Origin of the sequence: Rhodococcus sp. KBW08 (assembly GCF_003852455.1) — a bacterium.
GTDB lineage: Bacteria > Actinomycetota > Actinomycetes > Mycobacteriales > Mycobacteriaceae > Rhodococcus_F > Rhodococcus_F baikonurensis.
In genome coordinates this window covers 705,527-760,583 of the sequence record NZ_QAJJ01000002.1, presented here as the reverse complement: position 1 = coordinate 760,583, position 55,057 = coordinate 705,527, and the positions used below count along the sequence as shown (strand labels likewise).

The window sequence follows — 55,057 nt, the reverse complement described above, 5'->3', positions numbered from 1 at the left end:
AATTCGCTGATCGCGACACGAGCAGCGGCAAGACTCGGTACCGCACTGAATACCAGGGTGGCCGTTCGTGTCTTGTTCGATGCCCCAGCTGTCGAAGCGCTGGCCGCACGACTCGGGTCCCACACGGGATCAGGCGGACGGCCAGCCCTAATTGCGCAGGACCGTCCGGCGTATGTTCCGCTTTCGATGGCGCAGCAGCGGATGTGGTTCCTGAATCGGCTTGATCAAGCCTCGGCTGCGAACAATATTCCGGCAGCGATACGTCTATCCGGCGTTCTGGATGTTCCTGCTTTGCAGGCTGCGATATCAGATGTGATAGCGCGCCACGAGGTTTTGCGAACGCTGTATCCAGAATCTGATGGTGTCGGCTTTCAGCGGGTCCTCGGAGTCGGGGAATTCGAGTTGGATCTAACCCCTGTCTCGGTCGACGAATCTGATGTGCAAGCTGCCGTCATCTGCTTTGTCAGCGAGGGCTTCGATGTCACAGAGCAGGTTCCCGTGAGAGGTCGCCTGTTCGAAGTCGGTGAAGACGATTTCGTATTGGTTCTGGTCGTTCATCACATCAGTAGCGATGGCTACTCGATAGCTCCGATGACGCGGGACGTGATGGTTGCGTATGCAGCCCGGAGAGTGGGGCAGGCACCCAGCTGGGCGCCACTACCCGTGCAGTACGCCGACTACTCGCTATGGCAACGTAAGGTTCTGGGATCTGAGCGTGACCCCGCATCTGTAATTGCACAACAAGTCGGCTACTGGTCAAATGCCCTGGCCGGACTGCCAGAACAACTATCGCTGCCGTGGGACAGAGCGCGTCCAACTGTCGCCACGCATGACGGTGCGCGTCACGATTTTTCGGTTGATGCCGAATTGCACAGTGCTCTCAAAGGTCTCGCACAAAGATTGAACTCGACAATGTTCATGGTTGTGCATGCGGCATTGGCGGTACTGTTGAGTCGCCTGGCGGGAACTCGCGACGTATCAATCGGTACCCCGGTTGCAGGTCGCGGCGAGCAGGAACTCGACGACTTGGTCGGGATGTTCGTCAATACTTTGGTGTTGCGGACTCAGGTAGATCCGGCGATGTCGGTAGATGGTCTGTTGGCATCGATACGGACGGTTGACATTGAGGCGTTCGATCACGCGGATGTTCCATTCGAGCGTTTGGTGGAAATACTCAACCCTGCACGATCACAGTCACACAATCCGTTGTTCCAAGTAATGCTCGCGTTCCAGAATTTGGAACAGGTCGCATTGGAGTTCGGTGAGTTGAAGGTGGCAGGAGTCGAGTTCGATACGGGATTCGCCAAGTTTGATCTGTCCGTCACCGTGGTCGAAAATATCGATGAGACAGGTGCATCTGGCGGAATGTCTTTCGGCGTCGACTACTCGACAGATTTGTTCGATGAATCGACCATTGCAGGATTCATGAGAAGATTCGTATCGATCTTGCGGGCCTTCGCGATACAGGATTCGGAGTCGGCTAGATCGGTGGGCGACATCGAGATCATGGACGATATAGAACGCACGCGAATGATCGAAGAGCGGAATTTGACCGAACATCGGCTGCCGACAAATTCGTTGGTTGACCTGTTCGACGCGCAGGTTCGTCGGTCGGCCGATAAGACTGCCCTCACGTATGGCGAGCATGAGCTGACATATGCCGAGTTCGACGCAAAAGCTAATCGTCTTGCCAGGAAACTTATTTCGATTGGAGTCGGCGCTGAGACTCTCGTTGCTGTGGCGCTTCGCCGATCGTTTGAGATGATGATTGCGGTCTATGCGGTCCTCAAGGCAGGAGGCGCGTATGTTCCAATTGATCCTGATCAACCGGATGAACGCAATTCGTACGTTGTGGGCGCCGCTGACCCGATTTGTATGCTCGTCACCAGCGATGTCCAGATCGATTCCGCTGGCGTCCCAGTTATTGTGATCGACGCCCCGGGTATTGATTCTCTTCCGGATTCTCCTGTCACGGATGATGATCGGATTGCTCCGCTCCACATTGAGAACGCGGCCTACACGCTGTTCACTTCGGGCTCAACAGGGAAGCCGAAGGGCGTTACGATTTCCCACGATTCAGTCGTCAATCAGCTGAGCTGGATGCAGGAACGATACAAACTCGATGGATCGGACGTCGTTCTGCACAAGACTCCGTTTACTTTCGATGCCTCGGTCTGGGAGATGTTTTGGCCCTTACAGGTTGGCGCGAGAGTGGTTCTCGTCGGGCCGGATGGGCATCGCCGGCCAGAGCATCTGGCCGAGATGATTTCGGAAAACGCTGTGAGTGTTGTTCAGTTTGTGCCCGCAATGATGGCCCCGGTCTTCAGTAGTTCAGTGAAACACGACCTTTCGCGTCTGCGCATGGTCTTTTCCGGTGGGGAGCAACTGCTCGCATCCACAGCAGCATTGGTGTGGGATCGATCTGGTGCTGCGATACACAATCTTTACGGCCCTACGGAGTCGACCATCCAGGTGACCTCGCATGAATACAAAGCGACGGAAGCGGCGATCGTCCCGATCGGCGTGCCGGCGTGGAACACTCAGGTGTTTGTTCTCGACGAGCGATTGAACCCAGTCCCGGATGGGGTTGCAGGCGAGTTGTACTTGGCAGGTGTGCAATTGGCGCGTGGTTACTATGGGCGCGCTGACTTGTCGTCTGACCGTTTCGTGGCCAATCCGTTCGCAGGTGAGCTCTCGATCAACGAGCGTGGGCGTTCGATTGGTGCTCGGATGTATCGAACCGGAGACATCGTTCGGTGGAGTCGGTCTGGGCAACTTGAATTCGTTGAGCGCAGTGACTTCCAGGTGAAGTTGAGGGGCCAGCGCATTGAGTTGGGAGAGATCGATGCGGCACTGACGACTCTTGCGTCGGTGAGCAATGGGGTCGTCGTCCTTCACGAGGACCCCAAAGCCGGAGCTAGGCTGGTTGCCTATCTGACTGGAGTTACAGCAGCACGTATCGAGATCGAGGATGTTCGTGAAGAACTTGCGAACAGACTGCCTTCGTACATGATTCCGTCGCAGTTTGTTGTGTTGGATACGCTTCCACTCACAGCATCCGGGAAAGTGGATCGTCGGAAACTGCCTGAGCCAGTGCTCGAGGAAAGGCCATATCGTGCTCCGGGTACTGAGACCGAGAAACTTGTTGTTGCCGTGCTCGAGGACGTGTTGGAAACTCGGATGGTCGGTCTCGACGACGACTTCTTCGAACTCGGCGGCAATTCCCTCATCGCAGCAAAGGTCGTTGCGCGATTGAGTGCTGCGGTGTCCGCCGATGTCCCGATTCGTGTGTTGTTCGCTCACTCCCGAGTCGAAACCTTAGCTGACGCTCTAGCATTGGGGATTCGTGTCGGATTTGAATCTGGCAGTGGTGCAGCGCTGCAGGTGGTCCTTCCGCTCCGGAGTACCGGCTCGGAATCGCCTCTGTTCTGTGTGCACCCTCTGATGGGGTTCGCATGGCCGTTCGCGCCTCTGGCCGGCTACATCGAGCGATCGGTGCCGATCTACGGATTGCAGACACCGGTGCTGTCCGACGACGGGTTCATGCCGACGCATCTGACTGACTATATCGACCGGTACGTGTCGGAGATGATGCTGATCCAGCCCGTTGGCCCATATCGAATTGTCGGCTGGTCGTTCGGTTGCATTCTGGCTCAAGGAATTGCCACTCGAATCGAGTCGCTCGGAGGAGTGGTTGGCGCTTTGATTCTCCTTGACGGAACTCCGGAGAAGCGAGACGAGAAGGAATTCGCAGATATGGTCCGGGTCGAGCTTTCGGCGCTGGGGTTGGAGGTCGACCGAGACGAGCGGGTTGATTCTCTCTCGGTCGAACGGGCTGCTGAAATCCTCGATTCAGTTCAAGGCGAACGAATCGGCTTGACTGTTGAGCGTGTGCAGCGATTGTTCGACAGCATCGCGCGTACGGCCACTCTGATCAACGAACATTCACCACGCGTGTTCACCGGACCGACGACGTTCGTTGCATCGCGGACCAGAAGTTCAGAAGTCGAGGGCGCAGACCGGTGGCGTCCATTCCTTCAAGGGGGATTGGCGACACACAGTGTCGACATCGAGCATATCGAGATGATGACGCCTCATGGACTCACGAAGCTCGGCCCGATTGTCGGGGAGGCTCTCAAGTAGGCCGTGGGTAAGAAGTATCTGCCCCGCCTGTTTGCCGACGCGGGTGGTTGCAGATTTCGAACTACGTCGATGCACAATTTTGAACTGCGCCAGGCGTGGATTCGCATAACAGAAGGGGTGGTGCAGTGGACCCTGTTGTCCACTGCACCACCCCTTGGGTTTGAGTTCGTCAGATTCCGAGGGACTGCGCAATAAATGGCCAGGACTTGTGTAGGTCGTCCTGCCAGTAGCCCCACGAGTGAGTGCCAGTCGGCCGGAAGTCCACTACGGCTGGGATCTTCAATTCGAAGAGGCGTTTAGCCATGTTCGAGGTGCAAAGATTGGTTGCAAGCTCGATGGGGCTGCCGACAACGATCTGGTCGAACATCGCCGCGCGACCGTCTTGGATACGCGGGTTTGCGGGTGTGTCATTGGGGAAACCGGGGAGTCCGCTACCGGTGCTCATGTAGATCTGTGTGCCACGCAGCTTTTCCGCATTGACTAGAGGGTCGTGTTCTCGCCAGCCAGGCCCGTCGAACGGTCCCCACATGTTCTGTACATCTTCGACGCCTCCGATCCACTCTGTGGTGGTCTTGATGAACTGTTGTCCGAGAGGATCACTCGTCTGAGCGCATCCACTGAATGCGGCGACGGAGTTGTAGAAGCCGGGGTATTCGATCGCAAGGTTGAGCACCGAAGTGCCTGACATCGAAATTGCCGCGAGCGACTGTTGGCCGTTGCTACCGAGCTGCTTGTTCAGCAGTGGCGGGAGCTCCTTTCCTAGAAAGGTGCTCCACATGTTTTTCCCGAGCTTCGGGTCTTCCTTCTCCCAGTCGGTGTAGTACGAAAGGCGACCACCTACAGGTGTTGCGACGTTGACATTTTTGTCCTGGAAAAAGTCGACGACATCGGTCTGGTACTCCCATGTTGCCGAGTCTTCGCCGCCGCCGGCGCCGTTGAGAAGATAGAGGACGGGGCGGGGAACAGAATTGTCCGCGGGGGTGATGATCTGGATTGGAACAACGCGTTCCATCGACGCCGCGTACACGTTTACGATCTGTTGGCGATCGTTGATCTGCTCGACAGACTCGATGTAGGAACCATCCGATATGGACTCTGCTACATCCCCGCCGCCCTGGTGAGCGACAGGCGACGCGCTTGCGATACCGGCCGGAACCAGAGCGCACACCATCGACACGGCTGCGACGCCCGTCGCACGCCTCCATATGGACTGTCTTGTACGCGTCAAGTTAGATCCCTCTCGTTGCGCGGCACGGGAATGTCAATCTTCAACCCGGAGCCACTTGTTTTTCTCGATCTGTGAAGTCGGTTTTCGGGCCGAGATCGTTACGGCGCGATCAAATTCCTTGGCTCCATGAGGAGCCCTGATCCGCTCTCATCACGACATCGACGCGGCGCGTCGGTATCCACGAACTGCGGGGTACACAAAGACCGCGACCATGCCTAGTGACCAAATCAGGGTTTTGATCACGGGTTCGGCTACCGGGCCTCCCAGCGATAGCCCCTTCATCGCATCGATTGCAACCGACATGGGTTGTTCGGCAACTATGGGCTGCAGCCACTTGGGGTACGCGATCACTGGAACGAATCCGGAATTGAAGAACATCAAGAGAGTGCAGGAGATCGATACAATCTCGACGAGCGGCAGGTTGTCGGAGACAGTGGCCAGTGCCGTCACCATCATTGCGAAGCCGACACCGAAGATTATGGGTAACGCCAAGAGTGCAACGGCCGCGAGTGGGCCCTGGTTGAACCTGAATCCCAGCAGATATCCGACACCGAGGATCACAATTGATGTCACGAGAACGCGAACTGCTTCCGCGATCATTCGCCCTACGAGGCCTGACGCACGATGCGCGGGGAGCGTCCAGAATCTGCTCAAAAGGCCAGACGCTCTTTCGCCTTTGAGGCCGACTGCACTAGCAATCGACCCGAACATGGCGCCGACGAGAATGATCAGCGGAACCGTTCCGAAGATGCTCGACTGTCCGGTTGCTGCCGTGATCGAATTGCCCAAGACAACCCGAAACATCAAAAGCATGAAAGCCGGATATACGAGCGCTTGAATAGTCGTCGACGGATCCCGCAGCCAGGTGAGTAGCAGACGCTTGGCCTGTATCCCACTGTGCACGACGAGAGCCTTGAACGAGGTTTCCGGAAGCGCATTGTCGGGGTAGGGGAAGTTGAATCCCTCGACCGGACGAACAACCGCCATGAAACGATCTGTCGGCTCGCTCATGACCGCCTCATGCTTGCCCAGAACGCCAACGGCGCAAAGAAGACGATCAATCCGACGGTCCAAGCGACGACCGGAAACAGGACGTTCCAGGTGACGCCTCCTTGCGCAAGATCGCGCATGGCAAACGAGAACTGGGAGACCGGCTGGTTACGCACGAATGGGCGTATCCATTCGGGGAAGCCAGTCTCGGGTGCAAAACCGCAGGACAACATCCCCAAAATCAACTGTGGGAGTGTCAGCGCCTGACTGGTTGCCTGTGGGCTCTTCGACAACGAACCGATCGCGTCACCCGCGAAGGACAGACAAGTGCTGAAGGCCAGGGCAATCGCACAAAACAGTGCGGCCTGGCCTACGCCCGCGGAGAACCGGAATCCAATCAGGTGTCCGAAGGTCAACGCCGCGGCGAGGGAGACTGTCGAACGTACGAAGCCGCTCGATTGACGGGACAAGAGGGGCACGGGGCCGACGACGGGCATGGTTTTCATGCGGTTGCTGAAGCCGGTGATCGATTCTGTCGAAGACATCTGGGCGGCCGAGATCGATGTGAATGCCATGGCTTGCAGCACGATGATCGGCATCAAGAACTGTGCGTAGTTGATGCCCTGCAGTTGCATGACGAACTTCAACGGGAGGTAGAAACCGATTGTGAAGATCAACGGCGCGATGACCGCGATCAACAGTTCGTAGCGCTTCACCATTGATTTGACGGTGCGTGCCGTCAATACCCACCACTGGTTGATCGCTGAGGGATGTGGTCGGCGATGCTTGCCGACGCTCAAGGCTTCAGGGACTGCAATCTTGCTGCGCGTGTCCCCACGGACAGCCACCTGATCGACCCCGAATTTGGTTGTTGTCGTCACTTCGTCTCACTTACGTGCTGCTCACCTGTGAGCGCGAGGAAGACGTCATCGAGCGACGGGCGGCGAAGTGCGATGTCGGCAAGCGGTATCCGAGCATGATCGAGACGGCGAAGGGCTTCGGAGAGTGTTCCGGCGCCGACAGGCGCAGGTATGGCGATTCGGCCACTCTCCTGTGCCAGGTCGAACCGGAAGTCTCGCGGCACCAGATTTCCTAGGGCGTGGACCGCGTGGGCCAACTGCTTGAGGTCGGCAGGCACGATCTCACAAAAGCTTGCACCAGTTCGTGCCTTCAGTTGATCAGCAGTTCCCTCGGCGATAACCGCGCCTTTGTCGATGACGATGATGTTGTCGCTCAGGAGATCGGCTTCCTCGAGATACTGGGTGGTCAGGAGCACCGTGATGCCCTGTTCCTTCAAAGATTGAACCAGTGACCAGACACTCTGACGGCTTCGCGGATCGAGGCCGGTCGTCGGTTCATCGAGGAAAACGACCTCGGGGCGAACGACGAGGCCACAGGCGATATCGATTCGTCGACGCATACCTCCCGAGTAATTCCGGACAACGCGAGAGCCTGCCTCCACGAGGTCGAACTGCGAGAGTAGATCGGCGGCACGTACCTTTGCCGACACTCTGTCGAGTCCCATCAAACGGCCGAAAAGTTCGATGTTCTCGCGGCCGGTGAGTGAATCATCGAGGGCAGCGAATTGCCCTGTCATCATGATCGAGCGGCGCACCTCAGGAGCGTTGCGCACTACGTCGTACCCGGCGACCATTGCGCGTCCGCTGGTGGGGCGAATAAGTGTGGAGAGAACCTTCACCGTCGTCGTCTTGCCTGCGCCGTTAGGGCCCAAAATCCCCAAGACTGTGCCGCGGGGGGCAGTGAAGTTGATCCCTCGCAGCGCGTGCACGTTCTTGAAAGACTTGTGGACGTCTTCCACTAGTACTGCTGCATCCGTGGAAAAGGGCATCAACACTCCGCTGTCTGCATGGTCGGAACGGGCACGCGCTCCCGACGGGCGCACAGATGCCTTCTGTCTTCTATCTGTAATCTCCGGTCAGATGTTACCGGAGGGTCACGCGCTGGCCCGTTTGTCGGGCAGGTCCCAAGGTCGGGTGCTCCTCGAGCTGCTGGTCCCGGCGGGGAGTTCACCCTCCAATTCACCTTGTGCTCGATGTCACAGTCGATTCGAACTGTCTGAAGTGCTTGCGCAGGTCACCAACTACTCATTCTCTGAGGCTGCTCGGCCGTAGCTGTCATGATTTGGAGAAATTGAATTTTCGGGTTGATAAGAACTCAATGGAATCGGGTTCTCCATGGGGGTTCATTCTTCATCGGAGGAAACCCGGTGTTATTTCTGACGCGCATGGCGGTATGAGAGGAGATGGATCTGACAATGCGATACTTCCTTGGGCTCGCAGTTTTTTATAGGTAGTGTTAGTCCAAAATCTTCGGATCTGGAAATAAGGAAAATTGAAACGAATTTATGATTCCGTCGGGTGTAATGGTTCAATCGTCAATTTCTTGTACAAGGATTGAATGCCGCTGTAATCCTGTACGAACAGTTCGTTGCTCGGTTCCAACGCGACATCATCGAGCATCTTCTGTCCGCCGGGTATGGCTTCGATCTCCATGATTGCTCGCCACGCGCCGAAGTCGGTTCCGCTGAAAGCACGCATGGCGCCCTCGAAGCCTTCCAGTAGATAGCTGCGATCTCCACGATTCAGGGAATCCCAGACCAGCACCGCCAGTTCCCCGGCAATCGAGGCATGGCAGTACTCGTCGCGAGCGTGCAACCGGATCGTCGCTCGGTTGATCGACTGAACGCCCGGGTCGTCCGCGATCAGGTCGAGGTATGCGGTGATCGAGACCTCGGCGACTGTCATGAACGCCAGCTCGGTCAGCGCGATCTTCCGAGGATCACCGGCCGCGTCGAGGGCTTGCGCCCGCGTGCGGACCGTCAGGACGTCGGGCAGTGCCTTCGACGGAAGCGCCCAACCCCTCCCTCGGCGGGTCGCTGAGCTGGCATTGAAGTGCATGAGCGTGTGATATTGCTCGTCGACCATCGCCTGATTGACGGCCACTGCAGCCCAATCTCCGAGCCCGACGCCGAGTCGGTCTTCGGCGAGAACGTCGAATCCGGGATTGACGACGTACTTCTCGATGTCCATGACGTTCTTGTTGAACGCAATCCATGCCCAGGCCTGCAGGCGTTGCTTCTGCTCGGGACTCAATGCCAGGTAGGTCGGATGCTCTGCGAACGGGAGCAATGCTTCGGGGTAGTCGGACAGCGACGAATCGAAGAGATCGTCCAGTTCCGGCTCCGCTTTCTTCACGGTTGCCCGGCGTGCCCAGTTGCTCGCAAGCCGACTGACGATTGCACTCTCAACCGGATCGGAAGCGTCGAATTCCGGGAGGCTGGGCGGAATGACTCCAGGTCTCATCGTGCCCTACTCTCTGTGCCCTTCGGCGATGTCTCTGTGCCCTTCGGCAATGCGATCGAACAAGCTCTGGCACTCCGCGTTCAGTTGGCCTGAGCGGTCGTCGAGCGCTGCCTCGGCGGTTTTCATCAGCGTCGTGAAGTCCGCGAGGGTTTCGGCCGCCGCGTCCACCTGTGAGGTGGCATCGAACAGTGCTTTTCGTGTCGCACCTGCATACGGATTGCCCGCTTGTACGTCCCAGTACACCTCCGGTTCGCCGCCGGCTACACGCGCCAGGAGCGCGAGCAAGGTCCGATGCGGGGGAGGGGCGACCGCGAGGAGATCGTCCGCGGAAACTCCGAGTTCGGCCAGGGCAACGCCGAATGCCAGAACCGACGCGTGGGTCAGAACCTGGGAAGCAGCAGCGAGTCGGTCGTGACGATCGGCATCCATCACCGAGACTGAGGCTCCCCACGAGCGCACGACGTCGAGAAAGCTCTGAGACTGCGGACCGTCGACGTACGGCACGGCGATGACGGCCCGACCGCGCGGGCCGAGCGACGGACGGAACATGGGGTTGAGTCCGAGGAACTCCCGTACTCGGCCCGCGTCGGCGATTGCTGCGTCCATCCGCGATTTGACCGAGAGAGTGTCCACAACGAGAGCGCCGGATGTTCGAAGCGTCGGTAGTGCGGCCAGAGCGACCTGTTCGGGAACCGCGAGCACGATGATGCTCGAGGACTCCACGTGCGCGAGGACCCGGTCACTGGGTTTCGTGATGTCTCCGACGACTACGTCTCCGTCAGGATCGCTGCCCGCTGGGTCGACGACGGTGACCGTCCACCCCTCGGCACGAAGCAGTTCGACGAACATGGATCCGACGGCACCCAGCCCGCCGACAACCGTCGCTGTGCCCGATGCCGCCGTCATGGCTGGATCTACCCGCCGTACTCGAGGACCCGCGAGGACACCGCGTCGAGCGCACGGAGCAGCGTGGACGCCTTGACCGTGGTCTCGTCGAATTCTTCTTCCGGATCGGACAACGCTGTGATGGCACCGCCGATTCCGAAGGTCACGCCGCTCTCGGTGCAGACGAGCGACCGAATTACGATCGAGAGGTCCGCGGCGCCACCGAGGGCGAAGTACCCGATCGATCCCGAGTAGACCCCACGTGGGCCGGATTCGAGGCGGTCGATGATCTCCATCGTCCGTACCTTCGGGGCGCCTGTCATCGATCCACCGGGGAACGCGGCACGGACACAGTCCACCGCCGACGATCCTGGACTCAGATGTCCACGCACAGTCGACACCATTTGGTGAACGGACGAGTACGACTCGATCGCGAACAGCCTCGGAACGTGGACACTTCCCGGAACGCAGACCTTGGTGAGGTCGTTGCGAGTGAGGTCCACGATCATCAGGTTCTCGGCGCGGTCCTTCTCGCTGTCGAGCAGGTCCTGCCTCAGGGCAGCATCACGCGCTCGCGTGACGCCGCGCGGGCGGGTCCCTTTGATCGGCTTGGACTCGACGTTGCCGTCCGAGTCGACGCGAAGGAACCGCTCAGGCGAGGCCGAGACCACCGAGATGCCGGTGAAGTCGAGCAGTGCGCTGTACGGCGTCGGATTGATCGAGCGTAGATACTCGAACGCCCGCCGTGCGTCGATCGTCTCGTCGACGCTCGCCATGTTGGTCAGACATACCTCGTAGGACTCACCTGCCCGGATCTCCGAGAGGGCCGTTCCGATCAACGACAGGTACTGATCGCGATCATGCCGCAGGCGAGCCTGCGTCCAGACGGTGTCGCTGATCAATGGAACGGGGGTGCGTTCCGGAAGGTCCGCGCCGAGTCGCGCCAGGGCGTCGACGGTCGATTCGAGCCAATCGTCGTGGCCGGCGTCGCGGACTTTCTCGCGCAACCTCAAAACGTGAGTGCGGCCGGCGGTGTGATCGATGACGACGGCGCGATCGGCAAACACCAGGGCGGCATCAGGAGTGGGTGCCGGATGGACTGCCCTTCCTCCGGTCTGCGCCTTCAGTTCGTAGCCGAGGTAGCCCACGTATCCGAGGTTGAAATCGAGTTCCGGATGCGAGGGAACGAAGCGTGTCGCGAGTTGCCCGTCCAGGTAATCGAAGAACGGAACTCGAATGTTCTCGTCGGACAGGCCTTTTCGGCTGACAGTGAGTACCTCGGCCTGCACGTCGTACGTGATGAACTCGGCCAGCGGCCCCGACGAATCGCCGAGAATCGAAAAGCGTGCACTCGGTTCTGCAGTTGCCGCGCGGTCTAGCCAGAACGCGTTCGGGCCGTCTGCGAAGAGTGCTGCAAAGGCCGCCGACGGATCCACCGCAAAATCGAGAGTCACGTCGTCGACGTCGTAGTTGATCGCCGGTCGCAGGTCGGGTGTTTGCGGAGCCGGTTCGGGTCGGATCACCGAATCCAGAGTTCGTCCGACAGACAGATCACGGAAGTTCTCGAGCAAATCGATGCCGAACTCCGTACTGATCGACTCCGGATGGAACTGCACGCCCCACATCGGCTTGGTCCGGTGCCGGACACCCATGAGCAGACCGTCGGACGTCCACGCGGTACGAACGAAGGCATTCGGCAGATTCTCGACGGTCAACGAGTGGTAGCGAACAGCTCGGAACGGCGACGGAAGTCCGGCAAAGATGCCCGAACCGTCGTGATCGATCAGCGAAATCCGGCCGTGCATCGGTACGGGCGCAACCACGACATCCGCGCCGAACAACTCGCACAGGCCCTGGTGGCCGAGACAGACACCGAGAAGTGGGAGAGGCGCTTCCTCGATGAAACGGCGGCTGATTCCGAAATCACGGTCGCGATCCGGCCGGCCGGGACCGGGGGAGATGACCACGTTGTCGTACGACGCCAGATCGAGGGAATCCCAATCCGCGTCGTTGCGGACCACGGTGGGAACAACCCCGTTGACCTCGGTCAACAGGGTGAACAGGTTGTAGGTGAACGAGTCGTAATTGTCCACCAGAAGGGTGTGGGAACTCATGTCGATGATCCTGATCTCGGTCCGACGGATTCCCGAACAGTGTCCTCCTCCTCAACAGGTGCGTTGATCACCAGGTCTTCGAGTCGACAGGTCTCGGCGATCATCAGCTCGTACAGGGCGTTGAAGAAGTCAGGGGAGAGGTCGTGGCTACGAGCGAATTCACGCGCCCGTTCCTGCACGAGGCGGACTCGGCCGGGTTGCATCATCGGAACCTCACGGGAGCGCTTCCACTCGCCGATGCGCAGGCAGAGTTCCAGCCGCTGCCGCACCGTCTCGAGAAGTAGCGCGTCGATGGCGTCGAGGTCGCGCCGGAAGCTGTCCAATCCCTCGGCCTTGTCCGGATACGACGAGGTCTGCGTGCCTGCTTCGGAACTCGTTGTGGTCAAGAACTCTTCCACGAGGCCTCCCGGTGCTCGGCGTGACGCGAGGTCGACAATGTGGTGCCCGGAACGCAACTCACCTCCGGACACCGGCACCCCGACCGACCATCGCCGTTCGGGGAGGTGTTCCACGATCGTCATTCGCCGAAACCTGCGGTGGTGCCCAATTCTGCGAAACCTGCCGGCGGGCGAATCAGCTTGCGATGCAGGCGGGTTCGTGAGCGCCTACGGGGGTGCCTATTTGGGGGAGACCCAGGTGGTGATTTCGGCGTGGACTACTTCCTTGCCGCCTCGGTCGAAGATCGAGATGGGAACGACCAGTTCGGTACCGCGCTCGATCGCCGCGAAGTCCGGCACAGTCTCGAGTCGGGCGACTGCCCGCAGGCCGGTCTCGGCCTTGGCGAGGTAGTCGACCTTCATGGACTTGGGGATCCAGCGGTGCGAGTTCGGAACCGTCGCTTCGCTCAGCATGCCCATTGCGACCTCCGCGAGATTGCATGCTGCGATCGCGTGAAACGTGCCGAGATGGTTGTGGACGCCCCACCATTTGGGGGAGCGGACCTCGCACAGTCCCGGTTCCAGCTTGGTCACCCGGGGGAGGACGGAGGCAAAGTAGGGCACACGAATGGACATCGCCGCCGAGAAAACTGCATGTCCGAGGGCGTTGTCCGGCAATTTCTGCCATCCGCGATAGGTGGGGCTGGAAGTAGTCATGTGCCTATCTTACTTCTGAGTAAGGTTGTTGTCGCGCAGCTCACTCGGAAAGGCTGGTTCGGGGGAGTTGAGGAATCGGGCCAGGTACGGCATACTGGTCGGGTTGCCTTGTCCGGGACGCGGTCGTTTGCGGCCGTGATCGGGTAAGGGTAAGACGTCACAGACGATCGATCGCAGATCCCGTCAGGGTAATCGGGTCAACGACTGTGACCATGCAAGACGAGAAGTAATGCAGGACGGAAGCAGTACCTACTTTGTGTTCGACATCGAACACGTCCGGTACGCATCACGCGCCAGATGATCGAAAGATTGTCCGGCGCAGGATGAGTGAGAAGGCGACACGCCCGACCGCGTGTACCGGAGAACAATGACAAACGAACAGCGGCAGCAGATCCTGATCTCGATCCGATGCTCGGTTTACCGCTAACACGGTCTCCCGAACTTCGACTTGGTCCCGATCGCTTCAGTGTTCGTCGTGTCATCGTCCAGGCAAGGACTGTGCAGACGAGGTAGCTCGAGCCTGACCAGGCGGGCTACGAAACGCGGCAAGAAAAGGACACTAAGCGTGGCGGGACAAAAGATCCGCATCAGGCTCAAGGCCTACGACCACGAGGCGATCGACGCGTCAGCGCGCAAGATCGTCGAGACGGTAACCCGTACGGGTGCCCGCGTCGTTGGACCTGTGCCGTTGCCGACCGAGAAGAACGTATATTGCGTCATCCGCTCGCCGCACAAGTACAAGGACTCGCGCGAGCACTTCGAGATGCGTACTCACAAGCGGCTGATCGACATTCTCGACCCGACGCCGAAGACGGTTGACGCGCTCATGCGCATCGACCTTCCGGCCAGTGTCGACGTGAACATTCAGTGACGGCGGAGACAAAAACAATGACTGATACCAAGATCAAGGGAATCCTGGGCACCAAGCTCGGCATGACCCAGGTCTTCGACGAGAACAACCGGGTTGTCCCGGTCACCGTCGTGAAGGCTGGGCCGAACGTCGTAACCCAGATCCGTACCGAAGAGCGTGACGGCTACAGCGCCGTTCAGCTCGCGTTCGGCGCCATCGACCCGCGCAAGGTGAACAAGCCGACTTCCGGCCAGTTCACCAAGGCTGGTGTGACCCCGCGTCGCCACGTAGTGGAGCTCCGCGTTGCGGACACCTCCGACTACGAGGTCGGCCAGGAACTCACCGCCGAGGTCTTCGAGGACGGCGCATACGTCGACGTCACCGGAACCAGCAAGGGCAAGGGCTTCGCCGGAACCATGAAGCGTCACGGCTTCAAGGGACAGGGCGCGTCGCACGGTACCCAGGCTGTTCACCGCCGCCCGGGCTCCATCGGTGGCTGTGCAACTCCCGGCCGCGTGTTCAAGGGCATGCGCATGTCCGGACGCATGGGTAGCGACCGCATCACGACGCAGAACCTCTCGGTCCACAAGGTGGATGCCGAGAACGGCCTGCTGCTGATCAAGGGTGCGATCCCCGGCCGCAAGGGCGGCCTCGTGATCGTCAAGAGTGCAGTGAAGGGTGGTGCACGGGCATGACCAGCACCGAGACCAAGTTGACCCTGGACGTCAAGGTCGCCGGCGGCAAGACCAACGGCACCGTCGATCTCCCCGCTGAGATCTTCGACGCTCCGGCCAACATCGCGCTTCTCCATCAGGTTGTCGTCGCGCAGCTCGCAGCTGCTCGTCAGGGAACCCACTCCACCAAGACCCGCGGCGACGTCCGCGGCGGTGGCAAGAAGCCGTACCGCCAGAAGGGCACCGGCCGCGCACGCCAGGGCTCGACTCGCGCACCGCAGTTCGTCGGCGGCGGAACCGTTCACGGCCCGCAGCCGCGTGACTACAGCCAGCGCACCCCCAAGAAGATGAAGGCAGCCGCTCTTCGCGGAGCCCTCTCTGACCGCGCACGCAACGAGCGCATCCACGTCATCACCGAATTGGTTGCAGGGCAGACGCCTTCGACCAAGGGCGCAATCGCGTTCCTCGGCGAGATCTCGGATCGCAAGAAGCTGCTGCTCGTCGTGGGTCGCCAGGATGTAGCCGCTTGGAAGAGCGTGCAGAACCTGGAAGGCGTGCATCCCATTGCACCCGACCAGCTCAACACCTACGACGTGCTCAATGCAGACGATGTCGTGTTCAGCGTCGAGGCACTCAACGCGTTCATCCACGGGCCCGCAGAGAGCGCTCAGAACAAGGAGGACGCCAAGTGAGCACCATCGCTGACCCCCGCGACATCCTGCTCGCTCCGGTCATCTCCGAGAAGTCCTACGGACTGATCGAGGAAGGCACCTACACCTTCCTGGTGCACCCGGACTCGAACAAGACGCAGATCAAGATTGCCGTCGAGAAGGTCTTCGGCGTCAAGGTGACGAGCGTCAACACCGCCAACCGTCAGGGCAAGCGTAAGCGGACCCGATTCGGTTACGGCAAGCGCAAGGACACCAAGCGCGCGCTCGTGACCCTGTCCGCTGACAGCAAGCCCATCGAGATCTTCGGAGGACCGGTCGCGTAAGCGCCGGGACTTGACGAGACATAGAGGACGAGAAGACTCATGGCAATCCGTAAGTACAAGCCGACAACACCGGGCCGTCGTGGCTCGAGCGTCTCGGACTTCGCCGAGATCACTCGGTCGACCCCCGAGAAGTCGCTGGTTCGCCCGCTGCACGGTCGCGGTGGACGTAACGCACACGGTCGTATCACCACCCGTCACAAGGGTGGCGGACACAAGCGTGCATACCGACTGATCGATTTCCGTCGCAACGACAAGGACGGCATCCCGGCAAAGGTCGCTCACATCGAGTACGACCCCAACCGCACAGCAAACATCGCACTCCTGCATTACGCAGACGGTGAGAAGCGCTACATCATCGCCCCCAAGGGCCTGGTGCAGGGTTCACCGGTCGAGTCCGGTGCAGGCGCCGACATCAAGCCGGGCAACAACCTGCCGCTGCGCAACATCCCGACTGGTACCACCATCCACGGTGTGGAACTGCGTCCCGGCGGCGGAGCCAAGATGGCTCGTTCCGCAGGCGCCAGCATCCAGCTCCTCGGTAAGGAAGGCAGCTACGCCACGCTGCGTATGCCTTCCGGTGAAATCCGTCGCGTCGACGTGCGCTGCCGCGCATCCGTCGGCGAGGTCGGCAACGCCGAGCAGTCGAACATCAACTGGGGCAAGGCCGGCCGTATGCGTTGGAAGGGCAAGCGCCCGACCGTTCGTGGTGTCGTGATGAACCCGGTCGACCACCCGCACGGTGGCGGCGAGGGCAAGACCTCAGGTGGACGCCACCCGGTCAGCCCGTGGGGTAAGCCTGAAGGCCGTACCCGCAAGAACAAGGCAAGCGACAAGATGATCGTCCGTCGCCGCCGCACCGGCAAGAACAAGCGCTAGGAGGGAGTGAAGGATGCCACGCAGCCTTAAGAAGGGCCCGTTCGTCGATGACCACCTCCTCGCGAAGGTGGATGTACAGAACGAAAAGGGAACCAAGCAGGTCATCAAGACCTGGTCCCGTCGTTCGACAATCATCCCGGACTTCATCGGCCACACGTTTGCAGTTCACGACGGCCGCAAGCACGTCCCCGTGTTCGTTTCCGACTCCATGGTCGGACACAAGCTCGGAGAGTTTGCACCGACCCGCACGTTCAAGGGTCACATCAAGGATGATCGGAAGGCGAAGAGGCGATGAGCAACACCGAAACCGCCAACCCGACTGCCAAGGCCGTAGCGAAGCACGTTCGCGTTACGCCGATGAAGGCACGTCGAGTTGTGGACCTGGTCCGCGGGCGCTCGGTTGAAGACGCCCTGAACATCCTGAAGTTCGCGCCGCAGGCAGCGAGCGAGCCGGTCGCCAAGGTGATCGCCTCCGCAGCAGCCAACGCCGAGAACAACCTCGACCTCGACCCCAGCACGCTTGTCGTTGCTACGGCGTTCGTGGACGAGGGCGCGACCCTCAAGCGGTTCCAGCCGCGTGCACAGGGACGTGCGTTCCGTATTCGCAAGCGCACCAGTCACATCACCGTGATCGTGGAGAGCCTGCCGAAGACCGGAACATCGACCCGTAATCGCCGGAAGGGAAGTGCTCAGTAGTGGGCCAGAAAATCAACCCGCACGGCTTCCGTCTCGGCATCACCACCGACTGGAAGTCTCGCTGGTACGCAGACAAGCAGTACGCGGAGTACGTCAAGGAAGACGTCGCGATCCGTAAGCTCCTCGCCACCGGCATGGAGCGCGCAGGAATCGCGAAGGTCGAAATCGAGCGCACCCGTGACCGTGTTCGCGTGGACATCCACACTGCACGTCCGGGCATCGTCATCGGCCGCCGCGGCGCCGAAGCCGATCGCATCCGCTCCGAGCTCGAGAAGCTGACCGGCAAGCAGGTCCAGCTGAACATCCTCGAGGTCAAGAACGCAGAAGCTGAAGCACAGCTCGTCGCACAGGGTGTGGCCGAGCAGCTCTCGAACCGCGTTGCCTTCCGTCGTGCAATGCGCAAGGCCATCCAGTCGGCCATGCGTCAGCCCAACGTCAAGGGAATCCGCGTTCAGTGCTCCGGTCGTCTCGGCGGCGCCGAGATGTCCCGGTCGGAGTTCTACCGCGAAGGCCGTGTGCCGCTGCACACGCTTCGTGCGGACATCGACTACGGCCTCTACGAGGCCAAGACCACCTTCGGTCGCATCGGCGTCAAGGTCTGGATCTACAAGGGCGACATCGTCGGTGGCAAGCGTGAGCTCGCCGCCAACACGGCCGCACCGGCCGGGGATCGCCCGCGTCGTGAGCGTCCGAGCCGTCCGCGTCGTTCCGGTGCCACCGGTACCACTGCGACCAGCACCGAGGCCGGCCGCGCAGCGACCGCAACCGCCGATGCTCCCGCAACTGAACAGAATCAGGAGGGCTGACGCATGTTGATCCCACGGCGGGTCAAGCACCGCAAGCAGCACCACCCGAGCCGTTCGGGTGCCGCCAAGGGCGGTACCCAGGTGACCTTCGGTGACTACGGCATCCAGGCTCTCGAGCCTGCCTACATCACCAACCGGCAGATCGAGTCCGCTCGTATCGCCATGACTCGGCACATCAAGCGTGGCGGCAAGATCTGGATCAACATCTTCCCGGATCGCCCCCTCACGAAGAAGCCGGCCGAAACCCGAATGGGTTCCGGTAAGGGTTCGCCCGAGTGGTGGATTGCCAACGTCAAGCCCGGACGCGTTCTGTTCGAGATGACATACCCCAACGAGGAGATTGCTCGTGAGGCCCTGCGCCGCGCGATGCACAAGCTCCCGTGCAAGTGCCGGATCGTGACCAGAGAGGAGCAGTTCTGATGGCTACTGGAACCCCAGCAGCAGAGCTCCGCGAGCTCAGTGAAGACGAGCTGGTCACCCGGCTCCGTGAGTCGAAGGAAGAGCTTTTCAACCTTCGTTTCCAGATGGCTACCGGCCAGATGGACAACAACCGACGACTGCGCACCGTTCGTCACGAGATCGCGCGCATCTACACCGTCCTGCGTGAGCGTGAGCTCGGACTCGCTGTGGGTCCGGATGCAGGTGACGCGGCATGAGTGAGGAAAAAGCAGTGAGCACAGAAGAGCGCGCGAGCCGTAAGGTCCGTGTCGGATACGTCGTGTCCGACAAGATGGAAAAGACGATCGTGGTCGAGCTCGAAGACCGCGTCAAGCACAAGCTCTACGGCAAGATCATCCGCCGTACGACCAAGGTGAAGGCGCACGACGAGAACGGCGTTGCCGGCGTCGGCGACCGCGTTCAGCTGATGGAAACCCGTCCGCTGTCCGCGACGAAGCACTGGCGTCTGGTCGAGGTCCTCGAAAAGGCCAAGTAAGCCTGATCGAATCCTCGAGCTGATCGAGTATCACCGAATGGCCCGCTTCCCCTTGGGGGAGTGGGCCATTCGGCTTTCCGGGACTTTCGCAGGCTTTCCGGGGCTTTGCGGGGCTAAGGGTTCGAGTTGCGTCGAGTACGGCTGATTTGGTATTCGGTGAACCCTTCCCTACAATAGAACGGTTGCCTGTGGCAGAGGTGTGTCTTCACGTGCGCAGCTCGAACGGTGCTTGCAGTGATCGTCTCCCGACGTCAGTCGGTGGGACTGCAGCTCAGACACGACGCAGGTGGCAACAATGACCGCGCGCACCGGGTCGGTAATCCGTTGCGCACGAAATTCCAGGTCTAGGGAGATCAAGTGATTCAGCAGGAGTCGCGAGTTCGCGTCGCTGATAACACGGGTGCCAAGGAAATCCTTTGCATCCGCGTTCTCGGCGGTTCGTCACGTCGCTACGCCGGGATCGGTGACGTCATCGTCGCCACCGTCAAGGACGCAATCCCCGGTGGAAACATCAAGAAGGGTGAGGTCGTCAAGGCCGTCATCGTTCGCACGACCAAGGAGCGCCGTCGTCCGGACGGTTCCTACATCAAGTTCGACGAGAACGCTGCAGTGCTCATCAAGGCTGACAGTGATCCCCGTGGAACCCGCATCTTCGGACCCGTCGGCCGTGAGCTGCGCGAGAAGAAGTTCATGAAGATCGTTTCGCTTGCCCCGGAGGTGCTGTGATGAAGGTGCACAAGGGTGACACCGTTCTGGTCATCGCCGGCAAGGACAAGGGCGCGAAGGGCAAGGTCATTCAGGCCTACCCCGCGACCGACAAGGTCCTCGTCGAAGGCGTGAACCGAATCAAGAAGCACACCGCGGTTTCCGCGAACGAGCGCGGAGCATCCTCCGGCGGCATCGTCACGCAGGAAGCCCCGATCCACGTTTCCAACGTTGCAGTCGTCGACTCGGACGGAAACCCCACCCGCGTGGGCTACCGCACCGACGAAGAGTCCGGCAAGCGCGTTCGGATTTCCCGGAAGAACGGGAAGGACATCTGACATGACCTCCACCGAAAACAAGGTCCAGCCGCGCCTCAAGGCACGCTACCGCGCTGAGATCAAGGACGCGCTCAACAGCGAGTTCGACTACTCGAACGTCATGCAGATCCCCGGCGTCGTCAAGGTTGTCGTCAACATGGGCGTCGGCGACGCTGCCCGTGACGCCAAGCTGATCAACGGCGCTGTCCATGACCTGTCGCTGATCACGGGCCAGAAGCCCGAGATCCGCAAGGCACGTAAGTCCATCGCGCAGTTCAAGCTCCGCGAGGGTATGCCCATCGGCGCGCGCGTCACCCTCCGTGGCGACCGCATGTGGGAGTTCCTGGACCGCCTCGTGTCTGTCGCTCTGCCCCGTATCCGCGACTTCCGCGGTCTCTCGGGCAACCAGTTCGACGGCAACGGCAACTACACGTTCGGCCTCAACGAGCAGTCGATGTTCCACGAGATCGACGTGGACAAGATCGATCGCCCCCGCGGTATGGACATCACCGTCGTGACCACCGCAACCAACAACGAAGAAGGCCGTGCACTGCTCAAGCACCTCGGCTTCCCGTTCAAGGAGAACTGAGCGCATGGCTAAGAAGGCATTGGTCAACAAGGCCAACAAGAAGCCCAAGTTCGCGGTTCGCGCCTACACCCGCTGCCAGCGGTGCGGTCGCCCGCACTCGGTGTTCCGCAAGTTCGGCTTGTGCCGTATCTGCGTTCGCGAGATGGCTCACGCAGGCGAGCTTCCCGGAGTTCGCAAGAGCTCTTGGTGATCTGAGGCCCTCGGGCTTCGTCACACCACGCATATGAATGGGTGTGGGTTCCTTTGGAACCCACACCCATTCGTGGTTTCCGTCGAGATGTATGTCGTGCCGATCCTGAAAAGGACTGTCTCGCTGCGACTCTGGTTGAAAGCGATCATCATTCGTCGACGTCGCACTTCGGTCTCGAACGAGCAGTTCGGATTTCGGGGCGCGTCGACACCTGCCCGATCCGCGGCCGCGAGCCGCAGTGGGGGAGGCGAGGCGGTATCCCGGTGGACACCTGCGCCAAAGTTCCCTACACTAGAGCGGTTGCCGTGGCTGACGCATGCGTTCAGCTCGGTGCGGTAACTTACGCCGTCTGACACAAGTCGGACGGCCCAGCCGAATTGCTGGAGGCCCACGATCGGATTCGTCCGGTGTTGCATGGGAACCACAGCGAGAAAGGTGTCGAGGTCGACCTATGACCATGACTGACCCCATCGCAGACTTCTTGACGCGTCTGCGCAACGCCAACACGGCGTACCACGATGAGGTGAAGCTTCCCCACTCGAAGATCAAGGCGAACATCGCCGAGATCCTCAAGCGCGAGGGCTACATCTCCGATTTCCGTACCGAAGACGCAGAGGTCGGCAAGACCCTCATCGTCGATCTGAAGTACGGTCCCAGCCGCGAGCGTAGCCTCGCCGGCGTGCGTCGCGTTTCCAAGCCCGGTCTCCGGGTTTACGCGAAGTCCACCAACCTGCCCAAGGTCCTCGGAGGCCTCGGCGTGGCCATCATCTCCACGTCGTCCGGTCTGCTCACCGATCGCCAGGCGGCCAATCAAGGAGTAGGCGGGGAAGTCCTCGCCTACGTCTGGTAAGGGAGGCCACCACAATGTCGCGTATTGGAAAGATTCCGGTCACCGTCCCCGCGGGCGTTGACGTCACGATCAGCGGCCAGGATGTCACCGTCAAGGGTCCCAAGGGCACCCTCGCGCTGACCATCTCCGAGCCCATCGCAATCGAAAAGGCAGAGGACGGCTCGCTGAGCGTCACGCGCCCCGACGACGAGCGTCGTAGCCGCGCGCTGCACGGTCTGTCGCGGACCCTGGTTGCGAACATCATCACCGGTGTCACCGAGGGTTACACGAAGAAGATGGAGATCCACGGTGTTGGTTACCGTGTGGCACTGAAGGGCAAGGACCTCGAGTTCGCGCTCGGCTTCAGCCACCCGGTGCCGATCGAGGCTCCTGAAGGCATCACCTTCGTCGTCGAGTCGCCCACCCGGTTCTCGGTGTCCGGCATCGACAAGCAGAAGGTCGGGCAGATCTCGGCCAACATCCGTCGTCTCCGTCGTCCGGACCCGTACAAGGGTAAGGGCGTGCGTTACGAGGGTGAGCAGATCCGCCGCAAGGTCGGAAAGACGGGTAAGTGATATGAGCCAGACTGCAAACCAGAAAGCCAAGCGGATTCCGCTGGGCAAGGATGCGTCCACCAAGCGTCGTCTCTCGAAGACGCGTCGTCACTTCCGTCTCCGCAAGAAGGTCTCCGGCACGCCCGAGCGTCCCCGCTTGGTCGTCAACCGGTCCTCGCGCCACATCCACGTCCAGCTCGTGGACGACCTGGCCGGCCACACCCTGGCCTCCGCGTCGACCATCGAAGCAGACGTGCGCGTGGCAGAAGGCGACAAGAAGGCTGCGAGCGCGAAGGTCGGTCAGCTGATCGCCGAGCGCGCCAAGGCTGCCGGCGTGGAAGCAGTTGTCTTCGACCACGGCGGACACGGCTACCACGGTCGCATCGCGGCCCTGGCAGACGCGGCTCGCGAAGGCGGGTTGAAGTTCTGATGACCAACATTTTCAACGGAAGGACAGCCTGATGCCGGGACGTCAAAGGCGTGACGGCGGAAGCGGACCCGCCGGACAGAATGGCCCCAACAGCGGTGACAACAGCAACGCTCGTGGGGACAACCGTGGTGGCGGCCGTGACCGTCGCGACGGTGGTCGTGGCGGAAACGCTGCGGAGAAGTCACAGTTCATCGAGCGCGTTGTCACGATCAACCGCGTTTCCAAGGTCGTCAAGGGTGGTCGTCGCTTCAGCTTCACCGCTCTGGTGATCGTCGGAGACGGCAACGGACTGGTCGGCGTCGGCTACGGAAAGGCCAAGGAAGTTCCCGCGGCCATCCAGAAGGGTGTCGAGGAGGCTCGCAAGAGCTTCTTCCGCGTCCCGATGATCGCCAACACCATCACTCACCCCGTTCAGGGTGAGGCTGCTGCCGGCATCGTCATGCTTCGCCCGGCAAGCCCCGGTACCGGTGTTATCGCCGGTGGCGCTGTGCGCGCCGTGCTGGAGTGCGCTGGTATCGCGGACATCCTGTCGAAGTCGCTCGGTAGCGACAACGCCATCAACGTCGTGCATGCGACCGTTGCTGCGCTCAAGGGTCTGCAGCGTCCCGAGGAAGTTGCGGCTCGCCGCGGCCTCACCCTCGAAGAGGTTGCACCCGCCGGCATGCTTCGCGCTCGCGCACAGGCTGCTGGGAGTGTGAAGTAATGGCAGATCTCAAGGTCACTCAGATCAAGAGCATCATCGGGACCAAGCAGAACCAGAAGGATTCTCTGCGCACGCTCGGTCTCAAGGGCATCCGTCAGACCGTTGTTCGTGAGGACAACGCACAGAACCGCGGTCTGATCAACGTGGTGCGCCACCTCGTAACAGTTGAGGAGGTCTAACCATGACCATCAAACTGCACCACCTGCGCCCCGCTCCCGGATCCAAGTCCAACAAGATTCGTGTTGGACGCGGTGAGGGCGGCAAGCGTGGTAAGACCGCAGGTCGCGGTACCAAGGGCACCAAGGCACGTAACACCGTGCGCGTGGGCTTCGAGGGTGGACAGATGCCGCTTCACATGCGTCTGCCCAAGCTCAAGGGCTTCACGAACCCGTTCCGCGTCGAGTACCAGGTCGTCAATGTCGGCGACATCGCCCGTCTGTTCCCCGAAGGTGGAGCAATCACGGTCGAGGATCTCGTCGCCAAGGGCGCAGTCCGCAAGAACCAGCTCGTCAAGGTTCTGGGCGACGGCGAACTGACAGTTGCCGTTCAGGTGACCGTCGACAAGTTCACCGGTTCCGCCAAGGAAAAGATTGCTGCTGCCGGTGGTTCCGCCACCGAGCTGTGAGTGATCACGCGTAGCTAGTCCGATGGCCGCAGCGCAGCGTTTGCTGCGCTGCGGCCATCGGCGTCTACCAGGTCTTGTCACAGATTGGTCGTGCATGCTCGGACGGGCCAGTATTCTGGTCACCGAGTGGCAAATGTATCTTCGGCTTACCCGGTTTTCGTGGTCTGCCCGCCTAGTTCCCAAATGCTCACTGTTAGAGTTCAAAAGTTCGACAGGTCAAAACGATCTGTCTCCCTACCGTCGTGCCAGGAGGATCTTTGCTTTCCGCCTTCGTCTCGGCCCTCAGGACCCCAGACCTGAGGCGGAAGATCCTCTTCACCCTCGGCTTGGTGGCTCTGTATCGGGTCGGCGCTCTCATTCCGTCCCCAGGTGTCGACTACGGCCGTGTGCGTCAGTGCATCGATATCGCCAACTCCGGTGATTCAGCAGGTATCTACTCGCTGATCAACCTGTTCTCCGGCGGCGCTCTGCTGCAGATGTCGATCTTTGCGATCGGCATCATGCCGTACATCACGGCAAGCATCATCGTGCAGCTGCTGACCGTGGTGATCCCGAAGTTCGAGGAACTTCGAAAAGAAGGCCAGTCCGGCCAGGCCAAGATGACGCAGTACACGCGTTATCTGTCCATCGCTCTGGCAATCCTGCAGTCGACCGGTATCGTCGCTCTCGCGGCACGCGGACAGTTGCTCCAGGGCTGTGACGACATCATCGCCGACAAGTCGATCTTCGGCCTTGTCATCATCGTGCTGGTCATGACTGCCGGTGCTGCCATGGTCATGTGGTTCGGCGAGGTCATCACCGAACGCGGCGTCGGCAACGGTATGTCGCTCCTCATCTTCGCCGGTATCGCATCGCGTATCCCGAGCGAGGGCAAGGCGATCCTCGACAGCCGTGGTCCGCTGGTCTTCGCCTTCGTCTGCCTCGCAGCGCTGTTGATCATCGCCGGCGTCGTCTTCGTCGAGCAGGGTCAGCGCCGCATCCCGGTCCAGTACGCAAAGCGGATGGTCGGACGCAAGATGTACGGCGGATCCTCGACGTACCTGCCTCTGAAGGTGAACCAGGCCGGCGTCATCCCGGTGATCTTCGCGTCTTCACTGCTGTACCTCCCGAACTTGATCGCACAGCTGACTTCGGCCAGCACAGCGGTCGACCCCAGTTGGTGGCAGCGCCTCATCAACACCTACCTGGTGAACCCGGCCAACCCGGTGTACATCGCGATCTACTTCGGCCTGATCGTCTTCTTCACGTACTTCTACGTCGCCATCACCTTCAATCCCGAAGAGCGCGCCGACGAGATGAAGAAGTTCGGCGGCTTCATCCCCGGTATCCGACCCGGTCAGCCGACCGCGGACTACCTCAACTACGTGCTGAGTCGCATCACCCTTCCGGGTGCGATTTACCTCGGCACCATTGCTGTTCTGCCCAACCTGTTCCTCGACATCGGGAATGGCGGCGGCGCGCAGAACCTGCCGTTCGGTGGCACCGCGGTGCTGATCATGGTCAGCGTCGGCCTGGACACCGTGAAGCAGATCGAGAGTCAGCTAATGCAGCGTAACTATGAAGGGTTCCTCAAGTGAGACTTGTCCTCCTTGGTCCTCCCGGTGCCGGCAAGGGCACCCAGGCCGCTATCTTGTCCGAGAAGTTCGGCGTTCCCCATATCTCCACGGGTGATCTCTTCCGCGCGAACATCGGTCAGGCCACCGCTCTCGGTGTGGAAGCAAAGAAGTACATCGACGCCGGCGAACTCGTACCGAGCTCGATCACCAACGACATGGTGAAGGCTCGCGTCGCAGAACCGGATGCCGCAAACGGTTTCCTCCTTGACGGATTTCCGCGCTCGGTCGAACAGGCTCAGGCTCTCGAGGGCATCTTGAAGGACCTCGACACCAAGCTCGATGGTGTTCTCTCCTTCGTTGTCGACGAGGACATCGTGGTCGAGCGCATGCTCGCTCGCGGCCGTGCAGACGACACCGAGGACGTCATCCGCAACCGACTCCGGGTCTACCGCGACGAGACGTCACCGCTGTTCGACTATTACAAGGACAGCATCGTCTCCGTCGACGCGATCGGCGAGGTCGAAGAGGTCAACGCTCGCGCACTGGCAGCGTTGGGTAAGTAATGGTCTTCGGGCGTAAACGCAAGGTCGTTCCGTTCCGCTCTGCGGGCGAACTCGACGCGATGGCTGCTGCCGGCGCGATCGTGGGTTCGGCTCTGGTGGCGGTGCGCGCTGCGGCGAAGCCCGGTGTCAGCACTTTGGAATTGAACGCGGTCGCAGAATCCGTCATTCGTGACGCCGGCGCCGTGCCCTCGTTCCTCGGGTACCACGGCTTCACCGGTTCGATCTGCTCTTCGGTCAACGACCGCGTCGTTCACGGGATCCCTTCAGCTCAGGACATCCTGGCTGAAGGCGATCTCGTTTCCATCGACTGCGGTGCGATCCTCGACGGTTGGCACGGTGACTCTGCCTGGACGTTCGGTGTGGGTGAGATCAGCGTCGCCGATCAGGAGCTCAGCGAAGCCACTCGGCTTTCGATGGAAGCCGGGATCGCGGCGATGATCGCCGGCAATCGTCTGACGGATGTTTCGCACGCGATCGAGGTCGGTACTCATGCCGCCGAGAAGCTGCACGGTCGTTCCTACGGCATCGTCGACGGATACGGTGGACATGGAATCGGTCGGGAAATGCACATGGATCCGTTCCTCGCCAATGAAGGTGCCCCGGGTAAGGGTCCTGAACTGGTAGTCGGATCGTGCCTGGCGATCGAGCCGATGCTCACGCTCGGTACCACCGACACGGTGATTCTCGACGACGACTGGACCGTTGTGACGACCGACGGGTCCCGTGCGGCGCACTGGGAACACACTGTCGCTGTGACCGAGGACGGTCCGCGGATTCTGACTCTCCGCCCGGAGTAGTCGACCCCGTCGCTGACAAGTGTTGGCAGCGAGCATGATTCACGTTCGAGAAGTCCCAGCCTCATGTCGAGGCTGGGACTTTTTCGTTGGGGGAGCGGTGTGCGTCGTCGCCCTGACCGGAGGCGCATTTGGCCTGGTCGTTTACATCGCGTAACATGGCTAGGCGGTGCGCTATGCGCGTCGATAGTTCGTGTGCCTACGCCCGGATCGCTCCGGGATCGGGTCCGCGAAGTGCCGACGATCTTTCCATTGCGTGCCAATGTAACGGAAGCCGATGCACGAAGCATGCCAAACCAAACGGATCGCGGAGGATATGGCTAAGAAAGACGGGGCCATCGAGGTCGAAGGACGAGTAGTCGAGCCGCTGCCCAATGCGATGTTCCGCATTGAGCTCGAGAATGGCCACAAGGTCCTCGCCCACATCAGCGGAAAGATGCGTCAGCACTACATTCGCATCCTCCCGGAAGATCGCGTTGTCGTAGAGCTCTCGCCCTACGATTTGTCGCGCGGACGCATCGTTTACCGCTACAAGTAACGAACTTCCCGGACCTGACCTGGGTCAGGGAGAAGTATGTCTGCTGCGGTTCATCGCGGCGGGCTGCGACAAAACAGGAGATCAGAAGACGTGAAGGTTCAGCCGAGCGTCAAGAAGATCTGCGAGAAGTGCAAAGTGATTCGCCGTAACGGTCGAGTCATGGTGATCTGCGAGAACCTGCGTCACAAGCAGCGTCAGGGCTAGATCTAGCTTTTCGAAGATCTGCTTGGCAACAAGCAAAGAAGACCTCCCAGTACCAGCCATTGTTGACGAGACCCCACGCGATCGTTCACCGATCGCCAAGGTCGGACAATGGTTCACCCCCGGCACGGAGGCCGGGGCCCCACTGAGTTAGTTGATGAGATCATCTGCGCCTTACGGCGCCGGTACTCGGCAAGAGGCACAGGGGAAGGGCTGGGAGCAGACCTCCGCACACCGATAAGGAAATGCCACCATGGCACGTCTCTCTGGTGTTGATCTTCCTCGCGAAAAGCGCATGGAGATCGCACTGACATACATCTACGGCATCGGCCGTACCCGCTCCAAGGAAATCCTTGACGCCACCGGCGTCAGCCCGGATCTCCGGAGCAAGGACCTCTCGGACGAGGACCTGGCAAAGCTCCGCGAGTACATCGAGGAGTCGCTCAAGGTCGAGGGTGACCTGCGCCGCGAGGTTCAGGCCGACATCCGTCGCAAGATCGAGATCGGCTGCTACCAGGGCCTGCGCCACCGTCGTGGTCTGCCCGTGCGTGGTCAGCGCACCAAGACCAACGCCCGTACCCGTAAGGGTCCGAAGCGCACCATTGCCGGCAAGAAGAAGGCGAAGTAATGCCCCCGAAGTCACGTAGCACCGGTCCGAAGAAGACCCAGAAGACGCGTCGCAGGGATAAGAAGAACATCCCGCACGGCGCCGCTCACATCAAGAGCACCTTCAACAACACCATCGTGTCCATCACGGACCCCGCCGGAAATGTCATTTCCTGGGCGTCTTCGGGACACGTCGGCTTCAAGGGTTCGCGTAAGTCGACTCCCTTCGCCGCTCAGCTTGCTGCTGAGAGCGCTGCCCGTAAGGCGCAGGAGCACGGTGTCAAGAAGGTTGACGTCTTCGTCAAGGGACCGGGATCCGGTCGCGAGACCGCAATCCGTTCCCTCCAGGCTGCTGGCCTCGAGGTCGGCACCATTTCCGATGTAACCCCCCAGCCGCACAACGGCTGCCGTCCGCCCAAGCGGCGTCGGGTATAGCGGGAAGGATAGGTAGAAGAAAATGGCACGTTATACCGGACCCATCACCCGCAAGTCGCGTCGTCTGCGCGTCGACCTCGTTGGAGGCGACCAGGCATTCGAGCGTCGCCCGTACCCGCCCGGACAGCACGGCCGCGCGCGTATCAAGGAGAGCGAGTACCTGCTCCAGCTGCAGGAGAAGCAGAAGGCTCGCTTCACCTACGGCGTCATGGAGAAGCAGTTCCGCCTGTACTACAAGGAGGCGAACAACCGCCCCGGCAAGACCGGCGAGAACCTGCTTCGCATCCTCGAGTCGCGTCTCGACAACGTCGTGTACCGCGCAGGCCTCGCTCGCACGCGCCGTCAGGCACGTCAGCTGGTCACGCACGGTCACCTTCTCGTGAACAACAAGAAGGTCGACATCCCGAGCTACCGCGTCTCGCAGTACGACATCATCGATGTCAAGGAGAAGTCGCTCTCCACGCTTCCGTTCCAGGTTGCGCGTGAGACCGTCGGCGATCGCCCGGTTCCCGGGTGGCTGCAGGTTGTCGGCTCGCGTCTGCGGATCCTGGTTCACCAGCTTCCCGAGCGCGCGCAGATCGACATCGCTCTGCAGGAACAGCTCATCGTCGAGTACTACTCGAAGTAAGGCGCTTCGCACCCCGTGAGTGGTTGAGGAGTCTCCGGACTCCTCAACCACTCACAGGGCCGCAGGCCCTTTCCCATCGTGGGCGTCAAATAGTGGACGTCCGTACAGGAGGAAATACCAATGCTCATTTCTCAGCGACCCACGCTGACCGAAGAGGTCATCGCTGATAACCGCTCGAAGTTCGTCATCGAGCCCCTGGAGCCAGGTTTCGGGTACACGCTCGGCAATTCGCTGCGCCGCACGCTGCTCTCGTCGATCCCCGGCGCTGCTGTCACCAGCATCCGTATCGACGGCGTTCTCCACGAGTTCACCACCGTCCCGGGAGTGAAGGAAGATGTCACCGACATCATCCTGAACCTCAAGGGCCTCGTCGTGAACTCCGAAGAGGACGAGCCGGTCACCATGTACGTCCGCAAGCAGGGCCCCGGCGCTGTTACTGCAGGCGACATCGTGCCTCCGGCAGGCGTCACCGTGAACAACCCTGATCTGCACATCGCCACCCTGAACGACAAGGGAAAGCTGGAGATCGAGCTCGTTGTCGAGCGCGGTCGCGGCTATGTCCCCGCCGTCCAGAACAAGGCGTCCGGCGCAGAGATCGGCCGTATCCCGGTCGACTCGATCTACTCGCCGGTGCTCAAGGTCACCTACAAGGTGGAGGCCACTCGCGTCGAACAGCGCACCGACTTCGATCGGCTCGTTCTCGACGTGGAAACGAAGAACTCCATCACCGCACGGGACGCGCTCGCTTCGGCGGGCAAGACCCTGGTTGAGCTCTTCGGCCTGGCCCGTGAGCTGAACGTCGAAGCAGAAGGAATCGAGATCGGGCCCTCGCCCGCCGAGGCCGATCACATCGCTTCCTTCGGACTCCCCATCGAGGATCTGGACCTCACGGTCCGCTCCTACAACTGCCTCAAGCGCGAAGGTGTTCACACCGTCGGTGAGCTTGTCGGCCGTACCGAGTCCGATCTGCTCGACATCCGCAACTTCGGACAGAAGTCCATCGACGAGGTCAAGGTCAAGCTGCATTCGCTCGGCCTGTCCCTCAAGGACAGCCCCGCATCCTTCGATCCCACCACCGTTGCCGGCTACGACGCCGCCACCGGAACGTGGAGTGACACTGATGCCGGTTCCTTCGGCGATGCCGAGGGTACCGAGGACTACGCCGAGACCGAACAGCTGTAGCAGCTCAGGTCCTTTACTAGGAGATCATCATGCCCAAGCCCAAGAAGGGTGCCCGCTTCGGCGGGTCGGCTTCCCACCAGAAGGCGATTTTCGCCAATCTGGCTACCGCGCTCTTCGAGCACGGTCGCATCACCACCACCGAGTCCAAGGCCAAGGCACTGCGCCCCTACGCCGAGAAGCTCGTCACGCACGCGAAGGCCGGCACGCTGGCTCACCGTCGTGAGGTGCTGAAGGTCATCCGTAACAAGGATGTCGTTCACACCCTCTTCGCCGAGATCGGCCCGTTCTACGCGGACCGTAACGGTGGATACACCCGCATCATCAAGACGATCCCCCGCAAGGGCGACAACGCTCCGATGGCAATCATCGAGCTCGTCAAGGAAAAGACCGTCACCTCCGAGGCTGACCGCGCACGTCGCGTCAAGGCTTCGCAGGACGCTCCCGCCGCAGAGAACGTCGTCGAGGCCGTAGAGGCCGACGCGACCGACGCTGAGGTCGAGAACGCTGACGCAGTCGTCGAGGCCATCGAGGACGAGACCGCAACTGCGGCCGACGCTCCCGAGGCCGAAGAGGCCAAGAAGGACTAGTCTCCCTTGGTTTCGGCACACGCTGAATCGAACGAGCCCGCCGCCCCCATCGGGGACGGCGGGCTCGTTCGATTGCGGCTCGACATCTCGTACGACGGCACCGACTTCTCGGGTTGGGCCCGCCAGACCGACCTGCGCACTGTGTGCGGCGAGATCGAAGACAAGCTGGGAACGGTACTACGGCAACCGGTTCAGCTGACTGTTGCCGGTCGGACCGACGCCGGTGTACACGCCACGGGTCAGGTAGCGCACGTCGACGTCCCGGGCGAGTTGCTCCCGGACGACCCGTCGCGACTCGTGCGCAGGCTTGCACGCTTCCTGCCCAAGGACGTTCGGGTCAAAGAAATCTCGGTGGTTCCCGGTGAGTTCGACGCGCGCTTCTCGGCGATGCGACGCTACTACGAGTACCGGGTGACCAACGCGGCATTCGGAGTGGAACCCCTGCGCGCACGCGATACGGTGTCGTACCCCAAACCACTCGATCTCGGAGCGATGCAGGAAGCGTCGACTCGGCTTCTCGGCCTCCACAACTTCGCGGCATTCTGCAAGCGTCGTGAAGGTGCGACCACGGTGCGGGAGTTGCAACGTTTCGACTGGGCGCAGGAAGGCACGGTGTTCACGGCGTACGTGAACGCCGATGCGTTCTGCTGGTCGATGGTCCGGAGTCTTGTAGGGGCAGTCCTCTCGGTCGGTGAGGGGCGGCGCACCGCCGACTGGGTGGCAGGGTTGCTCGACGAAACTTCGCGATCAAGTTCCATCCTCGTTGCGCCGGCGCACGGACTTTCGTTGGTTCGCGTGGACTACCCCGACTACTCGGAACTGGCCGCCCGCAACGCGATTACTCGTGAAACCCGCGAGATTCCGTCTTCGGGTGGATGCTGCGGCGACTGACGACCACTATGCAAAATGCCCTCCCACTTTGTGTGGGAGGGCATTTCACGTGAGCGCCTAACCGGCCAGTTGGCGCGCGATGACCAGCCGCTGAATCTGGTTGGTGCCCTCGAAGATCTGCGTGATCTTGGCTTCGCGCATGTAGCGCTCGACGGGGAAGTCCTGGGTGTAGCCGTACCCACCGAAGACCTGCACGGCGTCGGTGGTGACCTTCATGGCCGCGTCGGTGGCAACGAGCTTGGCGACGCTGGCGTTGCGCGAATACGGAACTCCGGCGTCGCGGCGGCGGGCTGCGTCGAGGTAGGTGGCCCGAGCGGAGTCGACCGCGGCAGCCATGTCCGCGAGCACGAATCCGAGTCCCTGGTGATCGATGATCCGCTTGCCGAAAGCCTTGCGCTCCTTCGCGTAGGCGACCGCGTCGTCGAGTGCGCCCTGAGCGATTCCGACGGCAACGGCAGCGATTCCTAGTCGGCCGGAGTCGAGAGCGCTGAAGGCGATCGGCAGCCCTTGGCCGCGCTGACCGATCAGCCGTTCGTCAGGGATGAAGGCGTCGTCGTAATTCGCGGATGCGGTGGGGACCGCGCGTAGTCCCATCTTCTCTTCGGGCTTGCCGAAGCTGAGGCCCTCGGTGTCCTTGTCCACCAGGAGGCAGGAGATGCCACGTGAGCCGTCGTCACTGGTGCGGGCGAAGAGGTTGTAGAAGTCTGCCTTGCCGCCGTTGGTGATCCACGCCTTCGAGCCGTTGACGCGGTAGCCGCCGTCGGTGGGCGTCGCCTTGCACGACAATGCGGCGGCGTCGGACCCTGCCTGCGCTTCGGAGAGGCTGTACGCGCCGATGGTGTTGCCGCCCAGCATGTCCGGGAGCCAGCGGTTCTTCTGTTCGTCGGTGCCGAAGGTGAACAGCGGGAAGCACGACAGACTGTGGACACTGACCGCCACCGCAACCGCTGCCCAGCGCGAGGCGATTTCTTCGAGGACTTGGAGGTAGACCTCGTAAGGCTGATCACCGCCGCCGAACTCCTCGGGATACGGAAGGCTCAGTAGTCCTGCCTGTCCGAGTGCGGGGAACACGCCGTCTGGGTACTTCTCGGCTTTTTCGTATTCGTTGACCTTGGGCGCGAGTACCTTGTCCGCGACATCACGCGTCAGTTCGATGAGATCGCGAGCTTCTTGGCTGGGCATGAGGCGTTCGACGGGCACGGTCGGCTCCTAGCTAGACGGTAGTACTGTGAACGATACTGCAGTACTGTTTTCAGTATGGCAAGGGTGGCTCACAAGACGACTGCACGCAGGGCTGAACTGTTCGACCAAATGGTCGAGCTGTTCTTGAGTGAGGGTTTCGCCCACTTCACGCTCGACGAGATCGCAGCCCGATTGCATTGCTCCAAGAGCACCTTGTACACCGTGGCAGCGGGAAAAGAGGATCTGGTGCGGGCCGTCACGGTTCACTTCTTCCGTGCGGCGACCGATGCGGTGGAGAGTGCCGTGACCGCAGAAGCGACACCCACTCGTCGAGTGGCGGTCTATCTCGAAGCAGTCGGCGATCGCTTGTCCGCGGCGTCCAGTCAATTCATGGAAGACCTGGCCGAATCGGCGTCGGCGAGCCAGGTTTACGAGAAGAACACGTCAATTGCTGCTGATCGTGTGCGAGCGCTCATCGTCGAGGGCGTGGATTCGGGCGCATTCCGGCAGGTACACGCATCATTTGTGGCCGATGCCGCCGCGGCGACGATGGTTCGGATCCAGCAACGAGCGGTCTACCGGGCAACAGGACTGGACGATGCCAACGCCTATAGGGAATTGGCCGCACTCATCACGGATGGGATCACTGCGTGACCAGTCGCTAGCATCGACGTTCATGGCACCTTTGAACGTCGAAGTCATCGTAGGTTCGGTCCGTGAGGGGCGAATAGGACGCGCAGTGGCGGATTGGTTTGTCGAGGAAGCAACCGCGAATCCGTCGTGGAACGTGTCGGTGATCGATCTCGAGGAGTTGTCGTTGCCCCAGGACTTCTCGGACTCACTTGTTACGGAGGATTTTCGCAAGCGAATCGGGCGCGCCGACGCGGTTGTTGCCGTGACCTCGGAATACAACCACGGGTATCCGGCCGCTCTGAAGACCGCATTCGACTCCGTGAAACACGAGTGGCGGGCCAAGCCGATCGGTTTCGTGTCCTACGGCGGGATTTCAGGTGGTGTTCGGGCCGTCGAACAGCTGAGGCAAGTGGTGGCGGAGCTGCACATGGTCTCGGTGCGTCAGTGCGTGACCATTCATCGGGTACGTAAGCAATTCGGACACCAGCCGTTCGACGTCGATTCGATCGCGATCGATGCACGCGAGAAGATGATTCGTGAATTGCATTGGTGGGGGAGCGGATTGCGGACGTTGCGTGCGAGTGACCCCTACCCCGGCTGATCGGAACCGGCACGATCACGCCATCTGGTGAGCGTCGCCGGCTCGTGGACGGCCGATGAACGAGGTCTCGGAAGCAATGGTCACCAGAGTCAGTTCAACGCGCGCGCGGCCGGTTTCGACCGTGATCTTGTCACCGAGTGCGAATGGCTGAACTATCGAGATTTCAGGGTCGATCCGAGGCCATTGGCGGGGATGTCCGTATACGTAGATCGCGGTCACGCCCGCACGCGGAGGTAGGCCCTCGACGCCGTCGAACAGGACGGTGTCGAAGGCTCCCTCAGACCCTCCACCCTGCCCGGACACACGGAGTCGGTCAGGCACTCCCATGGAGTCGGTGAGCGGGGTCCAGGCACCCGGTCGATCGGTGTGGACGAGTACTCGTGCGCCGGTCGCAATGGCTCGAAAGATCAACTGTTGAGCCAGATAGAGTTCGCCCGCGACGAAAACGGTGTTGACGCCGGGTCCCGACATTCTTGCCGTGACGCCGTGCCCGTTTCGGTCCGAGCCGATGAGCTGGCCGCAGCCGGCCAGGGGCAGAGCGAGTGAGTCGAGTGTGCCGCCATCCATGCGGATGTGCGGCGTGATCGGATCCAGCGCGGTCAGTGCGGTCGGCAAGTTGGTCAGCAATCCGTCGCGCTGGCGCCCACGTAGCGAGACCAAACCGGCCAGCGGTGCGTTCTCAGGTGGATTGCGTGTGGTGAAGCGACAGGTCGCACTGACCTTCGCCGTTCCGCGTTCGCCGGTCGGGCGCAACCGAATTGTCACGGACGTCCCGACCGTTGCCACTGCCCATACCTGAGTCAGGGTCGCGGCTGTGATGAAGCGGGGTTCGATCCCGTATCCGATGTTGGACACGCCGGGCAAGGGGGTACTTCGCCACGTTTCGGTGACCTCGTGGCTGGCGACTCCTCTTGTCACCTGGACTGTGGACGATGCGATCTCCGGTGCGGTCAGGATCCGCGCCTTGCATCCCGTTGAATCGAGCACCCGGATGACACGATTTGCGGCAACAGCGATCGCGCGACCCGCGCCCTGTTCGCCCCCGCCTCGGCGTTCGACTGCTGCACCACCCTCCAAAGCGTCGAAACGTAGAGCAAGCCAGACACTTCTGGTGGCGGTGGCCGGTAGTGGTCCGATGAGACGTTCGTAGACTTCGGTGGCCGGCGTTCCCGATGCGGCGCGGTATCCGTGACTGACAATGTCGATGCCGGTGAGTGAAATATCGTGCTGATAAAGACAATTGGCGAGGGCTGCCGTGGGAAGAAGGTGGGAAGCGTCGAACGAATGACGCCCGATTCTGGTCAGGTAGTCGCGTGGGGGAGCGATCTCGACGACAGCGACGAGTGAAGATCCCTCCACTCGGAGCCCGATCGACTGCTCGGAGGGGGAGTGAAAACTGACGATCGTGCCGCCGCCGACGTCCTTGCGGCGCAGATAGCGAAAGTACTTGACAATCCAGGACATTACCGACCAACCGCCCACATGAAGCAGCATTGATCCGGCGACCATACAACCGATTGCCAGCGCCCAGAGCCAATCCAGCCCACTGGCCATCGCGATTCCGCCCGCACCGATTCCGAGAATCTGTGCCGACACGAATTCGTGCGTCGAAATCCTGTGCGACGACGGCCAATGCCTCAACCGCGATCGGTCCACGGTTCCTCCCCGATACCTGACCTGCGAACTACCCGAAAATTTCCGCCCCGGCGAAACTGTACTGTGTCTTCGCAAGGGGATGTAAGGCACGGGGGGAATGATGGCTGCGACACCTACCACTCGCTGGCAGGTCAACGGGTACCGATTCTTGGTCAGGCGGATGGAACACGCGCTGGTCAGACGAGACGTTCGGATGCTTTACGATCCGATGCGGTCACAGTCGCGCGCCTTCGCCGTCGGAATAGTCCTCGCTGCACTGGGATTGGCGGGTTGCGCGGTGCTTGCTCTGTTTCGGCCACAGGACAAGATCGGCGATGCGGATATCGTCGTTGCAAAGGAATCGGGCGCGATGTTCGTCGCCATGGAGGGTACTTTTCGCCCTGTGCTGAACTTGGCATCCGCACGACTGATTCTGGGTTCGCCAGGAAAACCGGCAATAGTCAAGGCATCCGAGGTCGAGGCGAAACCCCGGGGCGCGCTCGTCGGCATTCCCGGCGCACCGTCCGCGCTGCCGGAATCGGCCGACCCGACCAACGCATTGTGGACGGTGTGCGATTCCGTCGGATCCGACGGGAGAAAATCGTTGACGACTTCGGTCCTGGTCGGCTCGTCCAATGTCGGTGAAAACACGACATATCTGACGAATGACCGTGCATTCCTGGTGAAGTTGGGGGCCGATCACTTTCTCGTGTACGACGGAAAGCGAGCGGAAATCGATGTGGACAATCCGGCGATCATGCGGGCTTTGGGGCTGGAAGGGGCACAGGCGCGACCGATCAGCATCGGATTCCTCAATTCGATTCCCGAAGTTCCGCGCGTCGACGCTCCGCGAATTCCCGAACTGGGCTCAGCACCCCGGTTTCCTCTGCAGAACAAAACTGTCGGCTCCGTCGTCCAGGTTTCGGCGGGTGCGGACCCGCAGTACTACGTGGTACTCGAGAACGGTATCCAGAAGGTCGGCGCGGCAGTCGCTCAACTGATCTACTTCTCGGATTCACAGGGCGCCACCGGGATCACGAACGTCACCCCTGATGCCATCAGTCGTATTCCCTCGGTGAGCGAGTTGACCGTCGACTCGTTGCCGCAGGCGGTTCCGGAGATCGTCGATGATCGCGGCGCGCCTGTCGGCTGTCTGCAATGGGCTCCCTCGCCTGCAGTCGAGGGCGGCGAAAGTAGTTCTGCAACGCTGAAACTCGTCGCTGGATTGCAGGTTCCGATCCTGGAGGGGGGCAAGTTGGTATCCCTGGCGCAGGCGGACGGATCGGGTGACAATCTCGACAGCGTCCATGTCGAACAGGGATTCGGCGGATTTGTTCAAGCGACCGGAATCGAGACGAGCAGCACCAGGCGCGACGGAGTGTTCTACGTATCCGATACCGGTGTGAAATACGGAGTTCCAGACGAAACCTCGGCTCGCGCACTCGGATTGACGCGAACGCCTGATCGCGCGCCGTGGCAGATGCTCGACCTACTTGCATCAGGTCCTGCGCTCGAGAAGGAAAACGCACTGATAGCTCACGACGGAGTCGCCCCCGATACAGCGCCGGCCGCTCCGGTGAACTGAACAGCGCTGACGGTTCAGAGATCGATGTTCCGGCGTTCGGGAAGATGCCGACGAATGACTCGACGAAGGGGCACCGATGCCAACAGCGTCAGTAGGGCGAGGGTGCCGACCGTTCCGGCTCCGACGAGTGCCGCGTCGCGAGATCGGTTGTCGGGGGTCGGCGGCGTGGGTAGGGGATCGATCGATACCGACTGATGATGGACCTGGACGGGTTCCCCCGGTGCCGATTCGCCAGTTACCGCAGCGAGTGGATCGATGACGCCGTGACCGACGTAGGGATTCCAACCCTGCGCCGGAGCGTGGGCCGTGGCTTCGATACGTCGCATGACCTCGAGCGCAGTCAGTTCCGGGTGAACCGACCGGACCAGTGCGGCGGTTGCCGCGACATAGGGCGCAGCGAAACTGGTCCCGTTGAACGACTGTACGGCGCCGTCAGGGCCGTAAACCCCGTTGGTCAGACCGGGCGATGTCGGGTGAAGCGAGGTGATTCCGGTGCCGGGCGCCGCCACGTCGACCCATGGACCTCCGAGGCTGAATGAGCTGGCGGCGCCAGTGGGGTCTACCGACCCGACGGTGAGGACATAGTCGTCGTACCAAGCCGGACTGGCAATCGTCACAACCGAGTCCCACGGATCGGCTAGGGGAGCGAGGGGATCCGGCGGTGGATTCTGGTTCTTGCACCCTCCTGATCCGACGTTACCTGCAGCAGCGACGACTACGACGTTCTTCGCGGCCGTGGCGTATTCGATTGCAGCGCCAAGTCGTTGGTCGTTGATCCCGTCCCCGGCAGGCTTACAGGCGACTTCGGAGATGTTGATGACGCTTGCACCCATGTCCGCAGCGTGACGGACCGCCGATGCCATGGTGTCGACGTTTCCGTAGCCAGACGAGTTCTCGGCTACAGCAGGGTCTTCGCGTTGGCCGGTCACCGAGAAGGCGGCACTGGACTGCCTGATCGAGATGATCTGTGCGTCAGGCGCAGCTCCGGTGAATCCGGAACCCTCGACCTGCTGGGCGGCGATGAGACCCGCCACGACTGTTCCATGTGAGTCACAATCATCGGTGCCGTCGGAGGTCCCGACATAGTCACCGCCGCCTTCGAGTGCCGGTAGCCGGGGATGTCTGCTGACGCCGGTGTCGATGACAGCAATTCGCTGCCCTGCCCCTCGGGTGATCGGCCACACCGAATCGAATCCCAGATCCTGTTGAGAACGTGGGATATCCGCACCGTCACCACCCGCTACGGCGGGGACGCACAGGGTTCGCTGTTCGGTGGGGTGGGGAGGTGCGGGCGGACCGTCCTCCGGCAGCATTGCAGGATCGATGGGGGAAGGAACCGCACTCGATGCGCCACCCGCCCCGGCGAGAACTGTGAAGGCAACGATCACGAATGCGGCACAGGTGTTTGTCGCGCGTCGAATCACCATCGAGATCCGATCGCTCAGAGACCGCGCATGAGCGCGAAGAGCCCGCTGACCCAGCAGATCAGCGGAACGATTGCTGCAATCGCAGCGAGGTCCAACAGTTCGGCCGCGCGCCGCATCACGGGGCTGAATGTGTTCTGGGGGGCGAGGATTCCCAGAATCAGTGACAGGAGGAGAACAGTCATAGTGATGGCGAAGACGACCAATGCATGGTCGCGATGGGTCCATGCCATGTCGCCCAGGAGAACGAGAATCACCGAGATGCCTGCCGCGATGAGTGGGACCGCCTGCTGTGCGCCCGCATAGGTGCGCCCGCGAAACATCAGCACGACGGCCGTCGCCAATGCGAGAGCAAGGTTCGGCCAGACGATTCCCTGACCGGTCCAGGACCACCCGAGTGCGACTGCGGCAGTGAGCGCGACCACCGACGTGGCCACGATCAGTCCGGTCAGATAGCTACGAGCCCGCCCCGCCCTGTCGGTCAACTCGGTCAGCCCGGGTAGCTCGGGCTCGGGCACGCCGTCGCGATCGTCGTCGAGGGGATTACTCGGCGTCGGAACCGGGGGAAGCGGTAATCGCGCGAACAGCATCGACAGTCGAGCAGTGAACGTGAGAACGATCAATGCCGCGGCAATCACCGCGCTGCTGACCGTCGCGGTGCGCGCCTCGGGAAGCGTCGTCGTGACGGCGAAGGTGCTCACCGCAGCAAGGAGGACGACGAGAAGTGTGGTGAAGACGGCTAATCCGGCACCGCACAAGCGGAGGCAGATCAGAGTTACCGCGGCTGCGAATGCCGAACCGAGAAGGAGATGAGCAGAAAGGACAGTGCCGGGTACACAAAGTGCGCCGGAGACGAAAGCCAGTGGCACCGCCGTGCATCCGAGTGTGATGGAGCTTGCAGTGTCTGCGTACACGCGCGCTGCCACGACGGCGGTGACGGTGAGCACCAAGGACGTGACTCCGCCGCAGACAGCGCCGATCAGACCCGTATCGCCGAGGACCAGGGCGAGGGCCGCGATGAGCGCTGCGACGAGGGCGGCGGACGAGCCGACGACGCGCGCGGTGATCGGAGTCCAGCGCCGGTAGATGTCTGCATCCGTGGCCGCGACGGTGTACATGATGTCGTCGAAGAGTGGGGGCGGGGCAGCCGTGTCCGCGGCCTCGAGTACGAGCAATTCCCCATCGCGTATTCCGTGCTCGTGCAGCGACAGCATCGGTGCCAGCGGCGCCCTGCCGACTTTCGACAGAGTCCAGTCGACGGGCTCGAATTGTTCGGTGCTGTGGTCGAACTCGTTGAGATTGCTGTGGTTGACAATTGTGTCCACAATGCCCGGAATGACCGCCGTGAGTGGAACACGAAGCGGCACCGCAAGATCCACCTGCGAATGGGCTGAAAGTACCGTCAACCTGCACAGTTCGGCAGAATGGGTCGCGCGTGGTCCGTGTCCGGTGTGTGCAGCGCTGGTTGTAGTGGTGCTGGTCAAGATCTGTCCCCTCCCATGACGCGATTCCCCTGTCGCGTCACCCCAGTTCACCCGAACGATACGACATGAACTGCGCGCCCGTGTCGGAGACAGCGCCGACAACAGGTGGCACCGACCCGAGTGTCGGTGTTGTGATCTACTCTCTTGCAATTGCGCGAGTACGCCTTGGGGGGCCGGCGGTAGCCGGGACGAGGCGCATGTCGGCAACAGTTGCAGCACCGATGGGGGTGGGTGAATTGAGCACTGTCAGATTTGCGCGTCGAGCGCGCCGTGAATCGCCGCGCACACCGGGCGGCGAGGTGACGCTTCAGGCCCCACCGGAGATTCCTCGCGTCACGCCGGGAAACCTACTGACCAAACTACTTCCGGTGATCATGGTGGTTGCCATGATCGGCATGGTGGCGCTGATGTTCTCTTCCGGCATGGCGCGCAATCCGATGTCTCTCCTGTTTCCGGTCATGATGATGGTGTCGATGCTCGGGATGCTCGCCGGGGGCGGTCGTAGCGGTGGAGCACGGGCGTCCGAAGCGAACGAGGACCGCAAGGACTACCTGCGGTACCTGGATCAGATGCGCAGCGATGTTGCTGCGACGTCTGGTGCGCAGCGTGCTGCACTGCAATGGAGCAACCCCGAGCCGTCGTTGCTCTGGACGTTGGTCGGAACTGTGCGGATGTGGGAACGTCAGATCACCGACTCGGACTACTGCCACGTTCGGGTCGGTCTGGGTACACAGCGATTGGCCACCAGACTCGTATCTCCGGAGACCGGGCCGGTCGAGGATCTCGAACCCGTCGCCGCTGTCTCGCTTCGGCGATTCGTTCGTGCGCATTCGGTTGTCAAGGATCTGCCGACAGCCGTCTCGCTTCGCGGATTTGCTGCGATGTCCATCGAGGGGCAGAGAGATTCCGCTCGTGCGCTTGTCCGCTCGATGTTGATGCAGCTGTGCACTTTCCACGGTCCGGACACGGTCCAAGTTGCGGTGGTGTGCGGTCCCGATACCGAATCCGAGTGGGAGTGGGTCAAGTGGCTCCCACACGTGCAACATCCGGAGTCTCAGGACGGCGCCGGCACTTCACGTATGGTGTTCGGTTCGTACCTCGAGTTCGAGAGTTCCCTCGGTGAATCGCTTTCGATGCGTGCTCGGTTCGCCCGCAACACTCCAGCGAGTGCGGGCGTTCCGCATCTCGTGTTGGTCGTGGACGGTGGCTTGCTCGAAGGTGACACCGGCCTGTTGTCCGAATCCGGGCTCGACTCGGTGACCGTCCTCGACCTGTGCGGGTTCTGCCCGCGCTTGGCGGCGGCGCGTGGTCTGCGACTGGTCGTCGGTAGCGAGCAGATCGGCGCGGTGAGCAGCGCAGGAGTCGAGAACTTTGCGACGCCTGACGCTGCGACGACGAGCCTGGCCCAGTCGTTCGGACGTCGCATCGCACCGTTCCGCGCGGCATCGCAGAACGCCGTGGACGCAGCCGACGACGACCGGTCCCTTCGGACTTGGAGCCAGATGTTGGGGATAGGAAATGTTGCGAGGTTCAATCCCGAGCACGGCTGGCTGCCACGTCAGGGGCGCGACCGACTCCGCGTGCCGATCGGTGTCGGACAAGACGGAAACCCCGTCGAACTGGATCTGAAGGAATCGGCCGAGAACGGTATGGGTCCGCACGGGCTGTGTATCGGAGCCACCGGTTCTGGCAAGTCGGAGTTCCTGCGAACCTTGGTGCTCGGCCTGATCGCGACCCATTCACCCAACGCACTGAACCTCGTACTGATCGACTTCAAAGGTGGTGCAACCTTTCTCGGCCTCGAAGAGGCGCCGCACGTTGCTGCGATCATCACCAACCTTGCCGAGGAATTGGCGATGGTCGATCGTATGAAGGACGCGCTCGCCGGCGAAATGAATCGTCGACAAGAACTGCTGCGTGCGGCGGGAAACTTCGCAAACGTGTCCGATTACGAGAAGGCGAGGCTGGCCGGCGCTGCACTCGATCCGTTGCCTGCACTCTTCGTGGTTGTCGACGAGTTTTCCGAACTGCTCAGTCAACAGCCGGAATTTGCCGAATTGTTCGTGGCCATCGGGCGATTGGGGAGGTCACTTCACATCCACTTGTTGTTGGCCAGTCAGCGGCTCGACGAAGGAAAGCTTCGGGGGCTCGACAGCCATCTTTCGTATCGGGTCGGTTTGAAAACTTTCTCGGCGAACGAGTCTCGTTCCGTTCTCGGTGTTCCCGATGCTTATCACCTACCAGGCACGCCCGGTGCGGGATATCTGAAGTCCGATTCTGCTGAGATCGTTCGCTTCCAAGGTGCATACGTGTCAGGCCCGTACGAGGGCGAGCGGATAGTGCCCACTCGATTCTCGGTCGATTCCCCCGTCGAACTCGCGCCGCTGCCCTTTACCGCGACGCCCGTGATCGGGCCGGAGGCTGTTGTCGGTCCCGTCGAGCCCGATGTCGTCGACATGGGTGAAATTGGTGATGATGCACGTACTCTCATGGGAGTCCTCGTCGACCGCATGCGCGGTCACGGTCCGCGCGCGCACGAGGTGTGGCTCCCGCCACTCGAGGCATCTCCGACGCTTGACCAGTTGCTGCCGCGGTGGGCGGCCGGTGATCAACCTCGCGGAAATCTGAGCGCACCCTTCGGCATAGTCGACAGGCCGTTCGATCAGCGCCGCGATCTTCTCGTCGCCGATCTCAACGGATCGACGGGCAACCTTGCGATCGTCGGAGGCCCGCAGTCGGGAAAATCGACGGCGTTGCGCACATTGATCCTGTCTCTGAGCATGACGCACACGTCGGAACAGATTCAGTTCTACTGCCTCGACTTCGGCGGTGGAACGCTCCTCGGGTTGAAGGATCTGCCGCACGTCGGATCGGTGGCAAACCGCTTGGATTCCGACCGCGTCCGGCGCACGGTTGCCGAGGTACTCGGTGTGGTCGCGAAACGAGAGCGGCTGTTTCGTGACCTCGGTATCGACTCGATGGCCGATTTCCGAAGACTGCGAACAGTTGATCCCACCGGGGAAGGTGTGGCGGCGGGACTCCGAGATGACCCGTACGGTGACGTCTTCCTCGTCGTCGATGGTTGGCCCAGTGTTCGTTCGGATTTCGAATCGCTCGAGCCTCAGATCAACATGCTCGCCGGTCAAGGATTGTCCTTCGGTGTGCACGTGATCGTCACGACGTCGAGGTGGGCCGAGATCCGGCCGGCACTCAAGGACCAACTGGGTACTCGTATCGAACTTCGGTTGGGCGATCCGGGAGATTCGGATGCGGGTCGCCAGAAAGCCGGCCTGGTGCCGGAAGGTCGACCGGGTCGTGGCATCACACGCGACGGACTTCACCTTCTTACCGGACTACCTCGAATCGACGGTTTGCCAGGTAGTGAGAACTCCAGCGGGAGTGTGACGGCGACGGTCGAACGTATTGCGGCCATGTCGAATTCGCGTCCGGCACCGACCGTGCGGATGCTTCCGGATTCGTACTCGCGGGCAGAACTTCTCGAAACTGTCGGGACCCGGTGGCCCTCACCGAGTGCGGCCGACGGTCGGTGCCTCACCGTGCCGATCGGCCTCGGTGAGACCGACCTCGCGCCGGTGTACATGGACTTCCGGGAACACCCGCACTTCTTGATATTCGGCGACACCGCGTGTGGCAAGACATCTCTTCTGCGCGCAATAGCGGAAGGGATCATCGCGTCGAACACACCGGCCCAGGCCAAGCTGATTATCGGTGACTATCGGCATTCCCTGCTGGGAGTGGTCGAAGGGAATCACCTCGGCGGGTACTCGGCGTCGTCGACGACCTTCGGAGAGTTGATGGTCGACTTGGCTCGGATAGTCGCCGCGAGGATGCCGAACGCCGAAACAACGCAGCAGCAATTGCGGGAACGATCGTGGTGGAGTGGGCCGGAGATTTATGTACTGATCGACGACTACGACCTTGTGGCTACACCGAGTGGAAATCCGGTGGCGCCGTTGCTCGAATACATTCCGCATTCCAAGGACATCGGTTTGCACCTGGTGATTGCCCGCCGTTCCGGTGGTGCGGCCAGAGCATTGTACGAGCCGGTGATCGCGAGAATTCGCGACATGGCACCGGCCGGATTGATCATGAGCGGGAGTCGTGACGAGGGAAATCTCGTCGGCACCGTCCGCGCGTCGACATTGCCGGAAGGTCGTGGGGTCTACGTTTCTCGCTCGCAAACCCAACTTGTCCAAGTTCCGTGGATGCCACCGCTGTGACCGTTCCGTCCTTGGTGTCAGTCTCGTTACATTGGGGTCCATCCAATATCTGGGTGGTATCGGGTCAACGCGAATTCTGTTGCAGTGCAGACCTCAGACGGGAAACGGCGTCGGGTCCCGGTACCGGTGAAAATGCGATCGATTTCGTCGACGACGACTATGTCGACGTAGATGGTCGGATTGTCCCGACGGTTTTGGAGCTGGCCAGGCTGATTTCCAGGGCGATGGACGGGTGCGGAATCGTCGATGTAGACATTCTCTATCTCAGTCATCCCTCGGATTGGGGTGCCCCACGCAGGCGGCGATTGCTCGATGCCGCACGGCGAGTGGCGCACGACGTCGTCCTCGTTCCGACGTCGGTCGCGGCGGCGAGGTCGGCTCACACAGCCTGGCGATCGCGGTGCGTCGTCCTCGAACTGCGTGGCGGAACGGTGGTCGCTTCTGTTGTCGGTGAGGTCGACGGCGAACTCCGAATCGACGGGGCACAAAGTTCGGCGATCGCAGACGTTGCGGGGTTGTTTTCCGCAATAGGGGACTTGTCGGTTCGGGACGCCGTGGTGCTGGTCGGGCCGCGCTCCCATGCCGTTGCGGCTTCGCTCGAACGTGGCTCGACGAATGTCCACGGCCACGCGAGCATTCGAATTCTGGACGAGAGTCGGGTGGCGTCGTCTCTGGTGGATGCTCAGACGCTCGTTCGCCAGACAACCGCGCGGGACAGTTCCGGTCGAATCGTCGACAATTCGGCTTTTGGCGCCGGGTGGGTAGGCGATTCGGATGGCGCGATGTCGATTACTTCCATGGACTCGACTGCCTCCTCACCGCGTCGAGTCGGCGGGAGGAACGGAGGCCGTCGATGGTTCGCTGCGGCGCTTGCGATGGTCGCCGTCGTCGCTGTGGTCGCGGCAACGGTTGTGGTGTTCACTCGCGATCGAAGCGATTCTCGGTCGGCAGGGTCGGTCGCAGCTACGGCGGAAGACGAAGTTGAGATCGCGGAGGCGTCGAAAGATCAGGGGAAGCCCGCACCGAAGACTTCGATTCCGTCGATCGAGCCCGATGCCACGCCGGAACTCAGGCGTGTGGACCTGGGAAGCGTTGCAGCAGAGTTGCCTTCCGATTGGAAGCTTCTGTCACCAGGGACTTCGAGCGGTCGTACCGATTTGATACCCAGCTCCGGCGAGGATCGCAAGATCGTGGTCATCGAGAAACGTCTTGAGGAAGGTGCGGGATTCGATTCCGTCGAAGCTGCTTTGCGTCAGCAGTTTTCGGCGTTCGAGGACCCGTTGCGGTTCGGAGAGTTTTCTGTGATCGACGATGCCGCAGGAAAACAGGCAGTGGTGTACGTCGAGTTTCCGGACGATTTCTCCGAGGTGCGTTGGCACGTGTACGTCGGCAACGGTCGGCAAGTGAGTATCGGCTGCCAGTATCTGGTCGGTGAGTGGGACAGTCTCGAAGCGGACTGTCTGCGGATGTGGCAGTCAATCGAATTCAAACCATGATCGGATCGGTCGGTTCTGAAAATATTCTTCGGTCGGGCCGGAACCGTTGGCACGGAGATCGCGTCAAAGTATGTGTAGCGCACATCAGGGAGTTCCGCTCGGACCCCGGTGCACATTCGACGGGCAAGCCGTCGTGTGTGATCGCCGATTCCGAACGGTACTCACCGAATCCAGGGGGACGACATGGGCTTTACCGCAACTACCGCTGAACTGATCGATTCGGCGGGGACCATCGACGGACATCTCGGTGACATCAGGGGACTGGTCAACGCTGTTCGGTCGGAGGCCGACGCTTCGCACAATTCGTGGAACGGCGCCGCACAGGTCGAATACGCAGGAATCATGGAGCGATACAACAGCGCGGCCCTGAAGTTGGACACTGCTCTGACCGACATCTGCGAGCAGATCAAACAGGCTGCTGGAACCTTCGACTCGACCGAAGACGACAACGTCAGCGCGCTTCGCGGCGCGACGGTGAACATGTCCTGACCGTGAGCGCTTCACCGTTCGATCAAGCAGTCCTCAGCCAGTAGTTCTCACAATTTCTCTCCAGTCACACCGAACCGGGAGCAGTTATGTCCGACAGGATCAAGTACGACTTCGGCGGCCTCGCAATGCTGTCCGACCAGATGAAACAGCAGGCCAAAGCGATCAACGACAAGCAGGGCGACATCAAGGTTGTCGTAGACAAGCTGCAAGCAGGCTGGGAAGGGGCAGGCTCCGAAGCGTGGAACGACGCACAGCGCCGCTGGGCCCAGGCTTCCGAAGAACTGAACATGGTTCTCGCGCAGATCGCCGGAGCGACGGCGAGCGGCTCGGAGAAGATGCAGGAAGCTGATCGGATCGCCGCAAACGGGTTCGGTCGCTGACAGCATTCATGTCGTGATGACACCCCGCCTGCCCCGGTACCGTCAGGTTGCCGGGGCAGGCGCATGTCGATCGCTTACCCCCTGGTTCCGGGGAGGGCGTTGTCGACGGCGATGGCTGCGCTTTGACCTGGCAGCGGGTAGACCGGTATCGTCTATCGGTGGCGTGCCGTAGGGCTCCGGCAGAAATGCGTGGAGACCGGCGGTTCTCGGGTCTCAACTGGCCGCCGAGGATCGTTTACGCGATACGCACATGGTCAGCAGTGGAATGAATTAAGACGAGGAAGATCTGTGTCTACGTACACCCCGAAGGCCGGAGATGTGACCCACACGTGGCACGTCATCGACGCCACTGACGTGGTGCTCGGCCGTCTTGCCGTTCAGGCAGCGAACTTGCTGCGTGGCAAGCACAAGCCCACCTACGCGCCGCACATCGACGGTGGTGACTTCGTTGTCATCATCAACGCAGAGAAGGTTGCCATCAGCGGCAACAAGCTCCAGGGCAAGAACGTTTACCACCACTCCGGATTCCCGGGTGGCCTGAAGTCCCGCACTGTCGGTGAGGTCCTCGACAGGACTCCCGATCGTCTCGTCGAGAAGGCCATTGTCGGCATGCTCCCCAAGACGAAGCTCGGCCGCGCAATGAGCAGCAAGCTCAAGGTCTACGCGGGCCCGAATCACCCCCACACCGCGCAGCAGCCGGTGCCGTTCGAGATCAAGCAGGTCGCACAGTGACATCGCCGGAAGAGCAGAACGTGTCCGAAGAGAACATCGAAGCAGTGGAAGAGCTTGTCGCCGCTGACGCAGTCGAGGTCGTCGAAGAGGTTGCTGCAGCTACGCTCGCACCGATCGTCCTCGATCGCCCGGTCCAGACCGTCGGTCGCCGCAAGGAGGCTGTCGTTCGCGTCCGGATGGCTCCCGGCACCGGTCAGTTCAAGCTCAACGGCCGTACGTTGGAGGATTACTTCCCCAACAAGGTTCACCAGCAGCTGATCAAGGCTCCGCTGGTGCTCGTCGAGCGTCCCGAGTCTTTCGACATCATTGCACTGCTGCACGGTGGCGGCCCGTCCGGTCAGGCAGGCGCACTGCGTCTGGCTATCGCGCGCGCACTCATCGAGGTAACCCCTGATGATCGTCCGGCCCTCAAGCGTGCAGGCTTCCTGACGCGTGACGCCCGCGCGGTCGAGCGTAAGAAGTACGGCCTGAAGAAGGCCCGTAAGGCATCGCAGTACTCCAAGCGCTGATGCTTTGCCGAGGTTGACCCGACGGGTCTGCTTCGGCACCTGTTCACCACGAGAGCGGGCGTCCATCGTTACCGGACGTTCGCTCTTGTGTTTCTCGGAGAAATTCCATTCTCGAGTTCCATTCTCGAGGTTCACAGGATTCAGGAGTCGTTCTATGGGTCGGTTGTTCGGTACTGACGGTGTTCGTGGACTTGCCAATTCGGATCTGACTGCAGATCTTGCATTGAGATTGGCAGTGGCCGCGGCGAGCGTACTGACAGCCGACACCTCGGATGCACGTCCGACCGCCGTGATCGGCCGCGATCCTCGCGCCAGCGGTGAGATGCTTCAGGCTGCGGTGACGGCCGGGTTGAGTTCCGCAGGCGTCGACGTGCTCGACGTGGGTATTCTTCCGACTCCGGCAGTTGCCTACTTGACGGCAAAGCTCGACGCCAGTCTCGGTGTCATGATTTCGGCATCGCATAATCCCATGCCGGACAACGGAATCAAGATCTTCGCGGCCGGTGGACACAAGCTGGACGACGCCGTCGAGGTGGCGATCGAGGATGCGCTCGACGGCGCTGCAGCGCCTGTACTTCCGACCGGTGCCGGGATCGGCCGAGTCCGTACCGTCGACGACGCCTCTCAGTTGTACCTGGCACATCTGGCGAGCGCGGCTAGCGAGCCGCTTGCCGGACTCACCGTTGTCGTCGACTGCGCCAACGGCGCCGCTTCCGCGCTCGCACCGGCTGCCTACGCCGCAGCGGGCGCTCGCGTCATCGCGATCAGCGCCGATCCCGACGGCCTCAACATCAACGATGGTTGCGGATCGACGCACCTGGAGAATCTTCAGAAAGCCGTGGTCGATCACGGGGCGGATCTAGGGCTCGCACACGACGGCGACGCGGACCGCTGCCTGGCAGTCGACGAGACCGGAGCGGTGGTCGACGGCGACGCGATCATGGCTGTTCTGGCGATCGCGATGAATGACGCCGGCGAATTGGTCGAGAACACTCTCGTCGCGACCGTCATGAGCAATCTCGGGTTGCACATCGCGATGCGGGAGGCCGGAATCAACGTCGTGACGGCGGCCGTAGGTGACCGCTATGTCTTGGAAGAACTGCGTGCGGGCGGGTACAGCCTCGGTGGAGAACAGTCAGGCCATGTCGTGTTGCCGGCGTTCGGTACCACAGGCGATGGAATTCTCACCGGTCTCCGTTTGCTCGGACGCATGGCTCGTACGCGCAAGTCGGCATCCGCATTGGCCGCAACGATGACCACCCTCCCGCAGGTGCTGATCAACGTCAAGGTCGGCGACAAGGCGACGGTGGCAGCGTCGCCGTCGGTACTTGCGGCAGTCGCGGACGCCGAGCGCGTTCTCGGTGACGGTGGTCGAGTGCTCCTGCGTCCGTCGGGGACAGAGCAACTGGTCCGCGTCATGGTCGAAGCAACCGAACTCCCGCTCGCGCAGAAGTTGGCCGACCAGTTGGCCGAGATCGTCGGTTCGGTGTAGCCCCACATCGCGAGTTCGCGTTGCCGAGAAAACGTAGACGCGTTCGCGTTTTCGAGGGAACGTAAATGCGCCCCGCTGCGTCCAAGGAGTCATAGGCCGCTCGACGTGCGAGTGGTTCCGCTCAAACTTGGGGGTCGCTCGTGGACGTCGACCGTGCTGGAACAGATGAATTGGCACGCCGTGCGGTGTCGGCGGCTCAGGATCTGCGCGCTTCTGCGGAACCGATCAGGCATTTGCGATTCGGCGGTGCTGTTTCGGGCCGTGACTATGCCGAGCACGGGGTCGCGTTGGCCTCGGCATTGGCGGTCGTGAATTCCCGCTTGGTCGGGCGTGCCGATTTTCTCGAGATGCTGGGGCGCAGGCTTTCCTCCTCGACCGAGGCGGTCGTCGACGTGGACCGTGCGGGCGCGCAGCGGTTGCGCGGCTCCGGCGGGTCGGCTTCGTGACCCCCAACAGCGTGACGCCTCACGCCGTGACGAACGGCTTTAGGTTCGTCGAAGATATTCTTGCACTGCGTGATTCGCTCATGCATCCCGACGAGATCCTGGATGCTGGTGCGAGAGGACTGCAGTTCTTCGGTCGATTTCACGACCTGGCCACTCAGTTGGGTTTCGAAGAACGACTGCTTACGTCCTACGAGGATTCGTATCGTGCTGAAGTGGGCATCGATTTGGAGGCACTGACGCGAGACGTGTCGGACTTGGCTGGGGCCGTGGATGGTTCGGTCGCGGAGATCACGATGCTGACGGTCCTGGCGGAGAACCTTCCAGCGGTGTGGAATGTTTCCGGAGTGGATGTGGTCGTAGATCAGGTCTTCGGGGCGAGGCGAGAAGCTCGGTCCGATGCAGATTCGGCGCCACTGTTGATCGCACTGGCTGACGAATTCGCGCGGACTGTTCGAACGGCGCTGGCCGACAAGGCTTTCAAGGTGGCCAGTCTCGACCGGGCGACGATCGGCGGTCTGGGCGTGGGGGAGATCGAGCAGTTGACCCGCGCCGCTTCCAGCGGTTGTGGTGCGGAGCAATGGCTGGAGACAGTTTTTCGTTCTGTGTATCTGGACGCTCGCGACGAATTCGACAGGGCGTGTGCGCAGTGCGCGAGTGCAGTAGGCGATGCTTTCGACGTTGCGACGCAGTGGCTGACAGATGCGTTCCCGTCAAGCTTGCCGGTCGCGGAGCCGAGCGCTTCCGGTGCCGCGGCGTCGCCGTTCTCGTTTTCGATCGGCGGCAACGTGTGGGGCTTCTCGATTACTCCCGACGGTCGCGGGGTGAGTCTCGATGTCACCGGCGCTGACGGGAGCGCTGCGTCGGTCAGCGTGGAGTTGGACGAAAATGGTTGGCCGCGAATAGTGTTCGACGCCGATCAGGAAACGCTGCAGGAACCGCCCCAGTCGGAGGTACTTCAGCCCGAGCTGCCGGTTGAAACCACCACCGAGGTATCCACCACCGAGGTATCCATCACTGAGGTTTCCGCCGCTGAGGTATTGCCGGCGCCGGGTCCGGAGATGGAGCCAGACGCGGAGCCGCCTGTCGCAGTTCCCGAGGAGTCGTCTGCCGTCCCCGCCGACGAGACGGGTGCCGAGTTGGCCGGCGCTGGTCCGCTGTGAAGTCCGTACACGCGCCGTTCGAAGCGATCCGGCGAACCCTCGATGCTCAACTCGACGATTTCCGTGAGCGCAGAGCAGTCGCGGCGACCGAGGAAGCGCGTCGGAGCCCGCCGTCGCTGCGATTCGATACCGAAGTTGCCGCGAACGACACCGCTGACAGCGATCCTGACAGCTCCGTCGGAGTCGGCCCGTACCTGCGGTCCGCGTCCGAGCCGACGCCGACTGAGCCGAGCCCGCCGCCGAAGACGGGGGCGAGCCCGGACCCCTACTTACGCAACAGCTGGCTGGCCCGCGCGTCGGAGTGAGGTTCGACCGGGAGCAACGGTGACGTGTGCGGGATTTCGACGTCGGGATCAGCGAAGTCCTTGTACTTCTTGTCTCCGGTCAGATGGAACAACAGGAAGCCCGTGAGCAGGCACCGTGTGGCGGCCTGTGTCTTACGCTCGGACCCACCGAGACCCAGAGCGCCGAGGAGTCGTCGGCCTTCGATCAGTCCGGCGTCCTGACCGTCGTTCACGGTACGTGCCACGACGGGTCCGCCCCACTCCACGCTCAGGGGGCGGGCATTGCTGGTCATGGAATCGACGTCGTCTTCGCCGGCGAGGATCAATCCGGGCGCTGTGATCTTCGACGCGTAGTTCTCCGCCTTGGGTGCCGTCGGGGCTGGGAACAGCGCGGCGACCGCACCGACATCCCCACGTTGAGCTGCCGCCAGCACTGCCGCGCCCGCGCCCATGCCGTGACCGGCAAAGGCGACCCGATCGGGTTGGACGCTGATCTGGCCGGGGCCGAGGCGTACGCCGACGCAGATGTCGAGAGTGGCCCGAAGATCTGCCGCCAATCCGAGATGTGACGGGACCGGACCGCGTTCGCTGTCGGGCGCCGCTGCGACGATTCCCCAGGAAGCGAGGTGCTGGAGTGTCTGCTCGTACTTGTGGGACCCGACCATCCACCCGTGCGCGAAGGCAACGGCGGGGAGATTGAAACCGGTTTCCGGCGTGTACACGACACCCGGCTGTCCGGCCAGGGCGAGGTTGCCGCGGAGAACTCGATGCGGGCCGCGCTTGGACAGCTCACGGGTCAGTGTCTTCAGTTTCGGTGCCACGGTTGAAGACGTTATCCGATGAGCCGCCTCGTGTATGCGGAGCGGACACTGCAACCAGGTGCGGGAACCGCAAAATGCGCCCACTGCCGATGTCCAAGTACCCTGAGTCACCATGTGCGGAATCGTGGGATACGTCGGCCACCGCCCAGCTCTGGGCGTTGTGGTGGAGGCTTTACGGCGAATGGAGTATCGCGGGTACGACTCGTCGGGAATCGCGATTCTCGACGGAACCGGTGGGGTCGAGATCGAGCGTAAGGCCGGTAAGTTGGCCAACCTCGAGGCGGAGCTCGGCGAGTACGGCGCGGATCACTTCGTCGGTACGTCCGGTATGGGCCATACCCGGTGGGCGACGCACGGGCGTCCGACGGATCGCAATGCACACCCGCATCGTGATGCGTCGGGCAAGCTGGCTGTCGTTCACAACGGAATCATCGAGAACTTCGCCCCGCTGCGAGCGGAGCTCGAGGCTGCAGGCGTCGAGCTTCAGAGCGACACGGATTCCGAGGTGGCAGTCCACCTGGTAGCCCGGGCGTACGCGCAGGGGTCGACGGCAGGCGACTTCATCGAGAGTGCCCTGTCGGTGGTTCGCCGGTTGGAAGGTGCGTTCACGCTCGTCTTCACGCACGCCGACCACGCGGACACGATCGTCGCCGCCCGCCGCTCGACGCCGCTCGTCGTCGGTGTCGGTGAGGGCGAGATGTTCCTCGGCTCCGACGTCGCCGCGTTCATCGAGCACACGCGCGATGCGGTTGAACTCGGACAGGATCAGGCAGTGGTGATCACTGCCGACAGCTACCGGATCTCGGACTTCGCGGGCAACGAGGCAGAAGGACGCCCGTTCCGCATCGACTGGGATCTCGCGGCCGCCGAAAAGGGTGGTCACGACTACTTCATGCTCAAGGAGATCGAAGAGCAGCCGACTGCGGTTGCCGACACTCTCCTCGGACACTTCGAGAACGGGAAGATCGTCCTCGACGAGCAGCGGTTGTCGGACCAGGAGCTGCGCGACGTCGACAAGGTGTTCGTCGTCGCCTGCGGTAGTGCTTACCATTCCGGCCTGTTGGCGAAGTACGCGATCGAGCATTGGACGCGTCTACCTGTCGAGGTCGAACTCGCCAGCGAATTCCGTTACCGCGACCCGGTTCTCGATCGTTCGACGCTCGTCGTCGCGATCTCGCAGTCGGGGGAGACGGCCGACACACTCGAAGCTGTCAAGCATGCCAAGGATCAGAAGGCACGGGTCCTCGCGATCTGCAACACCAACGGTGCGCAGATCCCTCGCGAGGCCGACGCCGTCCTCTACACCCGGGCAGGACCGGAAATCGCGGTCGCGTCCACCAAGGCGTTCCTTGCGCAGGTGACCGCGAACTACCTCGTCGGTTTGGCTTTGGCGCAGGCGCGCGGCACCAAATATCCGGACGAGGTTGCCCGCGAGTATGCCGACCTCGAAGCGATGCCCGCTTTGGTCAGCAAGGTACTCGAGACCGCAGAACCGGTGCGCGCGTTGGCACGCCAGTTCGCGCACGCGTCGACCGTGCTGTTTCTGGGTCGCCACGTCGGCTACCCGGTGGCGCTCGAGGGTGCGCTCAAGCTCAAGGAGCTTGCGTACATGCACGCCGAGGGCTTTGCCGCCGGTGAGCTCAAGCACGGCCCGATCGCCTTGATCGAGGAGGACCTTCCGGTCATCATCGTCATGCCGTCGCCGCAGGGCCGCGCTGTCCTGCACTCGAAGTTGGTGTCCAACATTCAGGAGATCAAAGCGCGCGGTGCGACGACGATCGTCATCGCGGAGGAAGGCGACACCGTCGCCGCGGCGCACGCGGATCACCTGATCGAGATTCCGGCGTCACCTACCCTGCTGCAGCCGTTGCTGTCCACGGTTCCGTTGCAGATCTTTGCGGCCGAGGTTGCAGCCGCACGCGGCTACGACGTC

The 55,057-nt window shown here is 61.6% G+C and carries 61 protein-coding genes; 47 read left to right on the top strand and 14 right to left on the bottom strand.

Annotated elements, in window-relative coordinates; all coding sequences use genetic code 11:
* Positions 1-186 precede the first annotated feature (186 nt).
* On the top strand, positions 187-4,143 hold the full coding sequence (locus DBV08_RS32720; RefSeq protein WP_311713407.1) for an amino acid adenylation domain-containing protein: 3,957 nt from the start codon (positions 187-189) through the stop codon (positions 4,141-4,143).
* Between the two features lie 169 nt (positions 4,144-4,312).
* On the opposite strand, the gene DBV08_RS03970 is transcribed toward DBV08_RS32720, so the two are convergent.
* The 9 genes from DBV08_RS03970 to DBV08_RS03930 form a co-directional block, all read right to left on the bottom strand.
* Positions 4,313-5,314 (bottom strand): alpha/beta hydrolase family protein, encoded by a 1,002-nt coding sequence (locus tag DBV08_RS03970; RefSeq protein ID WP_116058181.1) that lies wholly within the window; start codon positions 5,312-5,314, stop codon positions 4,313-4,315.
* Between the two features lie 207 nt (positions 5,315-5,521).
* The gene (locus DBV08_RS03965; protein WP_116056981.1) at positions 5,522-6,382 is read right to left on the bottom strand and encodes an ABC transporter permease; all 861 of its coding nucleotides are present in this window, start codon (positions 6,380-6,382) and stop codon (positions 5,522-5,524) included.
* On the bottom strand, positions 6,379-7,242 hold the full coding sequence (locus tag DBV08_RS03960; protein WP_124566559.1) for an ABC transporter permease: 864 nt from the start codon (positions 7,240-7,242) through the stop codon (positions 6,379-6,381). Before DBV08_RS03960 ends, DBV08_RS03965 begins: the two co-directional genes overlap by 4 nt.
* Positions 7,239-8,210, bottom strand: a complete 972-nt coding sequence (locus tag DBV08_RS03955) for an ATP-binding cassette domain-containing protein (RefSeq protein WP_116058180.1) — start codon at positions 8,208-8,210, stop codon at positions 7,239-7,241. The genes DBV08_RS03960 and DBV08_RS03955 overlap by 4 nt, the downstream gene beginning before the upstream one ends.
* A gap of 514 nt (positions 8,211-8,724) precedes the next feature.
* Positions 8,725-9,684, bottom strand: a complete 960-nt coding sequence (locus tag DBV08_RS03950) for a diiron oxygenase (protein WP_124566558.1) — start codon at positions 9,682-9,684, stop codon at positions 8,725-8,727.
* A gap of 6 nt (positions 9,685-9,690) precedes the next feature.
* Positions 9,691-10,590 (bottom strand): prephenate dehydrogenase dimerization domain-containing protein, encoded by a 900-nt coding sequence (locus DBV08_RS03945; protein ID WP_124566557.1) that lies wholly within the window; start codon positions 10,588-10,590, stop codon positions 9,691-9,693.
* An 8-nt stretch (positions 10,591-10,598) separates the two neighbouring features.
* The gene (pabB, locus tag DBV08_RS03940; RefSeq protein ID WP_124566556.1) at positions 10,599-12,683 is read right to left on the bottom strand and encodes an aminodeoxychorismate synthase component I; all 2,085 of its coding nucleotides are present in this window, start codon (positions 12,681-12,683) and stop codon (positions 10,599-10,601) included.
* Entirely contained in the window at positions 12,680-13,204 is a 525-nt protein-coding gene (locus DBV08_RS03935; RefSeq protein WP_124566555.1) for a chorismate mutase family protein, read from the bottom strand. The genes pabB and DBV08_RS03935 overlap by 4 nt, the downstream gene beginning before the upstream one ends.
* A gap of 96 nt (positions 13,205-13,300) precedes the next feature.
* Positions 13,301-13,777, bottom strand: a complete 477-nt coding sequence (locus DBV08_RS03930) for a hotdog fold domain-containing protein (protein WP_124566554.1) — start codon at positions 13,775-13,777, stop codon at positions 13,301-13,303.
* A gap of 565 nt (positions 13,778-14,342) precedes the next feature.
* Between DBV08_RS03930 and rpsJ the strand changes: the two genes are divergently transcribed.
* The 32 genes from rpsJ to truA all read left to right on the top strand — a co-directional run bounded on the left by rpsJ (position 14,343) and on the right by truA (position 32,530).
* A complete protein-coding gene (gene rpsJ, locus DBV08_RS03925; protein ID WP_003938093.1) occupies positions 14,343-14,648 on the top strand; it encodes a 30S ribosomal protein S10 in 306 nt (101 codons plus the stop codon).
* A 17-nt stretch (positions 14,649-14,665) separates the two neighbouring features.
* Positions 14,666-15,322 carry a 50S ribosomal protein L3 gene (rplC, locus tag DBV08_RS03920; protein WP_003940826.1) on the top strand — a complete coding sequence of 219 codons (657 nt, stop codon included), beginning with the start codon at positions 14,666-14,668 and terminating at the stop codon, positions 15,320-15,322.
* Positions 15,319-15,993, top strand: a complete 675-nt coding sequence (gene rplD / locus DBV08_RS03915; protein ID WP_003940723.1) for a 50S ribosomal protein L4 — start codon at positions 15,319-15,321, stop codon at positions 15,991-15,993. Before rplC ends, rplD begins: the two co-directional genes overlap by 4 nt.
* The gene (rplW, locus tag DBV08_RS03910; protein WP_003940990.1) at positions 15,990-16,295 is read left to right on the top strand and encodes a 50S ribosomal protein L23; all 306 of its coding nucleotides are present in this window, start codon (positions 15,990-15,992) and stop codon (positions 16,293-16,295) included. Before rplD ends, rplW begins: the two co-directional genes overlap by 4 nt.
* A 39-nt stretch (positions 16,296-16,334) precedes the next feature.
* The gene (gene rplB / locus DBV08_RS03905) at positions 16,335-17,171 is read left to right on the top strand and encodes a 50S ribosomal protein L2 (protein ID WP_003940895.1); all 837 of its coding nucleotides are present in this window, start codon (positions 16,335-16,337) and stop codon (positions 17,169-17,171) included.
* 13 nt (positions 17,172-17,184) lie between these two features.
* Positions 17,185-17,466 carry a 30S ribosomal protein S19 gene (rpsS, locus tag DBV08_RS03900; RefSeq protein ID WP_003940820.1) on the top strand — a complete coding sequence of 94 codons (282 nt, stop codon included), beginning with the start codon at positions 17,185-17,187 and terminating at the stop codon, positions 17,464-17,466.
* Positions 17,463-17,867, top strand: a complete 405-nt coding sequence (gene rplV, locus DBV08_RS03895) for a 50S ribosomal protein L22 (RefSeq protein ID WP_003940717.1) — start codon at positions 17,463-17,465, stop codon at positions 17,865-17,867. The genes rpsS and rplV overlap by 4 nt, the downstream gene beginning before the upstream one ends.
* Positions 17,867-18,673, top strand: a complete 807-nt coding sequence (gene rpsC, locus DBV08_RS03890; RefSeq protein WP_003941003.1) for a 30S ribosomal protein S3 — start codon at positions 17,867-17,869, stop codon at positions 18,671-18,673. The genes rplV and rpsC overlap by 1 nt, the downstream gene beginning before the upstream one ends.
* A 3-nt stretch (positions 18,674-18,676) precedes the next feature.
* The gene (gene rplP / locus DBV08_RS03885; protein WP_003940899.1) at positions 18,677-19,093 is read left to right on the top strand and encodes a 50S ribosomal protein L16; all 417 of its coding nucleotides are present in this window, start codon (positions 18,677-18,679) and stop codon (positions 19,091-19,093) included.
* Positions 19,093-19,329 (top strand): 50S ribosomal protein L29, encoded by a 237-nt coding sequence (gene rpmC / locus DBV08_RS03880; RefSeq protein ID WP_003940734.1) that lies wholly within the window; start codon positions 19,093-19,095, stop codon positions 19,327-19,329. Before rplP ends, rpmC begins: the two co-directional genes overlap by 1 nt.
* Positions 19,326-19,607 (top strand): 30S ribosomal protein S17, encoded by a 282-nt coding sequence (gene rpsQ, locus DBV08_RS03875; protein ID WP_003941020.1) that lies wholly within the window; start codon positions 19,326-19,328, stop codon positions 19,605-19,607. The genes rpmC and rpsQ overlap by 4 nt, the downstream gene beginning before the upstream one ends.
* Positions 19,608-19,964: 357 nt before the next feature.
* Positions 19,965-20,333: a 50S ribosomal protein L14 gene (gene rplN / locus DBV08_RS03870; protein WP_003940951.1), complete on the top strand. Its 369-nt coding sequence runs from the start codon at positions 19,965-19,967 to the stop codon at positions 20,331-20,333.
* Positions 20,333-20,650 carry a 50S ribosomal protein L24 gene (rplX, locus tag DBV08_RS03865; protein WP_003941019.1) on the top strand — a complete coding sequence of 106 codons (318 nt, stop codon included), beginning with the start codon at positions 20,333-20,335 and terminating at the stop codon, positions 20,648-20,650. The genes rplN and rplX overlap by 1 nt, the downstream gene beginning before the upstream one ends.
* A gap of 1 nt (position 20,651) precedes the next feature.
* On the top strand, positions 20,652-21,218 hold the full coding sequence (gene rplE / locus DBV08_RS03860; RefSeq protein WP_003940924.1) for a 50S ribosomal protein L5: 567 nt from the start codon (positions 20,652-20,654) through the stop codon (positions 21,216-21,218).
* Positions 21,219-21,222: 4 nt separating this feature from the next.
* A complete protein-coding gene (locus DBV08_RS03855; protein ID WP_003940698.1) occupies positions 21,223-21,408 on the top strand; it encodes a type Z 30S ribosomal protein S14 in 186 nt (61 codons plus the stop codon).
* Between the two features lie 451 nt (positions 21,409-21,859).
* A complete protein-coding gene (rpsH, locus tag DBV08_RS03850; RefSeq protein ID WP_003940873.1) occupies positions 21,860-22,258 on the top strand; it encodes a 30S ribosomal protein S8 in 399 nt (132 codons plus the stop codon).
* A gap of 14 nt (positions 22,259-22,272) precedes the next feature.
* Entirely contained in the window at positions 22,273-22,812 is a 540-nt protein-coding gene (gene rplF, locus DBV08_RS03845; protein WP_003940970.1) for a 50S ribosomal protein L6, read from the top strand.
* Position 22,813: 1 nt separating this feature from the next.
* Complete coding sequence (gene rplR, locus DBV08_RS03840; RefSeq protein ID WP_003940996.1) at positions 22,814-23,221, top strand: 50S ribosomal protein L18; 408 nt, start codon at positions 22,814-22,816, stop codon at positions 23,219-23,221.
* A 31-nt stretch (positions 23,222-23,252) separates the two neighbouring features.
* Entirely contained in the window at positions 23,253-23,924 is a 672-nt protein-coding gene (gene rpsE / locus DBV08_RS03835) for a 30S ribosomal protein S5 (RefSeq protein ID WP_003940718.1), read from the top strand.
* The gene (gene rpmD / locus DBV08_RS03830; RefSeq protein ID WP_003940751.1) at positions 23,924-24,103 is read left to right on the top strand and encodes a 50S ribosomal protein L30; all 180 of its coding nucleotides are present in this window, start codon (positions 23,924-23,926) and stop codon (positions 24,101-24,103) included. The genes rpsE and rpmD overlap by 1 nt, the downstream gene beginning before the upstream one ends.
* Before the next feature lie 2 nt (positions 24,104-24,105).
* Positions 24,106-24,549, top strand: coding sequence for a 50S ribosomal protein L15 (rplO, locus tag DBV08_RS03825; RefSeq protein WP_003940829.1), 444 nt, complete (start codon positions 24,106-24,108; stop codon positions 24,547-24,549).
* A 257-nt stretch (positions 24,550-24,806) separates the two neighbouring features.
* On the top strand, positions 24,807-26,126 hold the full coding sequence (gene secY, locus DBV08_RS03820; protein ID WP_003940773.1) for a preprotein translocase subunit SecY: 1,320 nt from the start codon (positions 24,807-24,809) through the stop codon (positions 26,124-26,126).
* Entirely contained in the window at positions 26,123-26,668 is a 546-nt protein-coding gene (locus DBV08_RS03815; protein ID WP_003940868.1) for an adenylate kinase, read from the top strand. Before secY ends, DBV08_RS03815 begins: the two co-directional genes overlap by 4 nt.
* A complete protein-coding gene (map, locus tag DBV08_RS03810; protein ID WP_003940806.1) occupies positions 26,668-27,465 on the top strand; it encodes a type I methionyl aminopeptidase in 798 nt (265 codons plus the stop codon). The genes DBV08_RS03815 and map overlap by 1 nt, the downstream gene beginning before the upstream one ends.
* 313 nt (positions 27,466-27,778) lie before the next feature.
* Entirely contained in the window at positions 27,779-28,000 is a 222-nt protein-coding gene (infA, locus tag DBV08_RS03805) for a translation initiation factor IF-1 (RefSeq protein WP_003418601.1), read from the top strand.
* A 90-nt stretch (positions 28,001-28,090) separates the two neighbouring features.
* Positions 28,091-28,204, top strand: a complete 114-nt coding sequence (gene rpmJ, locus DBV08_RS03800) for a 50S ribosomal protein L36 (RefSeq protein ID WP_003938068.1) — start codon at positions 28,091-28,093, stop codon at positions 28,202-28,204.
* Positions 28,205-28,454: 250 nt separating this feature from the next.
* On the top strand, positions 28,455-28,829 hold the full coding sequence (rpsM, locus tag DBV08_RS03795; RefSeq protein ID WP_003940834.1) for a 30S ribosomal protein S13: 375 nt from the start codon (positions 28,455-28,457) through the stop codon (positions 28,827-28,829).
* Positions 28,829-29,242 carry a 30S ribosomal protein S11 gene (rpsK, locus tag DBV08_RS03790; RefSeq protein ID WP_003940683.1) on the top strand — a complete coding sequence of 138 codons (414 nt, stop codon included), beginning with the start codon at positions 28,829-28,831 and terminating at the stop codon, positions 29,240-29,242. Before rpsM ends, rpsK begins: the two co-directional genes overlap by 1 nt.
* Before the next feature lie 22 nt (positions 29,243-29,264).
* Positions 29,265-29,870, top strand: coding sequence for a 30S ribosomal protein S4 (gene rpsD / locus DBV08_RS03785; protein WP_003940769.1), 606 nt, complete (start codon positions 29,265-29,267; stop codon positions 29,868-29,870).
* Positions 29,871-29,990: 120 nt separating this feature from the next.
* A complete protein-coding gene (locus DBV08_RS03780) occupies positions 29,991-31,052 on the top strand; it encodes a DNA-directed RNA polymerase subunit alpha (protein ID WP_003941016.1) in 1,062 nt (353 codons plus the stop codon).
* A 29-nt stretch (positions 31,053-31,081) separates the two neighbouring features.
* Positions 31,082-31,639, top strand: coding sequence for a 50S ribosomal protein L17 (gene rplQ, locus DBV08_RS03775; protein WP_095968898.1), 558 nt, complete (start codon positions 31,082-31,084; stop codon positions 31,637-31,639).
* Between the two features lie 6 nt (positions 31,640-31,645).
* Positions 31,646-32,530 carry a tRNA pseudouridine(38-40) synthase TruA gene (gene truA, locus DBV08_RS03770; RefSeq protein ID WP_095968899.1) on the top strand — a complete coding sequence of 295 codons (885 nt, stop codon included), beginning with the start codon at positions 31,646-31,648 and terminating at the stop codon, positions 32,528-32,530.
* Between the two features lie 57 nt (positions 32,531-32,587).
* On the opposite strand, the gene DBV08_RS03765 is transcribed toward truA, so the two are convergent.
* Positions 32,588-33,730 (bottom strand): acyl-CoA dehydrogenase family protein, encoded by a 1,143-nt coding sequence (locus tag DBV08_RS03765; protein WP_095968900.1) that lies wholly within the window; start codon positions 33,728-33,730, stop codon positions 32,588-32,590.
* A gap of 57 nt (positions 33,731-33,787) precedes the next feature.
* Here DBV08_RS03765 and DBV08_RS03760 point away from each other — a divergent pair, with 57 nt between their 5' ends.
* The gene (locus tag DBV08_RS03760; RefSeq protein ID WP_124566553.1) at positions 33,788-34,366 is read left to right on the top strand and encodes a TetR/AcrR family transcriptional regulator; all 579 of its coding nucleotides are present in this window, start codon (positions 33,788-33,790) and stop codon (positions 34,364-34,366) included.
* Between the two features lie 22 nt (positions 34,367-34,388).
* The gene (locus tag DBV08_RS03755; protein WP_124566552.1) at positions 34,389-34,946 is read left to right on the top strand and encodes an NADPH-dependent FMN reductase; all 558 of its coding nucleotides are present in this window, start codon (positions 34,389-34,391) and stop codon (positions 34,944-34,946) included.
* Between the two features lie 15 nt (positions 34,947-34,961).
* Here the strand turns inward: DBV08_RS03755 and eccE are convergent, their stop codons facing one another.
* The gene (eccE, locus tag DBV08_RS03750) at positions 34,962-36,602 is read right to left on the bottom strand and encodes a type VII secretion protein EccE (protein ID WP_124566551.1); all 1,641 of its coding nucleotides are present in this window, start codon (positions 36,600-36,602) and stop codon (positions 34,962-34,964) included.
* A 97-nt stretch (positions 36,603-36,699) separates the two neighbouring features.
* On the opposite strand from eccE, the gene eccB reads away from it, so the two are divergent.
* Positions 36,700-38,166: a type VII secretion protein EccB gene (gene eccB / locus DBV08_RS03745; protein ID WP_124566550.1), complete on the top strand. Its 1,467-nt coding sequence runs from the start codon at positions 36,700-36,702 to the stop codon at positions 38,164-38,166.
* A 14-nt stretch (positions 38,167-38,180) separates the two neighbouring features.
* On the opposite strand, the gene mycP is transcribed toward eccB, so the two are convergent.
* Both mycP and eccD read right to left on the bottom strand, forming a co-directional pair.
* Positions 38,181-39,593 (bottom strand): type VII secretion-associated serine protease mycosin, encoded by a 1,413-nt coding sequence (mycP, locus tag DBV08_RS03740; protein WP_124566549.1) that lies wholly within the window; start codon positions 39,591-39,593, stop codon positions 38,181-38,183.
* 14 nt (positions 39,594-39,607) lie between these two features.
* Positions 39,608-41,074: a type VII secretion integral membrane protein EccD gene (gene eccD, locus DBV08_RS03735; protein ID WP_124566548.1), complete on the bottom strand. Its 1,467-nt coding sequence runs from the start codon at positions 41,072-41,074 to the stop codon at positions 39,608-39,610.
* Between the two features lie 197 nt (positions 41,075-41,271).
* On the opposite strand from eccD, the gene eccCa reads away from it, so the two are divergent.
* The 10 genes from eccCa (at position 41,272) to DBV08_RS03685 (ending at position 52,324) form a co-directional block, all read left to right on the top strand.
* On the top strand, positions 41,272-45,315 hold the full coding sequence (eccCa, locus tag DBV08_RS03730; protein WP_260395275.1) for a type VII secretion protein EccCa: 4,044 nt from the start codon (positions 41,272-41,274) through the stop codon (positions 45,313-45,315).
* A gap of 53 nt (positions 45,316-45,368) precedes the next feature.
* Positions 45,369-46,811 (top strand): type VII secretion-associated protein, encoded by a 1,443-nt coding sequence (locus tag DBV08_RS03725; RefSeq protein ID WP_260395274.1) that lies wholly within the window; start codon positions 45,369-45,371, stop codon positions 46,809-46,811.
* Between the two features lie 183 nt (positions 46,812-46,994).
* Positions 46,995-47,300, top strand: coding sequence for a WXG100 family type VII secretion target (locus DBV08_RS03720; RefSeq protein WP_095968907.1), 306 nt, complete (start codon positions 46,995-46,997; stop codon positions 47,298-47,300).
* 86 nt (positions 47,301-47,386) lie between these two features.
* On the top strand, positions 47,387-47,680 hold the full coding sequence (locus tag DBV08_RS03715; RefSeq protein ID WP_003940975.1) for a WXG100 family type VII secretion target: 294 nt from the start codon (positions 47,387-47,389) through the stop codon (positions 47,678-47,680).
* A gap of 288 nt (positions 47,681-47,968) precedes the next feature.
* The gene (gene rplM / locus DBV08_RS03710) at positions 47,969-48,412 is read left to right on the top strand and encodes a 50S ribosomal protein L13 (protein ID WP_003940842.1); all 444 of its coding nucleotides are present in this window, start codon (positions 47,969-47,971) and stop codon (positions 48,410-48,412) included.
* Positions 48,409-48,921, top strand: coding sequence for a 30S ribosomal protein S9 (gene rpsI / locus DBV08_RS03705; RefSeq protein ID WP_095968908.1), 513 nt, complete (start codon positions 48,409-48,411; stop codon positions 48,919-48,921). Before rplM ends, rpsI begins: the two co-directional genes overlap by 4 nt.
* Positions 48,922-49,075: 154 nt before the next feature.
* Positions 49,076-50,413 carry a phosphoglucosamine mutase gene (glmM, locus tag DBV08_RS03700; protein WP_095968909.1) on the top strand — a complete coding sequence of 446 codons (1,338 nt, stop codon included), beginning with the start codon at positions 49,076-49,078 and terminating at the stop codon, positions 50,411-50,413.
* Positions 50,414-50,553: 140 nt separating this feature from the next.
* On the top strand, positions 50,554-50,859 hold the full coding sequence (locus DBV08_RS03695; RefSeq protein WP_124566546.1) for a hypothetical protein: 306 nt from the start codon (positions 50,554-50,556) through the stop codon (positions 50,857-50,859).
* Complete coding sequence (locus DBV08_RS03690; RefSeq protein ID WP_124566545.1) at positions 50,856-52,019, top strand: hypothetical protein; 1,164 nt, start codon at positions 50,856-50,858, stop codon at positions 52,017-52,019. The genes DBV08_RS03695 and DBV08_RS03690 overlap by 4 nt, the downstream gene beginning before the upstream one ends.
* On the top strand, positions 52,016-52,324 hold the full coding sequence (locus DBV08_RS03685) for a hypothetical protein (protein ID WP_124566544.1): 309 nt from the start codon (positions 52,016-52,018) through the stop codon (positions 52,322-52,324). The genes DBV08_RS03690 and DBV08_RS03685 overlap by 4 nt, the downstream gene beginning before the upstream one ends.
* On the opposite strand, the gene DBV08_RS03680 is transcribed toward DBV08_RS03685, so the two are convergent.
* A complete protein-coding gene (locus DBV08_RS03680; RefSeq protein WP_095968912.1) occupies positions 52,285-53,124 on the bottom strand; it encodes a chlorophyllase/cutinase-like alpha/beta fold protein in 840 nt (279 codons plus the stop codon). The two genes, DBV08_RS03685 and DBV08_RS03680, sit on opposite strands and share 40 nt — an antisense overlap.
* A gap of 112 nt (positions 53,125-53,236) precedes the next feature.
* Between DBV08_RS03680 and glmS the strand changes: the two genes are divergently transcribed.
* A partial coding sequence (glmS, locus tag DBV08_RS03675; protein WP_124566600.1) for a glutamine--fructose-6-phosphate transaminase (isomerizing) occupies positions 53,237-55,057 on the top strand: 1,821 nt, incomplete at its 3' end.

Coding starts and splice junctions, on each gene's coding strand:
- DBV08_RS32720 (WP_311713407.1), top strand. CDS start 187: ATGGCGCAGCAGCGGATGTGGTTCCTGAATCGGCTTGATCAAGCCTCG.
- DBV08_RS03970 (WP_116058181.1), bottom strand. CDS start 5,314: ATGGTGTGCGCTCTGGTTCCGGCCGGTATCGCAAGCGCGTCGCCTGTC.
- DBV08_RS03965 (WP_116056981.1), bottom strand. CDS start 6,382: ATGAGCGAGCCGACAGATCGTTTCATGGCGGTTGTTCGTCCGGTCGAG.
- DBV08_RS03955 (WP_116058180.1), bottom strand. CDS start 8,210: ATGCCCTTTTCCACGGATGCAGCAGTACTAGTGGAAGACGTCCACAAG.
- DBV08_RS03950 (WP_124566558.1), bottom strand. CDS start 9,684: ATGAGACCTGGAGTCATTCCGCCCAGCCTCCCGGAATTCGACGCTTCC.
- DBV08_RS03945 (WP_124566557.1), bottom strand. CDS start 10,590: ATGACGGCGGCATCGGGCACAGCGACGGTTGTCGGCGGGCTGGGTGCC.
- pabB (WP_124566556.1), bottom strand. CDS start 12,683: ATGAGTTCCCACACCCTTCTGGTGGACAATTACGACTCGTTCACCTAC.
- DBV08_RS03935 (WP_124566555.1), bottom strand. CDS start 13,204: ATGACGATCGTGGAACACCTCCCCGAACGGCGATGGTCGGTCGGGGTG.
- DBV08_RS03930 (WP_124566554.1), bottom strand. CDS start 13,777: ATGACTACTTCCAGCCCCACCTATCGCGGATGGCAGAAATTGCCGGAC.
- rplC (WP_003940826.1), top strand. CDS start 14,666: ATGACTGATACCAAGATCAAGGGAATCCTGGGCACCAAGCTCGGCATG.
- rplD (WP_003940723.1), top strand. CDS start 15,319: ATGACCAGCACCGAGACCAAGTTGACCCTGGACGTCAAGGTCGCCGGC.
- rplB (WP_003940895.1), top strand. CDS start 16,335: ATGGCAATCCGTAAGTACAAGCCGACAACACCGGGCCGTCGTGGCTCG.
- rpsS (WP_003940820.1), top strand. CDS start 17,185: ATGCCACGCAGCCTTAAGAAGGGCCCGTTCGTCGATGACCACCTCCTC.
- rplV (WP_003940717.1), top strand. CDS start 17,463: ATGAGCAACACCGAAACCGCCAACCCGACTGCCAAGGCCGTAGCGAAG.
- rplP (WP_003940899.1), top strand. CDS start 18,677: ATGTTGATCCCACGGCGGGTCAAGCACCGCAAGCAGCACCACCCGAGC.
- rpmC (WP_003940734.1), top strand. CDS start 19,093: ATGGCTACTGGAACCCCAGCAGCAGAGCTCCGCGAGCTCAGTGAAGAC.
- rpsQ (WP_003941020.1), top strand. CDS start 19,326: ATGAGTGAGGAAAAAGCAGTGAGCACAGAAGAGCGCGCGAGCCGTAAG.
- rplX (WP_003941019.1), top strand. CDS start 20,333: ATGAAGGTGCACAAGGGTGACACCGTTCTGGTCATCGCCGGCAAGGAC.
- rplE (WP_003940924.1), top strand. CDS start 20,652: ATGACCTCCACCGAAAACAAGGTCCAGCCGCGCCTCAAGGCACGCTAC.
- DBV08_RS03855 (WP_003940698.1), top strand. CDS start 21,223: ATGGCTAAGAAGGCATTGGTCAACAAGGCCAACAAGAAGCCCAAGTTC.
- rpsH (WP_003940873.1), top strand. CDS start 21,860: ATGACCATGACTGACCCCATCGCAGACTTCTTGACGCGTCTGCGCAAC.
- rplF (WP_003940970.1), top strand. CDS start 22,273: ATGTCGCGTATTGGAAAGATTCCGGTCACCGTCCCCGCGGGCGTTGAC.
- rplR (WP_003940996.1), top strand. CDS start 22,814: ATGAGCCAGACTGCAAACCAGAAAGCCAAGCGGATTCCGCTGGGCAAG.
- rpsE (WP_003940718.1), top strand. CDS start 23,253: ATGCCGGGACGTCAAAGGCGTGACGGCGGAAGCGGACCCGCCGGACAG.
- rpmD (WP_003940751.1), top strand. CDS start 23,924: ATGGCAGATCTCAAGGTCACTCAGATCAAGAGCATCATCGGGACCAAG.
- rplO (WP_003940829.1), top strand. CDS start 24,106: ATGACCATCAAACTGCACCACCTGCGCCCCGCTCCCGGATCCAAGTCC.
- map (WP_003940806.1), top strand. CDS start 26,668: ATGGTCTTCGGGCGTAAACGCAAGGTCGTTCCGTTCCGCTCTGCGGGC.
- infA (WP_003418601.1), top strand. CDS start 27,779: ATGGCTAAGAAAGACGGGGCCATCGAGGTCGAAGGACGAGTAGTCGAG.
- rpsM (WP_003940834.1), top strand. CDS start 28,455: ATGGCACGTCTCTCTGGTGTTGATCTTCCTCGCGAAAAGCGCATGGAG.
- rpsK (WP_003940683.1), top strand. CDS start 28,829: ATGCCCCCGAAGTCACGTAGCACCGGTCCGAAGAAGACCCAGAAGACG.
- rpsD (WP_003940769.1), top strand. CDS start 29,265: ATGGCACGTTATACCGGACCCATCACCCGCAAGTCGCGTCGTCTGCGC.
- DBV08_RS03780 (WP_003941016.1), top strand. CDS start 29,991: ATGCTCATTTCTCAGCGACCCACGCTGACCGAAGAGGTCATCGCTGAT.
- rplQ (WP_095968898.1), top strand. CDS start 31,082: ATGCCCAAGCCCAAGAAGGGTGCCCGCTTCGGCGGGTCGGCTTCCCAC.
- DBV08_RS03760 (WP_124566553.1), top strand. CDS start 33,788: ATGGCAAGGGTGGCTCACAAGACGACTGCACGCAGGGCTGAACTGTTC.
- DBV08_RS03755 (WP_124566552.1), top strand. CDS start 34,389: ATGGCACCTTTGAACGTCGAAGTCATCGTAGGTTCGGTCCGTGAGGGG.
- eccB (WP_124566550.1), top strand. CDS start 36,700: ATGATGGCTGCGACACCTACCACTCGCTGGCAGGTCAACGGGTACCGA.
- mycP (WP_124566549.1), bottom strand. CDS start 39,593: ATGGTGATTCGACGCGCGACAAACACCTGTGCCGCATTCGTGATCGTT.
- eccCa (WP_260395275.1), top strand. CDS start 41,272: ATGTCGGCAACAGTTGCAGCACCGATGGGGGTGGGTGAATTGAGCACT.
- DBV08_RS03720 (WP_095968907.1), top strand. CDS start 46,995: ATGGGCTTTACCGCAACTACCGCTGAACTGATCGATTCGGCGGGGACC.
- DBV08_RS03715 (WP_003940975.1), top strand. CDS start 47,387: ATGTCCGACAGGATCAAGTACGACTTCGGCGGCCTCGCAATGCTGTCC.
- glmM (WP_095968909.1), top strand. CDS start 49,076: ATGGGTCGGTTGTTCGGTACTGACGGTGTTCGTGGACTTGCCAATTCG.